The 57,671-nt window shown below is 39.8% G+C and carries 61 protein-coding genes and 1 tRNA gene (1 of these 62 running past the window's edge); 57 read left to right on the top strand and 5 right to left on the bottom strand.

Annotated elements, in window-relative coordinates; genetic code table 11:
- Positions 1 to 24 precede the first annotated feature (24 nt).
- Both EO115_RS01100 and EO115_RS01095 read left to right on the top strand, forming a co-directional pair.
- Positions 25 to 393 (top strand): hypothetical protein, encoded by a 369-nt coding sequence (locus EO115_RS01100; protein WP_126937145.1) that lies wholly within the window; start codon positions 25 to 27, stop codon positions 391 to 393.
- Positions 394 to 531: 138 nt separating this feature from the next.
- A complete protein-coding gene (locus EO115_RS01095) occupies positions 532 to 864 on the top strand; it encodes a hypothetical protein (protein WP_126937144.1) in 333 nt (110 codons plus the stop codon).
- Between the two features lie 154 nt (positions 865 to 1,018).
- Here the strand turns inward: EO115_RS01095 and EO115_RS01090 are convergent, their stop codons facing one another.
- Positions 1,019 to 1,219, bottom strand: a complete 201-nt coding sequence (locus tag EO115_RS01090) for a hypothetical protein (protein ID WP_126937143.1) — start codon at positions 1,217 to 1,219, stop codon at positions 1,019 to 1,021.
- A 183-nt stretch (positions 1,220 to 1,402) separates the two neighbouring features.
- On the opposite strand from EO115_RS01090, the gene EO115_RS08350 reads away from it, so the two are divergent.
- The 19 genes from EO115_RS08350 (at position 1,403) to atpC (ending at position 18,436) form a co-directional block, all read left to right on the top strand.
- A complete protein-coding gene (locus EO115_RS08350; RefSeq protein ID WP_164724016.1) occupies positions 1,403 to 1,579 on the top strand; it encodes a hypothetical protein in 177 nt (58 codons plus the stop codon).
- Between the two features lie 44 nt (positions 1,580 to 1,623).
- On the top strand, positions 1,624 to 1,803 hold the full coding sequence (locus tag EO115_RS01085; RefSeq protein ID WP_126937142.1) for a hypothetical protein: 180 nt from the start codon (positions 1,624 to 1,626) through the stop codon (positions 1,801 to 1,803).
- Positions 1,804 to 1,923: 120 nt separating this feature from the next.
- Complete coding sequence (locus EO115_RS01080; protein WP_126937141.1) at positions 1,924 to 2,907, top strand: hypothetical protein; 984 nt, start codon at positions 1,924 to 1,926, stop codon at positions 2,905 to 2,907.
- 94 nt (positions 2,908 to 3,001) lie between these two features.
- Entirely contained in the window at positions 3,002 to 4,444 is a 1,443-nt protein-coding gene (locus EO115_RS01075; protein WP_164724015.1) for a DNA-directed RNA polymerase, read from the top strand.
- 69 nt (positions 4,445 to 4,513) lie between these two features.
- Entirely contained in the window at positions 4,514 to 5,866 is a 1,353-nt protein-coding gene (locus EO115_RS01070; RefSeq protein WP_126937139.1) for a tyrosine-type recombinase/integrase, read from the top strand.
- A gap of 113 nt (positions 5,867 to 5,979) precedes the next feature.
- Positions 5,980 to 6,972: a YitT family protein gene (locus tag EO115_RS01065; RefSeq protein ID WP_126937138.1), complete on the top strand. Its 993-nt coding sequence runs from the start codon at positions 5,980 to 5,982 to the stop codon at positions 6,970 to 6,972.
- Between the two features lies 1 nt (position 6,973).
- A complete protein-coding gene (locus EO115_RS01060) occupies positions 6,974 to 8,698 on the top strand; it encodes a phosphoglucomutase (protein WP_126937137.1) in 1,725 nt (574 codons plus the stop codon).
- A 134-nt stretch (positions 8,699 to 8,832) separates the two neighbouring features.
- On the top strand, positions 8,833 to 9,858 hold the full coding sequence (locus EO115_RS01055) for a glycosyltransferase family 4 protein (RefSeq protein WP_126937136.1): 1,026 nt from the start codon (positions 8,833 to 8,835) through the stop codon (positions 9,856 to 9,858).
- 478 nt (positions 9,859 to 10,336) lie between these two features.
- The gene (gene wecB / locus EO115_RS01050; protein ID WP_126937135.1) at positions 10,337 to 11,488 is read left to right on the top strand and encodes a non-hydrolyzing UDP-N-acetylglucosamine 2-epimerase; all 1,152 of its coding nucleotides are present in this window, start codon (positions 10,337 to 10,339) and stop codon (positions 11,486 to 11,488) included.
- 175 nt (positions 11,489 to 11,663) lie between these two features.
- Positions 11,664 to 11,867 carry an AtpZ/AtpI family protein gene (locus tag EO115_RS01045; protein WP_126937134.1) on the top strand — a complete coding sequence of 68 codons (204 nt, stop codon included), beginning with the start codon at positions 11,664 to 11,666 and terminating at the stop codon, positions 11,865 to 11,867.
- A 9-nt stretch (positions 11,868 to 11,876) separates the two neighbouring features.
- Positions 11,877 to 12,245 carry a hypothetical protein gene (locus EO115_RS01040; RefSeq protein ID WP_126937133.1) on the top strand — a complete coding sequence of 123 codons (369 nt, stop codon included), beginning with the start codon at positions 11,877 to 11,879 and terminating at the stop codon, positions 12,243 to 12,245.
- 31 nt (positions 12,246 to 12,276) lie between these two features.
- Entirely contained in the window at positions 12,277 to 12,948 is a 672-nt protein-coding gene (gene atpB, locus EO115_RS01035) for a F0F1 ATP synthase subunit A (protein WP_126937132.1), read from the top strand.
- 29 nt (positions 12,949 to 12,977) lie between these two features.
- Complete coding sequence (gene atpE / locus EO115_RS01030; protein ID WP_126937201.1) at positions 12,978 to 13,238, top strand: F0F1 ATP synthase subunit C; 261 nt, start codon at positions 12,978 to 12,980, stop codon at positions 13,236 to 13,238.
- Positions 13,239 to 13,266: 28 nt separating this feature from the next.
- Positions 13,267 to 13,761: a F0F1 ATP synthase subunit B gene (atpF, locus tag EO115_RS01025; protein ID WP_126937131.1), complete on the top strand. Its 495-nt coding sequence runs from the start codon at positions 13,267 to 13,269 to the stop codon at positions 13,759 to 13,761.
- 4 nt (positions 13,762 to 13,765) lie between these two features.
- Complete coding sequence (gene atpH, locus EO115_RS01020; RefSeq protein ID WP_126937130.1) at positions 13,766 to 14,332, top strand: ATP synthase F1 subunit delta; 567 nt, start codon at positions 13,766 to 13,768, stop codon at positions 14,330 to 14,332.
- Between the two features lie 2 nt (positions 14,333 to 14,334).
- On the top strand, positions 14,335 to 15,870 hold the full coding sequence (gene atpA / locus EO115_RS01015) for a F0F1 ATP synthase subunit alpha (RefSeq protein ID WP_126937129.1): 1,536 nt from the start codon (positions 14,335 to 14,337) through the stop codon (positions 15,868 to 15,870).
- A 3-nt stretch (positions 15,871 to 15,873) separates the two neighbouring features.
- Entirely contained in the window at positions 15,874 to 16,728 is an 855-nt protein-coding gene (atpG, locus tag EO115_RS01010) for an ATP synthase F1 subunit gamma (RefSeq protein WP_126937128.1), read from the top strand.
- A gap of 22 nt (positions 16,729 to 16,750) precedes the next feature.
- On the top strand, positions 16,751 to 18,172 hold the full coding sequence (gene atpD, locus EO115_RS01005; protein WP_126937127.1) for a F0F1 ATP synthase subunit beta: 1,422 nt from the start codon (positions 16,751 to 16,753) through the stop codon (positions 18,170 to 18,172).
- 3 nt (positions 18,173 to 18,175) lie between these two features.
- Positions 18,176 to 18,436, top strand: a complete 261-nt coding sequence (atpC, locus tag EO115_RS01000) for an ATP synthase F1 subunit epsilon (protein WP_126937126.1) — start codon at positions 18,176 to 18,178, stop codon at positions 18,434 to 18,436.
- 173 nt (positions 18,437 to 18,609) lie between these two features.
- Here the strand turns inward: atpC and EO115_RS00995 are convergent, their stop codons facing one another.
- Positions 18,610 to 19,749 (bottom strand): pyridoxal phosphate-dependent aminotransferase, encoded by a 1,140-nt coding sequence (locus EO115_RS00995; protein WP_371413231.1) that lies wholly within the window; start codon positions 19,747 to 19,749, stop codon positions 18,610 to 18,612.
- Positions 19,750 to 20,228: 479 nt separating this feature from the next.
- On the opposite strand from EO115_RS00995, the gene EO115_RS00990 reads away from it, so the two are divergent.
- The 13 genes from EO115_RS00990 to EO115_RS00930 all read left to right on the top strand — a co-directional run bounded on the left by EO115_RS00990 (position 20,229) and on the right by EO115_RS00930 (position 32,991).
- The gene (locus tag EO115_RS00990; protein WP_126937200.1) at positions 20,229 to 21,341 is read left to right on the top strand and encodes a RuBisCO large subunit C-terminal-like domain-containing protein; all 1,113 of its coding nucleotides are present in this window, start codon (positions 20,229 to 20,231) and stop codon (positions 21,339 to 21,341) included.
- A 13-nt stretch (positions 21,342 to 21,354) separates the two neighbouring features.
- Complete coding sequence (locus EO115_RS00985; RefSeq protein WP_164724014.1) at positions 21,355 to 22,143, top strand: MBL fold metallo-hydrolase; 789 nt, start codon at positions 21,355 to 21,357, stop codon at positions 22,141 to 22,143.
- A gap of 21 nt (positions 22,144 to 22,164) precedes the next feature.
- Positions 22,165 to 22,644, top strand: a complete 480-nt coding sequence (rlmH, locus tag EO115_RS00980; protein ID WP_126937123.1) for a 23S rRNA (pseudouridine(1915)-N(3))-methyltransferase RlmH — start codon at positions 22,165 to 22,167, stop codon at positions 22,642 to 22,644.
- Positions 22,645 to 22,658: 14 nt separating this feature from the next.
- Positions 22,659 to 23,561 carry a hypothetical protein gene (locus tag EO115_RS00975; RefSeq protein WP_126937122.1) on the top strand — a complete coding sequence of 301 codons (903 nt, stop codon included), beginning with the start codon at positions 22,659 to 22,661 and terminating at the stop codon, positions 23,559 to 23,561.
- A 12-nt stretch (positions 23,562 to 23,573) separates the two neighbouring features.
- Positions 23,574 to 24,035 (top strand): CBS domain-containing protein, encoded by a 462-nt coding sequence (locus tag EO115_RS00970; protein ID WP_126937121.1) that lies wholly within the window; start codon positions 23,574 to 23,576, stop codon positions 24,033 to 24,035.
- Positions 24,036 to 24,135: 100 nt separating this feature from the next.
- Complete coding sequence (gene tig, locus EO115_RS00965; protein WP_126937120.1) at positions 24,136 to 25,464, top strand: trigger factor; 1,329 nt, start codon at positions 24,136 to 24,138, stop codon at positions 25,462 to 25,464.
- A 40-nt stretch (positions 25,465 to 25,504) separates the two neighbouring features.
- Positions 25,505 to 26,098: an ATP-dependent Clp endopeptidase proteolytic subunit ClpP gene (gene clpP, locus EO115_RS00960; RefSeq protein WP_206168421.1), complete on the top strand. Its 594-nt coding sequence runs from the start codon at positions 25,505 to 25,507 to the stop codon at positions 26,096 to 26,098.
- Positions 26,099 to 26,110: 12 nt separating this feature from the next.
- The gene (gene clpX, locus EO115_RS00955) at positions 26,111 to 27,334 is read left to right on the top strand and encodes an ATP-dependent Clp protease ATP-binding subunit ClpX (protein WP_126937118.1); all 1,224 of its coding nucleotides are present in this window, start codon (positions 26,111 to 26,113) and stop codon (positions 27,332 to 27,334) included.
- A 90-nt stretch (positions 27,335 to 27,424) separates the two neighbouring features.
- A complete protein-coding gene (gene lon / locus EO115_RS00950; RefSeq protein WP_126937117.1) occupies positions 27,425 to 29,734 on the top strand; it encodes an endopeptidase La in 2,310 nt (769 codons plus the stop codon).
- Positions 29,731 to 30,426: a ribosome biogenesis GTP-binding protein YihA/YsxC gene (gene yihA, locus EO115_RS00945; RefSeq protein ID WP_126937116.1), complete on the top strand. Its 696-nt coding sequence runs from the start codon at positions 29,731 to 29,733 to the stop codon at positions 30,424 to 30,426. The genes lon and yihA overlap by 4 nt, the downstream gene beginning before the upstream one ends.
- Positions 30,423 to 31,394, top strand: a complete 972-nt coding sequence (locus EO115_RS00940) for a polyprenyl synthetase family protein (RefSeq protein WP_126937115.1) — start codon at positions 30,423 to 30,425, stop codon at positions 31,392 to 31,394. Before yihA ends, EO115_RS00940 begins: the two co-directional genes overlap by 4 nt.
- Positions 31,395 to 31,396: 2 nt before the next feature.
- Entirely contained in the window at positions 31,397 to 32,251 is an 855-nt protein-coding gene (gene tatC / locus EO115_RS00935; protein ID WP_126937114.1) for a twin-arginine translocase subunit TatC, read from the top strand.
- A gap of 89 nt (positions 32,252 to 32,340) precedes the next feature.
- Entirely contained in the window at positions 32,341 to 32,991 is a 651-nt protein-coding gene (locus EO115_RS00930; RefSeq protein ID WP_126937113.1) for a PepSY domain-containing protein, read from the top strand.
- A 66-nt stretch (positions 32,992 to 33,057) separates the two neighbouring features.
- Here the strand turns inward: EO115_RS00930 and queC are convergent, their stop codons facing one another.
- Positions 33,058 to 33,756: a 7-cyano-7-deazaguanine synthase QueC gene (gene queC, locus EO115_RS00925; RefSeq protein ID WP_126937112.1), complete on the bottom strand. Its 699-nt coding sequence runs from the start codon at positions 33,754 to 33,756 to the stop codon at positions 33,058 to 33,060.
- A gap of 104 nt (positions 33,757 to 33,860) precedes the next feature.
- Here queC and trmB point away from each other — a divergent pair, with 104 nt between their 5' ends.
- The 3 genes from trmB to uraA are packed head-to-tail and all read left to right on the top strand — an operon-like array spanning position 33,861 to position 37,233.
- Positions 33,861 to 34,538 (top strand): tRNA (guanosine(46)-N7)-methyltransferase TrmB, encoded by a 678-nt coding sequence (trmB, locus tag EO115_RS00920; RefSeq protein ID WP_126937111.1) that lies wholly within the window; start codon positions 33,861 to 33,863, stop codon positions 34,536 to 34,538.
- A complete protein-coding gene (locus tag EO115_RS00915) occupies positions 34,522 to 35,919 on the top strand; it encodes an FtsW/RodA/SpoVE family cell cycle protein (protein WP_126937110.1) in 1,398 nt (465 codons plus the stop codon). The genes trmB and EO115_RS00915 overlap by 17 nt, the downstream gene beginning before the upstream one ends.
- 36 nt (positions 35,920 to 35,955) lie before the next feature.
- Positions 35,956 to 37,233, top strand: a complete 1,278-nt coding sequence (gene uraA, locus EO115_RS00910; RefSeq protein WP_126937109.1) for a uracil permease — start codon at positions 35,956 to 35,958, stop codon at positions 37,231 to 37,233.
- A gap of 522 nt (positions 37,234 to 37,755) precedes the next feature.
- Here the strand turns inward: uraA and EO115_RS00905 are convergent.
- Positions 37,756 to 37,844, bottom strand: a tRNA-Ser gene (locus EO115_RS00905).
- A gap of 149 nt (positions 37,845 to 37,993) precedes the next feature.
- On the opposite strand from EO115_RS00905, the gene EO115_RS00900 reads away from it, so the two are divergent.
- The 5 genes from EO115_RS00900 (at position 37,994) to EO115_RS00880 (ending at position 42,615) form a co-directional block, all read left to right on the top strand.
- Positions 37,994 to 39,202, top strand: coding sequence for an MFS transporter (locus EO115_RS00900; protein WP_126937108.1), 1,209 nt, complete (start codon positions 37,994 to 37,996; stop codon positions 39,200 to 39,202).
- 531 nt (positions 39,203 to 39,733) lie between these two features.
- Positions 39,734 to 40,180: a universal stress protein gene (locus EO115_RS00895; protein ID WP_126937107.1), complete on the top strand. Its 447-nt coding sequence runs from the start codon at positions 39,734 to 39,736 to the stop codon at positions 40,178 to 40,180.
- A gap of 52 nt (positions 40,181 to 40,232) precedes the next feature.
- Positions 40,233 to 41,657, top strand: a complete 1,425-nt coding sequence (locus tag EO115_RS00890) for a DUF2157 domain-containing protein (RefSeq protein ID WP_164724013.1) — start codon at positions 40,233 to 40,235, stop codon at positions 41,655 to 41,657.
- Complete coding sequence (locus EO115_RS00885) at positions 41,654 to 42,286, top strand: hypothetical protein (protein WP_126937105.1); 633 nt, start codon at positions 41,654 to 41,656, stop codon at positions 42,284 to 42,286. The genes EO115_RS00890 and EO115_RS00885 overlap by 4 nt, the downstream gene beginning before the upstream one ends.
- A gap of 32 nt (positions 42,287 to 42,318) precedes the next feature.
- Entirely contained in the window at positions 42,319 to 42,615 is a 297-nt protein-coding gene (locus tag EO115_RS00880) for a metalloregulator ArsR/SmtB family transcription factor (RefSeq protein ID WP_126937104.1), read from the top strand.
- A 177-nt stretch (positions 42,616 to 42,792) separates the two neighbouring features.
- Here EO115_RS00880 and EO115_RS00875 read toward each other — a convergent pair whose 3' ends face one another.
- On the bottom strand, positions 42,793 to 43,773 hold the full coding sequence (locus EO115_RS00875; RefSeq protein ID WP_126937103.1) for an AEC family transporter: 981 nt from the start codon (positions 43,771 to 43,773) through the stop codon (positions 42,793 to 42,795).
- Between the two features lie 139 nt (positions 43,774 to 43,912).
- On the opposite strand from EO115_RS00875, the gene modA reads away from it, so the two are divergent.
- From modA to EO115_RS00800, 15 genes are all read left to right on the top strand, one after another.
- On the top strand, positions 43,913 to 44,701 hold the full coding sequence (gene modA / locus EO115_RS00870) for a molybdate ABC transporter substrate-binding protein (RefSeq protein WP_126937199.1): 789 nt from the start codon (positions 43,913 to 43,915) through the stop codon (positions 44,699 to 44,701).
- Positions 44,698 to 45,357, top strand: coding sequence for a molybdate ABC transporter permease subunit (gene modB, locus EO115_RS00865; protein ID WP_126937102.1), 660 nt, complete (start codon positions 44,698 to 44,700; stop codon positions 45,355 to 45,357). Before modA ends, modB begins: the two co-directional genes overlap by 4 nt.
- Before the next feature lie 9 nt (positions 45,358 to 45,366).
- The gene (locus tag EO115_RS00860; RefSeq protein WP_126937101.1) at positions 45,367 to 45,990 is read left to right on the top strand and encodes an ATP-binding cassette domain-containing protein; all 624 of its coding nucleotides are present in this window, start codon (positions 45,367 to 45,369) and stop codon (positions 45,988 to 45,990) included.
- A gap of 606 nt (positions 45,991 to 46,596) precedes the next feature.
- Positions 46,597 to 48,429 carry a glutamine--fructose-6-phosphate transaminase (isomerizing) gene (gene glmS, locus EO115_RS00855; RefSeq protein WP_126937100.1) on the top strand — a complete coding sequence of 611 codons (1,833 nt, stop codon included), beginning with the start codon at positions 46,597 to 46,599 and terminating at the stop codon, positions 48,427 to 48,429.
- 8 nt (positions 48,430 to 48,437) lie between these two features.
- A complete protein-coding gene (gene trpS / locus EO115_RS00850) occupies positions 48,438 to 49,424 on the top strand; it encodes a tryptophan--tRNA ligase (RefSeq protein WP_126937099.1) in 987 nt (328 codons plus the stop codon).
- Between the two features lie 111 nt (positions 49,425 to 49,535).
- Positions 49,536 to 50,123 (top strand): hypothetical protein, encoded by a 588-nt coding sequence (locus EO115_RS00845; RefSeq protein ID WP_126937098.1) that lies wholly within the window; start codon positions 49,536 to 49,538, stop codon positions 50,121 to 50,123.
- Between the two features lie 126 nt (positions 50,124 to 50,249).
- The gene (locus EO115_RS00840; RefSeq protein ID WP_126937097.1) at positions 50,250 to 50,753 is read left to right on the top strand and encodes a hypothetical protein; all 504 of its coding nucleotides are present in this window, start codon (positions 50,250 to 50,252) and stop codon (positions 50,751 to 50,753) included.
- Between the two features lie 78 nt (positions 50,754 to 50,831).
- Positions 50,832 to 51,332, top strand: coding sequence for a hypothetical protein (locus EO115_RS00835; RefSeq protein WP_126937096.1), 501 nt, complete (start codon positions 50,832 to 50,834; stop codon positions 51,330 to 51,332).
- Between the two features lie 159 nt (positions 51,333 to 51,491).
- Positions 51,492 to 52,307, top strand: a complete 816-nt coding sequence (locus tag EO115_RS00830; RefSeq protein WP_164724012.1) for an Rpn family recombination-promoting nuclease/putative transposase — start codon at positions 51,492 to 51,494, stop codon at positions 52,305 to 52,307.
- A gap of 218 nt (positions 52,308 to 52,525) precedes the next feature.
- Positions 52,526 to 53,347 (top strand): amino acid ABC transporter substrate-binding protein, encoded by an 822-nt coding sequence (locus EO115_RS00825; RefSeq protein ID WP_126937094.1) that lies wholly within the window; start codon positions 52,526 to 52,528, stop codon positions 53,345 to 53,347.
- 2 nt (positions 53,348 to 53,349) lie between these two features.
- Positions 53,350 to 54,009, top strand: coding sequence for an amino acid ABC transporter permease (locus EO115_RS00820; protein WP_206168418.1), 660 nt, complete (start codon positions 53,350 to 53,352; stop codon positions 54,007 to 54,009).
- Between the two features lie 9 nt (positions 54,010 to 54,018).
- Entirely contained in the window at positions 54,019 to 54,786 is a 768-nt protein-coding gene (locus EO115_RS00815; RefSeq protein ID WP_126937093.1) for an amino acid ABC transporter ATP-binding protein, read from the top strand.
- Between the two features lie 509 nt (positions 54,787 to 55,295).
- Entirely contained in the window at positions 55,296 to 56,633 is a 1,338-nt protein-coding gene (gene rph, locus EO115_RS08540) for a ribonuclease PH (protein WP_126937197.1), read from the top strand.
- A 99-nt stretch (positions 56,634 to 56,732) separates the two neighbouring features.
- A complete protein-coding gene (speD, locus tag EO115_RS00805; RefSeq protein WP_126937196.1) occupies positions 56,733 to 57,521 on the top strand; it encodes an adenosylmethionine decarboxylase in 789 nt (262 codons plus the stop codon).
- Positions 57,522 to 57,532: 11 nt separating this feature from the next.
- Positions 57,533 to 57,671, top strand: partial view of an NADP-dependent malic enzyme gene (locus EO115_RS00800; RefSeq protein WP_126937092.1) — the 5' portion only. It continues 1,049 nt past the right edge of the window; the window shows 139 of its 1,188 coding nt (coding positions 1–139); the start codon lies at positions 57,533 to 57,535; its stop codon lies off the right edge, out of view.

Here is a 57,671-nt window from a genome sequence, read left to right as displayed (position 1 = left end):
AAGAGAATCAGGGAGGTAACACAAATGAGATTATTAGTAAACACATTAGAAGCCCGCAATATTATTAATAAATCAACAGCAGAACAACAACAAAGATTTAAAGCAGATTATAAACAGTATCTTGAAAAAATGATTTTAAACGCTGGCTACATAAACGAAGTATTACAACGTGAAACAGTTAATCAAAAGTTTGTTGAAATAGTAATCAAAGAATTTTATGAATTAAATCATATGTGCTTACTAGCTAATGGAAAAACAATATTTGCTTTTAAGGCTGTAAATAATGACATTAAACAAATAATTGAAAATGATTACTTACTATGTGAATTAGGTTGGTATGATAATAAAGAAATTGAAGATATGCTAAATAAACTTGGTGTGTATGGAAGATAAAATAAAAAAAAAGAGGGGCTAGATGGTTCTAGCCCTAGAGATTGAAAGGAAAGTTGCAGAATTGAAAGAATTAATATAAATAACACTTGCAAAGAATTTTAAAATAACTTATATTTAAACCAAACGGAGGTAACGACCATGAGAAGATTGACGTATGAAGAAGTAAAAGCAAACGAAAACACAACCAATTATAAAGCGGTACGCGTATCCTTAGGCTATAGCGACATTGCCGACTTAACCGTACGCTTTCCAATGCAAGCAAATACGTTACATTTTGGTGGAGATGCAAGCTATTCCGCTTATGTAATTACAGATGCACAAGAGGTACCCGCACATTATACTAAAGTGTTAGAGGGGGCTTACTGGTGCACCATATATGATGATGAGGAAGGTATGCTTAAAGTTTACGCAGATACAATTGAAATCTATCGTGCTGGTGAAATGGGTTGCCTTATCCGCTTAATTAAATAACTAAAAAGCCTACTAGCTAAAATATAAGTTAGTAGGCTTTATTTTGTTTCCTGGCATAAAGGACACCAGGAGCTTAAAGATAATATAATTTAGATATAAAAAATAGCCCTAGCACAGTAAAATTATAAAAACTGTTACTAGGGTTATTTTGTCTTTATTCTTTTTTGTCTTTTGAATTCTCTTGATGGTATAGAATAGTGTCAATCATAAAATTTTTTAAAGCACTAGCAAGAGGCCCACTATTAGGAAGATTAATAAAATCCTCTTTTAATTGCTTAGGTAGCCTAAAAGTGATCGAATAATCGGATGGTAAAGAATTATAAAAATTTCTTTTTACATTTTTTTCAAAGTCCATATAAAACACCTCCTTATTTAATTATATTATATCAGAAAAATAAAAGTAATGCAAAAAAGCATTGCAAATTACTTTTCAAAGTGCTATAATTAAATCAAAGGTAATGCAAAATAACATTACAATATATTTTTTTAATTAAGATGTAATGCAAAAAAGCATTGCAAAATAAGGGGTGATTAAGAAATGCAAGATCTCTACATTACAGCTTTTCAAAACACAGGAGCAAAAGGGCGTAAAGAAATTCTAAATGAAATATGGGAAGGTATGCAAAGTAAAGACAAAAAAGAAAAAAGAAGAATGAAAGAGACCTGGGACGAAATAAAAGAAATATTATTTCAAGAAGGTAAACGGCCTATGTAGGAATTTTTACAATGTGTGTAGAATTATATAAAGGAGAAATCATCATGAATAAAACTTGTTTATATTTAGGTTTCCTGTGTCTAGGAATAATCCTAGGCAGTGGAAAAGAAAACGAAGTAATGAATTTAATCACTTTACTGGCCTTTGTTGGAGCAATTGCACCACTTGTGCAAGGACTGATGCAGGACGAGGAGGAGCAAGAAAAGTACGAATATAGAAAATAGATAAGCACAAAAAAAATGAATAGAAGCAGTACCACTTTTAAAAAAGAGGCGGTAAGTAAGACCGAGTAAGGCCGTTTACTTATCAGCCTCTTTTTTGTCTTTTTAAAACGGAGGTATGACATGAATACTTTAAAAGAACAATTAGCGTTGGAAGAGTATTACAAAAATTATGCACGTGAGGCGTTTCGCATCAGGATTAAGAAAGACATACAAGGCAATAGGGGCGATAAGACACCAATTGCAAAAGGTATTATGAGTTACTACAAAGACACAATGATTAAAAATGTAGAAGACTTTGTAAAAACGGAGATAGAACCCAAAAGAGGGGTACGGCGTTCATATCATAAATTTGTGCAAAGGTGTGTTACTGATCAGGGACTTGAAAACACTGTAATGGTATTCTGTGCATTTTGTTTTGAATCGTGCTTACAAGCATTGTTAGCAGATAATACGTTTAGTGTGTCTAGTGTCGCAATAATGATGGGTAAGCGTATTTATTATGAATTGGCCTTAGAACAGTATTCAAAAGTAATACCAAAGACAAGGACAAAAGAAATAGAACGGCAGTTAGATAGAAGGGTTCAAACACGGTACAAAGAAGCCTTTTTGAAAACAGCATTTAAAAACGAGGGCTTTCAATGGGAAGATTACAACACAAGAGTGTTAGCAGACCTTGCAACACAACTTATTTATATATTTGTGTCTTCAACAGGCCTTGCAGAGTTTACATCAAAAGCAAGGCGAAGCGAGTGTATTATTCCTTCTGATTTATTTACAAAGATTTGGAGTACAAACATGGATAAAATGGCTCATAGATGCACTATAGAAGTACCAACAATCATACCGCCAAAACCATGGACAAGCATATATGACGGTGCCTACTATGGTGCATTACGATCTAACGTATGGTTTATAAGGCTAGCAGAATATACCTTGAATACGGAGTATGTGCGAACCTATTTAGAAAAGGTGGAGAGAAAAGACAATTTACAATACATAATGCAAGCGGTGAATAGAATTCAGGAGACCCCTTATAAAATAAATAAAAGAATTCTATCAGTTATCAAAATCATTCTCGAAATGGGGGGGGAGAGCCGGGATTGAAAGTACCGAACCAATTCCACAGCTACAACCTCTAGCAGAAGAAACTGACAAAGAAGCACTAAGAGTACATAAACGGAAAATGTACGAGGTGCATATGCAAGAGATTGCGAGACGATCAAGAGCATTACGAGTATATAAAATCTATAATATTGCTAAAGACTTTAGCGAATACGACCATATTTATTTCCCATGTAACATTGATTTTAGAGGGCGGATATACCCTATGAGTTATCTTAACCATCAAGGCGATGATATTATGAAATCGGTGTTACACTATGCAGAGCCTAAAGAATGCACAAGAGACATAGAAGACCTGGAGCTATTAAAAATCCAAGGGTGCAATCTTTATGGTAACGATAAAATAAGCCTAAAAGAACGTTGCGAGTGGATAGACAAAAACGAAAAGGAAATACTAGCAAGCAGTGCAGAACCTTTTTTGTCTAGCTTCTGGGAAGGTGCAGACGAACCCCTACAATTCCTAGCATTCTGTGATGCATACCGTGATGCATTGCTATATAGACAAAATCACGGCACACTAGTAGGGTTTAAATGCCCTATTCCAATTGCCTATGATGGCACTTGTTCAGGATTGCAACATTACTCCGCAATGTTAAGAGATGAGATAGGCGGAAATGCTGTAAACTTAGTTGATCATGAGAGACCAGCAGACATTTACCAAAATGTAGCGGATCAAGTGAAAATGTTAGTAGAAATCGATTCCATGTGTGGTACCGAAAACTATACTAAATATTATGAAGAAAATGGCCGTACGGTCGAAAAAAGAGGTACTAAAAGTCTAGCTGATGCATGGTTAGCATATGGAATTAATAGAAAAGTATGCAAGCGGTCTGTAATGACCCTAGCATACGGTAGTAAACAATACGGATTCGGTGAACAAATTTACAACGATATTACAAAAGACAACCCACATTTTAAAGGGTATGAAGACCCCGCAAGCAAATATCTTGCAAGTAAAATATGGCAATCAGTTCAAGATGTAGTTGTAAAAGGTGCACAAGCTATGGAGTACTTGCAAAAGATAGCAAGGAAAGTAGTTAATAGTGGTAAGCCAGTTCAATGGGAGACACCATTAGGTCTAGATGTACAGCAAGTCTATTTAGAACGTGATACAAAATCGTTCAAAACGAGACTAGGGACATCAATAAGACTACCAATTTATTATATGGATATCGACAAACAAGAAGAGCTACGCAAGACAGAACAAGTTAACGGAATAGCTCCTAACTTTATTCATAGTTTAGATAGTACTCATCTAATGATGGTGGTAAATGAAAGTAGCCTACAGAACTATACAACAATACATGATAGTTTTGGTACGAGCTTAGGTGAAGCCCACATTTTAAAAGGCATCATACGGGAACAGTTTTATAAACTCTACACCGAATATGAACCACTATCAGAATTTAGAAAACAAGCTGAAGCACTAATAGGCGAACCGTTAGAAGATATAGAAGAACCAAAAAAAGGAAAATTAGACATAGCAGAAGTGCTACGCAGTACATATATATTTCATTAAAGAAATACAAAAAGACCTATTCCAATTGGAACGGGTCTTTTTTTGTGTCTAATTTTAATAGGGGAAAATATGGCCGTATTCACAATTAAAGAAATAAGCGAATATTTGAAAGTGTCGCAACAGACAATAAGACAAAAAATTAAAAAGTTAGAAAAAGATAAAATGCTATTTGTGTCTTACGATGCAGATGGGCGTATACGATTAAACGCAGAACAAGTAGGGTTATTAATAGCCACGTTCTATAAAAGTGTGTATAATGTGTATTGTGAAAGGTTTGGTATCCAGAAAGGAGCAATAGTGATACCAACACGTAAAGGCACAATACAAAGATTAAAAAGAAATAATGGAAAAGAAGTATTTTATATCAGAAATTTACCGCTTGCGTATGATCAGGATGGAAAGGAAATATTATATAAAAGCCCTAAATTTAATACTAGGGAAGAAGCAGAAGAAGAGCAAGCAAAAGTATTGGCCAATAGAAATAGTACAGTAAGGAAACTAGAGGAAGAAAACTCAAGAAACGATAATGTACTATTAGAGCAATTAAAACAAAGAAGTTTTAAAGAATACATGCTAGAATGGGTTAATGCAAAAGATATACGAAACTCCACAAAAAGTATGTATATTCGTAACCTAATTAATTATTTTAAAATTATTGAAGATGTAAAGCTGGGGGATTTACAAGCAAATATTCTTAATCATTGGCTACAAAAATGTAAAAAGAATAAGCATGTAATAAACTGTTTAATGCTATCTATTTTTAAACATTTATATAAAATGGATGTATTGAATGAACAGGTGCTGAAGAAGATTGAGCCAATGAAAGTAAAGGCAGTATATGACAAAAAGCCACTAACCGTTGAGCAAGTAAAAGCTGTATTGGAATATAGCAAAGGGGGACGGTATGAGTTATTATTACAGTTATTATTTAAAACAGGATTACGTATTGGTGAAGCAATAGCACTAACTAAAGGCGATATCATACTTGGTAATGATAAGCTTATTGCAATCCATGTAACAAAAACCATTTCATGGGATAAAATAGAAAAAACAATACGGATAGAGTTGCCAAAAACAGAGAGTGGTACCCGTTGGGTTTATGTAAAAGACGAATATTTATATAATCTTTTACAAGCACAACTAAAAGAAATAGATGTTATTATATTTAAAGGACGAACCTCAAAATATCTGTTTGTTGAATCGGTTAGATATTATTTGAATCGTGTTGGTGAAAAATTAAATATAAAAGTTACACCACATATAGCAAGACATACATATATTTCAATAGCTCTGAGTAAAGGTATTGATTTATATGCATTGGTACATCAAGTAGGACATAAAGACCCTACAATGATTTTAAAAGTGTACGGAAAATTAATAAAAGACCCCAAAGAAGTTTTTCAAACAACACGCGTAATATAGTATAATACACAAAATCATACACAAAAAGTAAGAATAATAAAACAAACGTTACTAGTAAGGTGTTTTATGACATAATACTAGTATTAGTATGGGATGTAAAGTAGGTGAAAGTAATGGACAATAAACCAAAATATCTAAGTACAATTAAAACATTAATTTATATTATTATCGGAGCTACTGTGTTTGGCGTAGGGGTACAAGGCTTCATTGTGCCACATCAATTATTAAGTGGTGGTATCAGTGGGTTAAGCTTGATTATCTATTACATTGCTCAAGGCGCATTAAGTTTGGGGGCCATCAACTTTTTACTAAATATTCCAGTGTTATATGCTGCCTGGAGATGGTTAGGACGTTGGCATTTAGGTGTCACACTCTTTGGGACTCTCTACATGTCTGTCATCATCAATGTATTGTCTCCATTGTCCACCTTGGAATTGACCCACAACCCAATTATTGGCGGCATCTTGGGTGGTTTGTTTTCTGGACTGGGCCTTGGTATTGTATATCGTGGTGGCGGTAATACCGGGGGAATTGACCCGATTGCGTTGATCATTCGCAATCGATTCGGATTGCAAATTGGTAGCATCTTATTTGGTATTAATATGATGATTTTAGTAGCAGGAGCTATCGTGATCAACATTGAAGCGGCTGCAACCACGTTGATTAGTACGTATTTATCTGCGATGGTAACGAATAAGGTCATCTCTGGATTTAACCAACGGAAAGCAATGTTTATTATCTCCTATAAACCAGTGACAATTTGTAATTTGATTATTGAAAAGCTTGGCCGTGGCGCCACTATTTTGAATGGGGAAGGTGCCTATACACACCAACCTAAACAGGTGATTATGGTCGTGGTTAGCTTATTGCAAGTGGCTCGATTGAAAGCTGCCGTAGAGGCAGAAGATCCGACGGCATTTATGGTGATTACCGATGCGGCAGAGGTTATCGGTACAGGGTTCTCTGCTAAATCTACAAAAGGTGCGGTAGAGCGAGTGTTACAAACCTGTGACCCCGTGAAGGAAGCAGAAGCAGAACAGTTAATTCACGAGGTACAAGTAGCACGACAAGAAATACCTAGTGATACGCATAAGGAGGAACATTAATATGGTACATCCATTGGCAGGACAACCTGTAAAACGAGAAGATATTATTAACGTAGATACAATTGTGAAAGACTTTTTCCGTATTGTTCCTAGTTACTCACATATAGAAGAACGCGTGACCTTTGGTACTTCTGGGCATCGTGGTATTGCGTCCAAAGCGACCTTTAATGAATTGCATGTCGCGGCCATTGTGCAGGCCATATGTGATGTACGCCATGAATTTGGTGCCACAGGTCCTTGTTATATTGGGCAGGATACACATGCCTTGTCGCAACCTGCTTTACAAGTAGCTATTGAAGTATTAGTAGGTAACCGCATCATAACCAGGGTAGATGCGCATCGTGGATTTGTGCCAACGCCAAGTGTGTCCCGGGCAATTTTGCGCCATAATGCCCATGGCAATGCAGAAGATATGGCCGATGGTATTATCATTACACCATCTCATAATCCTCCAGAACATGGGGGCATTAAATATAATCCTCCTCATGGTGGACCGGCAGACACAGAAGTAACAAAACGGATCGAAGCGTTGGCCAATGAATACTTACAAAAAGGATTATCTAGCATTCAACGGTTCTCCTTCCATGATTTGACAGGACTTCATGAAAGTGCACATTGTGGTTGCTGCCATCATGAAGAAGAAACAGTAGAAGTGGTGTCCTCTATTACGGTAGAAGAAGCGGGACAATATTTAGAGCCTTATGACTTTACCATGGCTTATGTACAAGAGCTACCTCGTATTATCAATGTAGAAGCTATCCAAAAGGCAAATCCTAAGGTGTTAATCAATGCTTTAGGTGGCAGTGGTGGTGCGTATTGGCATGCCATTGCAAAAACATATGGTTTGAACTTTACCATTATTAACAGCGACTATGATCCGACCTTTAGTTTCATGTCCTATGATCATGATGGAGCGATTCGCATGGATTGTTCTTCACCGTATGCGATGGCAGAAGTGGCCAAGAACTTAGGAGACCATGTACTTGCAGTAGGTAATGATCCAGATTACGATCGTCATGGGATTGTCACAGAAGAAGGTTTATTGGCACCTAATCAGTATTTAGTGGTAGCTGCTAAGTATTTGAATGAAACCCGTCCTTGGGAGGGTAAAGGCATTGGTAAAACAGCCGTTGTGACTGGATTGATGGATGCGTATTGTAAAGATACAAATCATCCGGTCTATGAAGTGCCTGTAGGGTTTAAATATTTTGCACCATTATTATTCGATGGCACGATTGGGTTGGGCGCAGAAGAAAGCGCAGGGGCCTCTTTCTTGCAAATGGATGGAACCGTGTGGACTACCGACAAAGACGGTATCATTTTGGCTCTATTAGCTATTGAAATGGTAGCTACTACGGGTAAAACACCAGCGCAGTTGTATCATGCGATGACGGCTCAATGGGGTACACCTACGTTCCATCGCATTGATATGCCATGCACACCAGAGATTAAAAGCGCTTTAAAAGGTATGAAAGCATCGGATGTAACTCTTTCAGAGTTAGGTGGTAGTGCGATTGTTGATGTACGTACGACGTCTCTCTATGGGGATCAACCTATTGATGGGGTCAAAGTAGTGACAGAAACCGGTTGGTTTGTAGCACGTCCATCAGGAACAGAAAATCTGTATAAAATGTACGCTGAATCCTATGCTGGTGAAGAGGGATTAGCCGAAATCATGAAAGATGGGAAAGCGCTGATTGAAAGTTTAGTAGAAGCAAAGGCATAACTAGCAGTCTTTTTCTTGTATGTCATGGATAGAACTGATATAATTGACCATGTAGATGATAATTGGAAGTATTACATACGATTCTGTATGGTTATGATTGATGGATATAACAGTTAGGAAATGGAGGTGATGGAATGACAGTATATGTTTGGGCCTTTGTCATTGCATTGATTGTGACCTATATATGTACGCCGTTGGTGCGAACGTTAGCTGTAAAAATAGGTGCTATTGATGCGCCTGATGCTAGAAAGGTACACCAAGTATCGATTCCACGCCTAGGCGGATTGGCCATTTATATTGGTTATATGGTATCTTTACTATATAGCGTGAAAGATATTTCTTCTGTGAAAGGATTACTCATAGGTTCTGTGATTCTAGTAGCAGTGGGTATTTGGGATGATGTGAAACAAATTGGACCCAAAACTAAGTTGCTGGGGCAGATTGTGGCAGCCTTGATGTTGCCTATCTTTGATAATGCCATTCACTTTATCAGCATTGGAGATCATATGCTGTACTTAGAATATCTTTCTATACCACTTACCGTATTTTGGATTGTGGGATTTACGAATATTGTCAATTTGATTGATGGTTTAGATGGATTGGCAGCAGGAATTTCTTTGATTGCCTGCATTGCCATCTGTATCGTGACTTTGCAAATGGGACAAGTTGATTTAGCTTGTATTACCCTTGCCTTAGCTGGTGCTGCTTGTGGATTCTTGCGGTATAACTTTAACCCGGCTAAAATTTTTATGGGCGATACGGGAAGTATGTTGTTGGGGTATACCATGGCGGCGATCTCCGTGATGGGTAGCGTAAAAACAGCGGCTACTGTTGGATTGGTAGTGCCTGTTATTGTGTTGGGCTTGCCAATTTTAGATACATTATTTGCGATTGTACGTCGTCGAATCAATGGTAGACCAGTATTCCAGCCAGATAAAGGTCATTTACACCATCGCTTATTGGCTATGGGGTTAACTCAAAAACAAGCTGTGTTACTGATGTATGCTATCACAGCGGTATTGGGCTGTGTGTCCATCGTGGCTGCAAAAGCTAACTTCACAATTGGATTATTATTAGTGGTGCTCATACTATGTGCTTGCGTATGGACAGCCACACGAATTGGGATCATTGCGAAAGACAACGAGGTTGATCGCAAATAACGTTGTAAGAACGCCGTAGGTTGTATACCTATGGCGTTTTTAATTTAATTAGATAAAGGGAAGAGCACGGCACATTCCTCCACAAACTGATCCTACGGTAGGTTTGCTCCGGAACATGCCGTGCTCTTCTTGTTATATGTAATGTAAGCAGTAGGGAACGCCATAGGTGACAAACCCAAAGCATTTACCCCCGAATTGCTCTGGAGAAGAAGGTTTGTTCAGGAACATGTCGCTGTCTTTCGTGTTTTATGATACTTGATAAAAAATAAACACTATATTCCATTCGACATGTATGATAGAGCCTATGGCGTTCTTACCTCGAATTACTCTCTCAGGAGAAGTTTTCACTAGTATGGAACTCTTCTACATGTTACAATAGATATAATCATTAAGTAATTAATAAAGTGATTTAGGAATGTTTGTGAAAGATGGATGCTTTCGCAAGGATGATACGCACATGAGATATGTGGGAGGTACTATGTTAAAGGTCATGACTATATTCGGGACTCGTCCTGAAGCGATTAAAATGGCGCCTGTTGTTAAGGCCTTAGAGGCTGCTGAGGATATGGAGTCTATTGTTACGGTAACGGCACAGCATAGAGAGATGTTAGATCAAGTGTTGCATTTGTTTTCTATAACGCCTGATTATGATTTAAATATTATGAGTCAAGGACAGACGTTATATGATGTGACATGTAAGGCCTTGCTTGGTTTACAAGGAGTATTGAAAGAAGCTAAACCAGATGTGGTATTAGTGCATGGAGATACGACGACAACCTTTGTAGGAGCGCTAGCTGCTTTTTATGAAGGGATACCAGTAGGTCATGTGGAAGCAGGTCTTAGAACGGGAAATATTTATTCTCCATTCCCAGAAGAGATGAATCGTAAATTGACGGGAGCTATAGGAACCTATCATTTTGCGCCAACTAGTACTTCGGAATCTAACTTGCTGAAAGAAAATATTAACCCAGCCCACTTGTATGTGACTGGAAATACAGTCATTGATGCGCTGCAAACAACAGTGCAAACAGACTATACTTTCAAAGAAGAGCTATTGAATCAAATTGATTATATCAACAACAAAGTCATTCTTGTGACGACTCATAGACGTGAAAATTTGGGCGATCCTATGCGCAATGTATACGAAGCGATTCGTGATATTATTAATGAGCAGGCAGATGTGGAAGTGATTTTCCCTATGCATCGCAATCCAAAGGTGCGCAATATTGTGCAAGACGTACTAGGTCATATGGATCGAGTGCATTTGATTGAGCCTTTGGAGTATGAACCATTTGCTAATTTGATGGCTCGTACGTATTTGATTATGACGGATTCTGGTGGCATTCAAGAAGAGGCGCCATCCTTGGGTAAGCCGGTATTGGTATTGCGAGATACTACGGAACGTCCTGAAGCAGTTGAGGCAGGTACCGTAAAATTAGTGGGAACTGATAAAGAGAGTGTGTATCGTACGGCTACAGAGCTGATTGTAAACAAAGGGGCGTACTTAGCTATGTCTAATGCAGTGAATCCGTATGGGGATGGACTTGCATCGGACCGAATCGTGCAAGCCTTACGTTATGAATTTTTCGAAGATCAAGACAAGCCAACAACTTTCGGAAAAAGTTATTAGAAGAATGCATTAAAGTCATAATACAGTTGATATCTACTTTCAATGGGGGATAAAAGGCTTAAATGAATTAATTTACAATTCATTTAAAGGTTTAGAACTCCCATGTATCAAATTTATGAATTATAAAAATACAACTATCAATGGTATAATTTACCGTGTTAGATGAGGTGAATGTATGGAGCAAAAGCGATCAGAACTATGGACGGCAGTATCAAAAGCGTCGACAATAGGAGTCAGTCTATTTTGCTCCATTGGTCTGTGCGTAGGAATTGGATATGCCTTAGATATGTATAGTGGTACAAGGCCATGGGGAATTCTTATAGGTGGTCTATTAGGAGGATTTTTGGGCTTATACAGTGCCATTCGTCAATTATTATAAGGAGTATTCATGAAAGAATATAGGACCTATGTTAAAAATCATTGCCTATGGATTCTGTGGGTGGCTATACTAGGTAGTATAGGGTTATGGTTACTCGGCTGGACTAACCATATAACTGGCTGGTTATGGGGAATGATGACTCATGGTATTTATTTTTTATACTTAGTATTACAAACCCGTAGGATTTCACAGATTTCTTTGGAAGATGTGAAGCGAAAAGTGCGGATTGCTGTGATTAGTCGATTCAGTCTCATCGTCGTTTTAGTAGGGATTGGAACACAGATTCCTTCTCTATCTATGAAAGGTGTATTAGGGGGAGTTTTTATTTTTGTTCCTCTTCAATATATAGAGTATACAATACATGCTCGTAAACAATAATTGTTAGTTATGTGTGAAAGGAGGTGTGCATATGGAATTACATGCAGGGCATCATCATGTGGTCCAATGGATGGGGTTATCCTTTAATATGGATACCTTGTATATGACGTGGTTAGTGATGGGATTTATTATCGTCATCTCACTCATAGCCACACGAGGACGGTCTATGGTGCCTAAAGGAGTCCAAAATGTGGTGGAAAGCCTACTGGAAAGTTTGACAGCGCAACTGCAACCTAGCTTAGGAAAACATTGGGGATTAGTGAGCTCAATTCTATTTACTTATTTTCTATTTATTTTGATTGGTAATGAATTGGGATTGCTTCCAAGTCCGCACATTCTGGCATCCCCAACGAACGATATCAATACGACTTTGGGGTTAGCCTTAGCAAGTTCCATCATTGTGTGGTTTGTGGGGGTGAAAGTCAAGGGCCCTGGTTATTTTAAACATTATTTAAAACCATTTGCTCCATTTATTGTCATTAACTTAATGGAAGAAGTGGCAAAACCGGCTACGTTGGCGTTTCGTTTGTTTGGCAATATCTTGGCAGGGGAAATTTTATTAGAATTATTATATAATTTGGTACCCTATGCTGTGCCATTGATTTGGCTCGCTTTTAGTTTGGTTATTGGTATTATTCAAGCTTTTATATTTGCAATGCTTGTGACATCCTATTTAGGAATGGCAGTAGCAGAAGAACATTAATTTAGGAGGATTTTATTATGGAATTATTAATGGCAAAAGCGTACGTATTGGTAGCATCTGTGATTGGTGCTGGATTAGCAATTGGTTTAGCAGCGATTGGCGCAAGTTTGGGCGATGGTATGGCAACATCTAAAGCATTAGAAGGTATGACTCGCCAACCAGAACAATCTGGTAAATTATTAACTAACATGTTGATCTCTGTTGGTTTGATCGAATCTATTCCTATCATTGCAGCGGTTATTGCTATTGTATTAGTCTTTGCAAACCCATTGGTAGATTTACTTAAATAATCGCATTACCCAAGAGGAGGTATGACCGTTGGTAGATATAAACGGCACACTCATAGCTCAGATTTTGAACTTTTTTGTGTTAGTGTTGATTTTAGCTAAATTTGCCTATAAGCCTTTATTACAAATCATGGAAGAGCGGAAACAACGCATTGAAAATGACTTGTTACAGGCACAACGTGCAAAAGAAGAAGCAGAAACATTACAAGCTGACTATGCAGCACAATTACAATTAGCTCGCAAAGAAGCACAAGCGATTGTGGAAGCTGCTCAAAAACAAGCAGAAGCAGAGTCACAAGCACAAATCAAAGAGTTACGAGCTCAATTAGTCAAAGAAAAAGAATTGGCCCGTCAAGAAATTGAACGGGAACGTGAAAAAGCAATGCAACAAATCCGTGCAGAAGTGATTACCTTATCTGTACAAGTAGCAGAAAAATTAGTGAAAAAAGATTTCTCTAGTGCTGATAATGTAGCGTTTGTAGAGGATACCATTGCAAAACTTGATAGTACAACGTTAAGGTCGTGATACGATGAGTGTAGAAAAAATTGCAGATACATATAGCTCTGCTATATTTGAATTAGGACAAGAATCAGGTTTGTTAGATCAATTCGATACAGACCTTTCCTATGTGCAAGATATATTTTCCACTCACGAAGAGTTACGTCAAATTTTAATCAATCCAATGTTAGAGGTATGTGGTAAAAAGAAAATTTTAGAACAAATCTTTAGTAGTGAATTACATCCTCTCATTATGAATTTTCTCTATGTTATGGTAGATCGTCGCCGTAGTGCATATATTATGGAAACAGCTCGCGCGTATATTAAGAAATCTCGTGAAAGTCGAGGTATTTTAGAAGCGATCGTGACCGTAGTAGAGCCTCTTTCAGAGGTAACACGTCAACAAGTATTGGACAAATTAAAAGCCATTACTGGTAAAGACTGCGTTATTGAAGAGCGAATAGATGCATCTATCTTAGGTGGTATGATTATCCAGGTAGGAGATACTCGGATTGATGGAAGTATGACTAGACGATTGGAAGAGTTGAAAAAATCATTGCTCATAGCAAGTACCAATAAGATTGGGGTGAATGGTTAATTATGAAAATGACGCCTGAAGAAATTACTGCCATTATTAAACAGCAGATTCAGGACTATAATGTGGAATTAAACGTAGATGACGTAGGGACTGTTCTCGAAGTAGGGGATGGTATTGCGCATATCTACGGTCTTGAAAAAGCCATGGCTGGCGAATTATTAGAGTTACCTCATGGCGTATATGGTATGGTGCTCAACTTAGAACAAGATAATGTAGGGGCCGTGCTATTAGGTAATGACTTCTTAATTAAAGAAGGCGATGAAGTGCGCCGTACAGGTCGTATCATGCAGGTTCCTGTAGGACAAGGCTTAATTGGCCGTGTTGTGAATGCCCTTGGCCAACCAATTGATGGAAAAGGCGAAATCGTGGCAGAAACACATCGACCTGTCGAATATCCAGCACCGGGAATTGCAGATCGTAAATCTGTATTTGAACCAATGCAGACTGGTTTGAAAGCCATTGATGCGATGGTGCCAATCGGTCGTGGTCAACGGGAGTTGATTATCGGTGACCGTGGTACAGGTAAAACAGCGATTGCTATCGATACCATCTTGAACCAAAAAGGACAAGATGTGATTTGTATTTATGTAGCCATCGGTCAAAAAGAATCTACAGTAGCTCGTGTAGTGCAAAAATTAGAAGAAGCAGGAGCTATGGAATACACAATCGTCGTATCTGCAGGTGCATCTGAAGGAGCCCCTATGCAGTACTTAGCACCATATTCTGGTGTGGCTATGGGCGAGCATTTCATGTACCAAGGTAAACATGTACTTTGCGTATATGATGATTTAACAAAACAAGCCGCTGCATACCGTGCGATGAGTTTGTTATTGCGTCGTCCTCCAGGACGTGAAGCGTATCCTGGTGACGTGTTCTACTTACATTCTCGTTTATTAGAACGTTCTGCGAAAGTATCTGATGAATTGGGTGGCGGTTCTATTACGGCTTTACCAATTATCGAAACACAAGCAGGTGACGTATCTGCCTACATCCCAACAAACGTAATCTCCATCACAGATGGACAAATTTTCTTGGGTACAGATATGTTCTACTCTGGCGTGCGTCCAGCAGTTGACGTAGGTTTATCCGTATCTCGTGTAGGTGGTAGCGCACAAATCAAGGCCATGAAACAAGTAGCTGGTAAATTGCGCTTGGAATTGGCACAATATCGTGAATTAGCGGCCTTTGCGCAATTTGGTTCCGATCTAGATGCGTCCACAAAAGCACAATTGGATCGTGGTGAACGTTTAACAGAAATGTTGAAACAACCACAATATTCTCCATTGAAAGTAGAAGAACAAGTGGTATGTTTATATGCGGGCATTAATGGCTACTTTAAACGCTTGGCTGTTCATGATGTACCAGCTTTCCAAGATGCTTTATTACAATATGTACATGGAAATTATGCCAATATATTAGCATCGATTAGAGACACTAAGAAATTAGAAGAAGATACAGAACAAACGTTGAAAACAGCGATTTTAGAATGTATCGATCTCTTTGGTGCTACTCACGAATTATTACCAGAGGAGGCGTAATCTATGAGTAGTGCACAAGACTTACGGAAGCGTATAAAAAGTGTCACTAATACGCAACAAATTACAAAAGCTATGAAAATGGTAGCGTCTGCTCGTCTACGTCGTGCACAACAAAAAGCGAAAGGTACAGAACCTTATACAGAACGCCTTCGTCATATGCTCGATCAGAGTATCACCTCCTTGCAAGAGTTAGAGGGGATGCCATTATTGGAGGTTCGTCCTGTCAATAAGGTAGCCTATATAGTGGTAGGTGCTGATAAAGGCCTTGCTGGTGCGTATACTAGTAATATTATTAAATATGTACAAACTCTGGTACAAGATCAGTCATCGGAATCCTATGGTCTATTCACGGTAGGTCGAAAACCAACGGAATATTTCACAGGTCATGACTATCCAATCTTGTCTCATATGCAAGGGTTTTCTGATAAGCCAGGCTTTCACCACGCTCAAGAAATTGTAGAACAAGCACAAGCTATGTTCTTGTCTGGAGAGGTGGACGAAGTGGTATTGGTATACACTAAGTTTGTGAACTCCTTATTGCAAGAAGTGACTCATGAGCGATTGTTACCTCTTTCACTAGCATCAGATACAGAAGAGCCGAGTGAAAGCTTATTCTACCCAGATCAAGGATCTGTGTTAGAACAGCTATTGCCAGCCTATGTGGAAAGTACTGTGTATACGGCATTGCTACATGGGGCGGCTAGTGAATTAGGTGCCCGTATGACGGCCATGACATCCGCTACTGATAATGCAGGCGAATTGATTGGTACCTTGCACTTAGAATACAATAAGTTGCGCCAAGCAGGTATTACTAACGAAATTTCTGAAATCGTAGGCGGTGCAAACGCATTGCAATAATAGATAAAGGAGTATCTCGTATATGAGTACAAATATAGGTAAAGTAGTTCAGGTTATTGGACCGGTGGTAGACGTAGTCTTCCCCAAAGGTGAATTGCCTGCTATTTACAATGCAATTACTATTACAAAAGGCGGCGAACAAGAAACATCTAAGATTGTTGTAGAAGTTATGCAACATTTAGGGGATGACACAGTTCGTTGTGTAGCCATGAGCTCCACTGATGGATTGACTCGTGGCATGGAAGCAGTGGACACAGGGGCCGCTATTTCCGTTCCTGTTGGTGATGGTGTACTAGGTCGTATTTTCAACGTATTAGGTGAAACAGTTGACCATGATCCAGCAGAAGTGAAAGTGAATGAACATTGGCCAATTCATCGCCCAGCTCCAAAATTTGATGAATTAGCCCCAGAAACTAATATTTTAGAAACTGGTATTAAAGTCGTAGACTTAATTGCCCCATATGTAAAAGGTGGTAAAATCGGTCTATTTGGTGGTGCCGGTGTAGGTAAAACAGTTCTAATCATGGAATTGATTCATAACATTGCTACAGAACACGGTGGTTACTCCGTATTCGCAGGCGTTGGTGAACGTACCCGTGAAGGGAATGACCTTTGGAACGAAATGAAAGAGTCTGGCGTATTGTCTAAAACAGCCCTTGTGTATGGACAGATGAATGAGCCTCCTGGAGCTCGTATGCGCGTAGCTTTAACAGGTTTGACCATGGCGGAATATTTCCGTGATGTACAACAACAAGACGTGTTGTTATTCGTAGATAACATTTTCCGTTTCATCCAAGCTGGTTCCGAAGTATCTGCCTTGCTAGGCCGTATGCCATCTGCCGTTGGTTACCAACCAACATTGGCCAATGACGTAGGGGCGTTACAAGAGCGTATTACATCTACTAAAGAAGGTTCCATTACGTCTGTACAAGCTGTTTACGTGCCTGCCGATGACTTGACTGACCCAGCGCCAGCAGCGACATTTGCTCACTTGGATGCTACTACAGTATTGTCTCGTTCCATTGCAGAACTTGGTATTTACCCAGCCGTGGATCCATTGGATTCCACAAGCCGTATCTTGGATCCATTAGTATTAGGGGAAGAACATTACTCCGTAGCTCGTGGCGTACAAGAAGTACTTCAAAAATACAAAGATTTACAAGATATCATTGCCATCTTAGGTATGGAAGAATTGTCTGAAGCGGATAAATTGACAGTAGCTCGTGCTCGTAAAATTCAACGTTTCTTGAGTCAACCATTCTTCGTAGCCGAAGTATTTACAGGCAGTCCTGGTAAATATGTGCCATTGAAAGAAACATTGCGTGGTTTCCGTGAAATCCTAGAAGGTAAACATGATGACTTACCTGAAAGTGCGTTCTACATGGTGGGAACTATCGATGAAGCTGTTGCCAAAGGAAGGGACATGTTAGGGAAAGGAGAATAATCTATGAGTACCATGCAAGTAACAATTATTACTCCTGATGAAACAGTGTTTTCTGGAGATGCAACGATGGTGGTAGGGAAAGCTCTTGATGGAGAGTTCGGTATCATGCCACATCATGCACCGCTAGTGAGTGCGTTAGCTTCTGGAACGATTCGCATTGATCACGATGGTACCAGCGAAGAGTTTGTGCTTCCAGGAGGATTCCTAGAAGTAGAACATAATGCTGTGTATATTACGACCACATCTTGTGAACGTGTAGAATAGAATATCGGAGATATACTAAAAGGGTTGTACCGAACTGCCAGTGGCAGCGGTACAACCCTTTTATATTTGTAAATTTGTGTATAAGCCGATTCATACAGGACTCGAGGTAACTGAGTGACATATTGGCAATATGTTAACAGTATGGGAGTTATGTTAGTAGCTTATATAGTATGTTATTTCTGTAAATCTGTTAAGAAAATCTTGATTCTCCGTAATGCTTCTTGAATCGTTTCTTTAGAAGATGCATAGGAGCAACGGATGCGGTTAGCACCGCAAGTGCCGAAAGCTGATCCCGGTACAACGGCCACATGTTGTTGTTCTAACAATTGTTCACAGAAGCTTTCATCGGAGAGACCAGTTTGAGAAATATCTGGGAACACGTAGAAAGCCCCTTCTGGAACGGCAATGGGTAAGCCCATGTCTTGGAATCCTTTGACAATCATGTCGCGGCGTTCCAAATAGTCTTGGCGCATAGCCACTACAGAGTCATCACATTCGTTGAGGGCTACGATGGCAGCGTGTTGTACAGGTGTAGCAGGTGCGACGATGCTGTACTGGTGCAATTTGATGCAGGCTGTGATGAATGGTGCAGGAGCGCAGAGGAACCCAATGCGAAGACCTGTCATAGCATAAGACTTGGAGAAGCCGTTCAAGATGATAGTGCGATCCTTCATGCCTGGCAAGGATGCCATGGATACATGGTCCTTGTGGTAAGTGAGTTCCGAGTAAATTTCATCAGAGATGATGATCAGGTCATGGGCTTTTGCAAACTCTGCGATAGGCAATAGATCTTCATAGTCCATGATGGCTCCCGTAGGATTGCTTGGGTAGCACATCAAAATAGCTTTTGTTTTGTCTGTTACAAGTTTTTCTAACTCTTCCACACGAAGTTTGAAGCCATCTTCTAAATGGGTCGGTACAGGTACAGCTTTGCCGCCGCACATGTGGACCTCTGCTTGGTGTGCTACATAGGATGGATTCGGGATTAAGACTTCGTCTCCTTCGTTGAGCAAGGCCCTAAGGGATAAGTCGATGGCCTCACTGGCGCCGATGGTGAGCATCATTTCATCCGTGCCGTAGTGTACATGATAACGACGGTTATACCAATGACTGATCGCTTCTCGCAATGGTAGGATACCTGCATTAGGGGAGTAGTTTGTTTCGCCTCGCTGTACGCTGGCTACGAGAGCATCTAGCACAGGTTGAGGAGGGATGTAATCTGGTTCTCCTACGCAAAGGGAGATGACATCATCCATAGCCATTGCTTTTTCCCAAAATTTACGAATCCCTGATGGGGGAAGTGTTTGTGTCATATTTGAAAGATAATTGTTCCAGTTCATAGGTTGTCCTTTCCGATACGGCTGTATCTCTATATGCGATGTACAATGAGAGATGTATAATAAATGATATACCAAACACAAAGCATGATATAGCATGTATCATATATCTTATACGAGTATAGGAATAGTATCTCTTACATAAGGGTACTTGGTAGAGGTCATATGTAGTTGTACAACATCTAGTAGAATGATATATTAAATAATAGTAACAGTGTACCATATTATCACAAAAGAACCTAGTCAATGAGAGGTTCTTTTTTATTGCATATAGTGTATAATTGTAGGTATGACATAGCATTTCATAAGAACTTATGTCATACTATAAGAGTATAAAAACTTCATGTTAGATTTTTTAAGACTTGTTGCAATATAATCGATTGTGACAAACTTTCATATAGACAATCACAAGATACAAAATACATTCAGCGATAATGAAAGGAAAGGAGTTACCAATGGAAACATTTTCCGTTACTTATGCATTGCATGTTCCTACCTATGAAGAAGCAAAGCAAGTGGCTTGGTCAATTCAAGTCGAACAGACGATAGAATTTCCGTATGAACTATTAGGTGAAAGTGACCCACGTCGTCATATGGTAGGGCAATTGCTTTCGCTAACAGAAAAAGAAGATTGTTTTTGGGCTAAGATTGCCTATCCGGTGGAAACATCAGGGTTTGAAGCAACACAGTTTTTAAATGTAGTTTTTGGTAACTCTTCGTTGCAACCGCATATTTGGGTCGTAGATATTGAGTTCAGCCCTAGTTTGTTAGATGTGTTTAAGGGCCCCAAATTCGGTATGTCCGGCCTTAGACAATTATGTCACACACCACATCGCCCTATGATTCAAGCCGTGGTGAAGCCGATGGGGACGCCGAATGAAGAGTTAGCTCGTATGTGCTATGCCTATACGATGGGTGGCGCTGATGTCATTAAAGATGACCATGGATTGACGAATCAACCCTTTTCCCCTTTTAAAGATCGTGTATCCCGTTGTGCCCATGCAGTGCAAGAAGCAAATGCTAAGAGTGGGCATCATACGCTGTATGCAGCTAATGTATCAGGGGATGGCACTGATGTACTAGAGCGAGCTCATTATGCGAAGGAAGCAGGTGCTACGGCATTGATGGTGGCACCTGCATTGATTGGTTTTGGATGGCTGCATCGATTGGCTACCGATGATTCTTTGAACTTGCCATTAATTGTTCATCCCGCTATGATGGGGGGCTTCGTACTGCCAGGAACGTCTGGTATTTCACCAACTTTGTGGATGGGGCTGTTGCCACGTGTATTCGGTGGTGATATGAATATTTTTGTATCCTATGGGGGACGGTTTACCTTTGAACCAGATGTGTGCCGTCATATTTGTGAAGTGAATCGACGACCTTTAGGAAATATACTGCCATCTTGTCCGTCACCAGGGGGTGGAGTGACAGAAGCCCGGTTGCCAGAATTAATCGATCTATATGGAAAGGATACGATGTTCCTCGTAGGAGGAGATATGTTCCGCCGTGGACCTAATTTAATAGATAATATGAAAGCATTTATTGATGTATTGGAAAGAAACTAGGAGAAGTATGAGCTTGGACCAAGAATCATTAGAAGTGCATGCTGTTGCTAGTGGAAGTAAAGGAAACTGTACGATTATACGAAGTGCTAAGAGCGCTTTCATTATCGATGCAGGTATTAGTTGCCGCAGAATTACAAAAGCATTGCAAGCCTTAGATATTCCCATGCATATGGTAGAAGGCATTGTGGTGACTCATGAACATTCTGATCATATTGCGGGTATACCACAGATGATTAAGCAGTGGGGCTTACCAATTTTTACAAAGGCAGATACGGCGAGACGAATAGGGGATAAACAAAACTTGCCAATGTCTTGTTTTACTTGCTTGGATGGTGGAGAAATCTCATTAGGGGATATAATCGTACAGCCATTTTCTACTAGTCATGATGCGGTAGACCCTATCGGAATCACCTGTTACTCAGGACGTACAAAGGCGGCTTTGATGACAGATACGGGGATGGTTAGTGAGACGATGCGTGAGCATCTACAGGATTCTAATTTGTTAGTCTTAGAGGCAAACTATGATGAGCAAATGTTGAAATATGGCCCGTACCCATTTGATTTGAAACGCCGTGTCGGCGGCCGTCAAGGTCATTTATGCAATGAAGAAGCTATGAAAACTTTGGAATCCTTGCGACGACCGAAGGGGATGAAAGTTATTTTCGCCCATCGTTCTGAAAATAATAACGCCTTGCCTATCGTGGATTTAATGGCTACACAGATGTTAGAGCGATTAGAGACTAGAGGAGAAGAAGGCTTTTCAATCTTTCATGGTGACCCGAAAGAGATTGTATCCATATAACGCAAGAGTAGGAGTAATATCGTGAAATTTTCTATTTATTGTATTGGAAAATTAAAAGAAGCCTATTTACGGGAAGGGGTAGCAGAATTTGTGAAACGGACACAACCCTATGGCGGTGTGACGATTACGGAGCTGCCTGAGAGTAAATTAGGTGATAAGCCGAGTCAGTCGGATAAACAAAAAGCGCTCTATGAGGAAGGGCAACGATTGTTAAAATACTGTACACCGCAGTCATTTGTCGTTCTCTTAGACGTATATGGGAAACAAATGAGTTCAGAGGACTTAGCAAAGCGTATCAGTGAATTAGAAGTACAAGGTCATAGTGAAATGGTGTTTTTCATAGGCGGTGCTTTTGGGGTATCAGAAGAACTACGCCAACGAGCGCAATGGAAACTGTCGATCAGTCCTATGACTTTCACCCACCAGATGGTACGTTTAGTACTAGTTGAACAATTATATAGAGCATGTAAAATTAATCGAAATGAACCGTATCATTGGTAAGGAAGGAGACGTATATGAAAGGCGCTATTGAAAAAGGAATTACATATGTATCAGTAGATGCACAAGAGTTACCTTTAGAGGGAGTCCAATTTATATCTCAGTATAAAGAAGAATTAGTAGACGGAAAGCAAGATATCTTGGCGATTCGTTCTGAAATAGAAGAGGAAATACAAGGATATGAAGCATTGCTTGTCGAAGTAGAACAAAAAGGGCTTTTGGCTGCCATGGAGGAAAGGCGTGGGTTACTTCATGATGCCATGAAGGAGTATGGTAATGTTACAGATACAATTTGTAGTCTAATAGATACATATATAGATATGGGTAATATGATTCAGCAAATTGAGGACCGAAATGGAAATCCGGCCTATGTTTGGCACTCCAAACAGGACTTGTTAGCACAAAATGTAGAGTTAAATCGAATTTTTGATTATGTAGATTACTATATTTCTGCCATTGTAGATATGCTTTTACATGAAAAGGAATATGCGAATCGTGTGCTAGAAGAGCAGATTGAGACTAGCTCAGAAGAAGATATGACTCAGGTGTTACTGTTCCATCAAATGATACTGACAAAATGTGTAGAGATTAATAAAATGTTGATAGAACGATTGCAAATGATGGTGCCTCATATTGATAGAATTCGAGAAGATATGATGAAATTGCAGGTGCATCACGCCACAAATGAGGTAGAAGAACGTAGAAAACGATTACAGGAACTACGTAACCAAGAACAAGTTGAGGATGTCATGGATTATGCTGATTTAGAAGGACAATATCGACATACCTATGATGAAGAAGGCAATCATGTAGGCACGGAAGAAGGTGGCGATGGAGGCAATCGAAAAAGTTTGACTGCTATATTAGTAGCGGCTGCACTAGTGATTATTATATTTGCCGCATATGTATATATGAAATAGGAGGGATTTACTATGATATTACAAGAAATTATGAACAAATATCCAATTACTGTTGGCAAAGAGGAACAATTGACAGAAGTGGCTAAATTGATGGTGAAACATAATTTAACAGCTATTTCCGTAGTAGACGATAACAACAAATTAATCGGTATTATTTCTGAAGGCGATTTATTATATAAAAAAGTACGCCCTCATGCACCGCACTACATTAACATTTTAGGCGCGAATATCTATTACGGTGGCATTGGTGAATATGATGCACAATTTAAAAAATTAATGGCTACGAAAGTAGAAGAAATTATGACTACAGAAGTCATCACAGCCTATGCAGATGCAGAAGTAGAAGTGACGGTAGGAGCCATGGTAGAGAAACATTTAAAAAATTTACCAATCGTCGATGATGCCTATCATTTAGTAGGTATGGTAAGTCGTCATGATATCATGAAACTTATCGCTGAAGAACAAGGTAACTAGTGTAAATAATTGCACTATTGCTTACTTTGTGATAATATTAAAAATGCAATATTAAAACTTATAATTTGGGTATCATTTGCCCTAAGGAGGAAATATTTTCATGAAAGCAACAGTAAATCCTGTAGATCAACACAAAGTGTCTATTACTATCGAAATTCCAGCGGAAGAAGTAAATAAAGGCTTCACGCAAGCAGTGAAACGCATTGCTGGCCAAGTAAATATCCCAGGTTTCCGTAAAGGTAAAGCACCTCGAAAAATTTTAGAAATGAACTATGGCAAAGAAGCAATTGCTGAAGAAGCATTCGAAATTTTAGCAGGTCGTGCTTACACACAAGCGCTTCGTGAGAACGAAATCATTCCTGTAAGCGAACCAGAAATTGAACGCGAACAATTCGAAGAAGGTAAGGATTTGATCTTTAAAGCTACATTGGTAAAACAACCAGAAGTAACTTTGGGTGAATACAAAGGTTTAGAAGTAGAAAAACAAGATGCTACAATTACTGATGAACAAGTAGAAGAGCAATTAAACAATATCCGTAACCAACAAGCTAAAATGGTAGCAGCTCCAGAAGGCGCTACTGTACAAAATGATGATTTTGCAACAATCGACTTCAAAGGTTTTGTTGATGGCGAAGCATTTGATGGTGGTGAAGGTAAATCCTATCCATTACAAATCGGTTCTGGTAGCTTCATCCCTGGCTTTGAAGAACAATTAATTGGTCACAAAGCTGGTGAAGATGTAACTGTAACAGTATCCTTCCCAGAAGATTACTTCGTTGCAGAATTGGCTGGTAAAGAAGCAAAATTCGAATGCCACATCCACGATATTAAACGTAAAGAATTACCAGAAATCACTGATGAATTCGTACGTTCCGTATCTGTAGGTCAAGGCAAAACTGAACCTGCTTACAACACAGCAGAAGAATTTGTAGCAGATCTTCGTAAACGCATGGAAGATGATGCAGCTCGTCGTGCTATCGATGCTTACAATGCAGCATTAGTAGAATTGGCAGTTAAAAATGCAACAGTAGATATTCCAGAAGTTATGATTGAAGATCGCGCTGAACAAATGGTTCAAGAATTAGCGATGAACCTTGAAGGTCGTGGATTGAAATTAGAAGATTACTTAAAGTTCTCCAATAAAACAATCGAAGCATTGCGCGAAGAAAATAAAGCAGCAGCAGCTGAAAACGTACGTGCTGATTTAGTATTAGACGAAATTGCAAAAGCAGAAGAAGTTCAAGTAACTCCAGAAGACATGAACTACGAAATCTTTGCTATGTCCCAACAATTCGGTGCTGATCCTAAAGAAGTATACGATATCATTGTAAAAGAAGGTCGTGTATCTATGTTAGCAAGTTCCGTAGCTCGTAAAAAAGCAGCTCGTTTGATCATCGAGAATGCTAAAGGTGCTGAAAAAGCGGAATAATCGCTAATAGAGGTGCATGTATAAGAGGTGTAATATGTCTATGTATGTGCCAATCGTAGTGGAACAAACCGGTCGTGGTGAGCGATCCTACGATATATATTCTCGTTTATTAAAAGATAGGATCATTTTATTAAGTGGTCCTATCGATGATACCGTTGCCAATAGTATTGTAGCGCAATTACTATTCTTAGAGTCTGAAGATCCAGATAAGGATATCCATTTATACATTAATAGCCCAGGTGGTGTTGTGACAGCAGGTATGGCTATTTATGATACGATGCAGTACATCAAGCCTGATGTATCTACGATTTGTGTAGGTTCAGCAGCTAGTATGGGATCTTTATTGCTCACAGCAGGCGCTGCAGGCAAACGATATGCATTACCACATTCTCGTATTATGATTCACCAACCATTGGGTGGTGTTCAAGGACAAGCTTCTGAAATTGAAATTCACGCACGTGAAATATTGCGTTTGCGAGAAGAATTGAATGGCGTGTTGGCTCATCATACAGGTCAACCTATTGAGGTAATTGCCCAAGATACAGACAGAGATAACTTTATGTCTGCACAGGATGCAAAAGACTATGGGTTGATTGATGAAGTGTTGACTCGACCAGCCCAAGCAAGCAAATAAGGAGGCACGAGTTTGAGTAAAGATGATAAAGAAAGACGTTGTAATTTTTGCGGTAGAACAGAAACTGAAGTAGATAAATTAGTAGCAGGCCCTAATGTATTCATCTGCAATGAATGTATTGATGTATGTCAGCATATTGTCAATGAAGACAAAGTGGAAGAATTACCAGATACATTTGATCTACAGGATATACCAACTCCTAAAGAAATCAAAGCCCATTTAGATCAATACGTAATTGGTCAAGATGATGCTAAAATTTCCTTAGCTGTTGCAGTATATAACCACTACAAACGATTGCAACATGATAATGTTGTGGATGATGTAGAACTGCAAAAATCCAATGTCTTATTTATTGGGCCTACAGGTAGTGGTAAAACATTACTGGCTCAAACATTGGCTAAAATGTTACAAGTACCATTTGCCATGGCGGATGCTACTAGTTTGACAGAAGCTGGATATGTAGGGGAAGATGTAGAAAACATTCTCTTAAAACTTATCCAATCTGCAGACTATGATTTGGAATTGGCGCAGCGCGGTATTATCTATATTGATGAAATTGATAAAATCGCTCGTAAGTCAGAAAATCCGTCCATCACTCGTGATGTATCTGGTGAAGGTGTACAACAAGCCTTGTTAAAAATCCTTGAAGGTACAGTAGCATCTGTTCCTCCACAAGGTGGCAGAAAACATCCTAACCAAGAGATGTTACATTTAGATACAACGAATATTTTATTTATTTGTGGTGGTGCGTTTGATGGCATGGATAAAGTCATCACAAAACGAACAGCTACAAAAACATTAGGTTTTGGTGCAGATATTCAAAAGAAAGAAGAGAAGAATATTGCTTCGATTCTGAAAGAAGTTGTGCCAGAAGATTTACAAAAATTCGGATTAATTCCTGAATTTATTGGACGATTGCCAGTGATGGTTACGCTCAGCCCACTTGATGAAGAGGCATTAATTAAAATTTTGACAGAACCTAGAAATGCATTGACGAAACAATATGAAAAAATGCTATCTTTGGATGATGTAAAATTAGTCTTTGAATCTGCTGCCCTCCATGAAATTGCGAAGGAAGCTTTAGAACGCAATACAGGAGCACGTGGTTTGCGGGCCATTATCGAAAAAGTTATGAAACGTGTGATGTACGAAGTGCCGTCTATGAAAGATGTAAAAGAGTGCATCGTAACAGATAAAGCGGTTCGTGGCGAAGAAGAGCCAATACTCAATAAATGAGTCCACCTGACGCAATCAGATAGTAAAGGCAAAGAAACTCATTTCAAAGGGGAATGAGTTTCTTTTTATAATATAGTACTGGGAGGTTCAATGGAAACTAAACCTATGACATTACCGATGGTTCCCCTTCGTGGAATGGTCGTATTTCCCAAAGTAGTTACACAGTTGGATATTGGACGTACAGCTTCTGTACAAGCTGTGAAAGCGGCTATGGATGGCGATCAATATTTAGCAGTAGCTACCCAAAAAGATGAAAATATCGAAACTCCTACCTTGTCTGAATTAGGGCAAGTAGGAACAATAGTTAAAATAAATCAAATGCTTCGCTTACCAGGCGGTGTAGTACGTATTTTAGTAGAAGGTGTCACTCGTATTCAGTTAGATGCCATTACATCTACGGATCCATATTATGTGGCAGAGGTAACACCTCTAAATGCAGTACATGACGAGCCAATGGAAGAAGAAGCATATCGTCGTATTTTGCAATCTAAATTTGCCCAATGGGTAGAGGTTGTAAAGCCTACGAATGATGAAGGCATCGACCAAGTAATGAATAGTGAAGATGCTAGTGAATTAGCTGACCAAATTGCTTTTATATTGCCGATCAATACAAAAGTGCGTCAAAGCATTCTAGATGAGCTTTCAGTTAGTCGTCGATTGAATATGGTCGTAGGCATTTTAAATACAGAATTACAAATTAATGATATAGAGAACTCTATTAACAACCAAGTTCGTCAACAAATGGAAAAAGCACAGAAAGAATATTTCTTGCGTGAAAAAATCCGTATTATCCATGATGAACTAGGCGATAAGATGGATCCAGACCAAGAGGCGAATGAGCTGCGCGAGCAATTGGAAGCCCTTGGATTACCAGAAGAGATTCACACTCGTATTGACAAGGAAATTACGCGCTATAGTCGTATGCCACAAATGATGCCGGAGTCCAATATTCTTCGCAATTACATTGATTGGTTGTTACAATTGCCATGGACAACCTTATCTGATGATCGTTTAGAATTGAAAGAAGCTAGCGATGTGTTAGATGGTGATCATTATGGTTTGGAAAAAATTAAAAAACGTATTTTAGAGTTCTTAGCAGTTCGTAAGTTATCTGGTAAACAGAGTGGTTCTATCTTATGTTTAGTGGGACCACCAGGGGTTGGTAAAACATCCTTGGCAAGCTCTATAGCGAAAGCGATGAATCGTAAATTTATCCGTGCCTCCTTAGGTGGGGTTCGTGACGAAGCAGAGATTCGTGGTCATCGTCGTACCTATGTGGGTGCTTTACCAGGTCGCATGATTCAAGGATTAAAAAATGCGGGTACGCGTAATCCTGTATTCTTGTTGGATGAAATTGATAAGCTAGCCTCTGATTATAAAGGGGATCCATCCTCAGCTTTATTGGAAGTACTTGATCCTGAACAAAATAGTACATTCAGTGATCACTACATTGAAATTCCTTTCGACTTCTCCGATGTATTCTGGATTACTACAGCCAATGTAGCGAGCCATATTCCTGGACCTTTACTAGATCGTATGGAAATTATCGAGCTTAGCAGCTATACAGAAGAAGAAAAATTAGAAATTGCGAAACGATATTTAGTGCCTAAGCAAATTGAAAAAAATGGCCTAGGAGACTATGATGTAGTACTTTCAGATGAGGTATTACAACGAGTGATTTCCGAGTATACCAAAGAGGCGGGTGTACGAACATTAGAAAAGACAATTGCTAAAATTTGCCGTAAATTAGCCTATGCAGTAGTAACAGAAGGTGAAACAGTTCCGACTGTAACGATAGACAATATAGAGGACTATTTGGGTACCCCTCGTTTCGTAGAAGAAGAACGAGAAGAAACAGCGCAAGTAGGTCTCGTATATGGTTTGGCATGGACCTCTGTTGGCGGCGTTGTATTGCCGTGTGAAGCAACAACGATGAAGGGTACAGGTAAATTGAATTTGACAGGTAGCTTGGGTAAAGTGATGCAAGAATCTGGTCAAGCAGCGATGTCCTACATTCGCCATAATCAAGAAGCATTAGAATTACCGGAAAACTTCCACAAAGAGTTAGATATCCATGTACACTTGCCAGAAGGAGCAACGCCTAAGGATGGCCCATCGGCGGGTATTACGATGACATTGGCTATGGTATCTGCCTTAACAGGTAAACAAGTTCGCTCTGATATTGCCATGACAGGTGAAATTACATTGCGTGGACGTGTCTTGCCAATTGGTGGATTGAAAGAAAAATTATTAGCAGCTCTTCGCTATGGTGTGAAAGAAGTTTTAATTCCAGAAGGTAATAAAAAGGATATTCAAGAATTGCCGGATATTGTGAAAGAAGGCTTACTCATTACGCCAGTAAAAACGATGGAAGAAGTATTAGAAAAGGCGCTTGTATGAAAAAGAAAGCAGTAGCTCATCGGCATCCAAAGCCGGTATATACAAGAAAAGAAGTATTTACAGGGCCTCGTATTATTGCGGCATCCTATACAGCATCTGCAGTAAAACCTGACCAATATCCTGAAGGAGATACCATTGAGATCGCTTTTCTAGGTCGTTCTAATGTAGGGAAATCTTCGTTGATTAACTCATTGTGTAATCATCGCGGATTAGCATTAGTTAGTGGAACTCCGGGCAAAACTAAAACCATCAATTTCTTTACCATTGAATCTAAAGAAGACTTGCCAGATGATATGGAACGTCGTTTTGATTGGTTCTTGGTGGATTTACCAGGTTATGGCTATGCGAAGACAGGGGGATCGAATACAAATATTTGGTCCTCTTTCATAGCGAACTATATTTTGCAAAGTGAACGAATGATGCTATTGTGCTTGTTGATTGATGGTCGTCATCCAGAACTTCCTATCGATAAAGAAGCTTTTGATTGGCTACAGTCTCATGGGGTTCCTTTGCAAATTGTAGTCACAAAAGCTGACAAGTTAAAGATGAACGAACGTCAAAAGCAATTGCAGCTGATAGAAGAGCGATACCCTACGGGATATCCGCCGATTCTGTATAGTTCTTTAAAACATACAGGTCGAGATCGTTTATTAACACGTATTAATGCAGTATTATTGGGGGAAGAGGCATGAGTATTCTCACAGATGCACAAATGAAATTACGCGTTTCTAACGACCTAGAAGGGGTCGAAGAATATTTGCGTAGTGCTTTACAAACCGGTGCGGAAGATTTTAATGCACTCATACGCCCTCTATCTGCAGGGGGCGGCAAACGCTTGCGTGCCCAACTATGCTTGTTGATCGCTCTTACGGGAGATTCTCGCAAAGAAGATCGAATCCGCATAGCCGCAGCAGTTGAAATGTTGCACTTAGCAACTTTAATTCATGATGATGTCCTCGATCAAGCAGAAGTGCGACGAGGTGTTACTTCTATCCATTGTACAAAGGGCAATAAAGTGGCCATTCTAAGTGGTGACTACCTATTTGCTAAAGCCTTTGGGATTGTTGCTGAAATCGGTTCTATTCCTTGCTTAACTATTTTTTCTGATATTATTTCTGCCTTAGTAGAAGGCGAATTTATGCAAATGGAAGATGTGTACCGATTAGATCAAGGCACGGAACGCTACTTGTTGAAAACACAAAAGAAAACAGCAGACTTCATAGAAGGTTGTTTAGCACTTGGTGGTATTCTAGGTGGCTGGTCAGAGGAATATATTCAATTATTGCGCACCTATGGTCATGGCCTAGGGATGGCTTTTCAAATTACAGATGATGTCATGGATTATCGTGAACAAACAGTAACGACAGGTAAACCAGTAGGCAAGGATGTAAAAGAAGGCATCTTGACATACCCTCTATTATCCATTGTGAGTGAGGAGAATAGAGCTCGTTTAGAAGGTATGATTCAAGAAATCCGAGACGGTGCTGATACAAAAGCGTTGTTAGAGTATGTGATAGCTGAAGGCGGTGTGGATCGTGCATTGCAACTAGAGACTGAATATCGAAAACAATCAGAAGCAGCTTTGGAGCAATTACCGTCATTTAAAGGTAAAGACATTTTACAAAAAATTCTTGATAAATTAGCCACACGTAAGGTATAACTATGAAAGCATTTCAAGTAAAAGACTTCGAGATGACGGCGAAACGACCATCCTTAAATAGTGTGATTGCACAAAAGAAGCGTCTTGCTCAACAACAGAAAGAGCAAGACGCCTTGTTGCAAGAGGACACCTATACTGAGACAGAACAAAAGTTAATGGATGAGGCAGGCTCTATGTCGCTCATTGATCATTTGGGGGAGCTTCGTGGGCGTATCATCGTAGCCTTAGTAGCGATGATTATAGGGACTGTCGTATCGTACTATTATGTAGATGATATTATACAAATACTCATCGCCCCTGCAGGGAAATTGTATTATACAAAACCTACGGAAGCCTTTTTTACATACATGAAGATTTCCATTATCTCTGGATTAATCGTGTCGAGTCCAGTTTGGTTCTACCAGATTTGGGCTTTCATTATTCCCGCCTTGTCAAAAGGTGAAAAAAAGGTAACCTTCCTTATTGTACCTTCGGCGATTTCTCTATTCATCATCGGGGTTCTATTTTCATACTACCTAGTGTTGCCTACAGCCATAGAATTCTTTATCGGCTTTGGAACAGATGGGTTGCAACCATTATTCTCGATTGGACAGTATATTGATTTCGTTGTGGGATTCATCATTCCATTTGGAATTACCTTTGAATTGCCCCTGATTATTGTAGCCTTAGGTGCATTAGGGATTTTATCGTCACAACGAGTGAGGAGTTTCCGTAAAATATTTATTTTATTGGCCTTTATCGTTGGGGGCGCTATTTCACCGACCCCAGATATGTTATCGCAGACGATGATCGCAGGACCGATGGTACTGCTTTATGAAATTAGTCATGGAATTTTACGGTATATTCTGAAAGTATAGTTTACATTCATAAAACTTTCATAATTGTAGTGTATACTATAACTAAATTATTAGATATATCTGTATATAAAGAGATAAAGGAAATCAATATGACGCGTAAACAAATCATAGGTATCCTGTGTATTTGTACCCTAGGATGCATGGGCGTTGGCTCGTGGTATTGGTGTAGTGCGACTAAAGATTCTATGACTACATCTACGAATGTGGTTTCTACAGATAATGGGCCAGTAACGGTTAAGAAAGTTCCTGTACCAGAGATGAAGATAGTACCTACAGAAGGCGATACAACTGAGAATACAGGAGATCCACTTCTGGTAGATATGAAAGGTGCTGTAAATCTGTATAAGCAACAATATCCAACAGCACAAATTAGAGGGATTACATTTGACGAACAAAATGGGCGGAAAAGCTATGAAGTAGCAGGTGTTTCATCAGAAGCCGGCCATAGTGTTATGATTGATGCTATGACAGGACAAGTGATTAGTTCAGCGGTGGAGCAAAAGACTGAGACGTCGACCGAGTCTGCTAGCATTGATTTAGGGGACATTATTACTCCTGATGAAGCGAGAAGAGTAGCTATGGTGATGTTAGGGGATGGCGCACAGTTATTGCGGTGGAGCCTAGAAACACAAGGGTATGTAGCTCGTTATCATCTAGCCTTAGATGTGCATGGTGAAACGATGCTAGTTACGATTGATGCTAATTCTAGCCAAGTCATTGAAGTCATCAAAGAAGAATAAAAGCTATTCATTCCAAATAGGAGTGAATAGCTTTTTTGCTGTAATGAATTTGATAGCACTATATTGTTAGTGACTAGATGATCCATATAATAGGGGATCTTCTACACCGTTATTAAGAAATGCTTGCTCCCGGTCACGGCAGGTACCACAGGTATGACATGGTTCATGACCACCTTCATAGCAGGACCAGGTAAGATGATAAGGAACTTGCAGCCGCAATCCTTCTTGTACCACTTCTGTTTTATTCATTGTGTTCAGAGGTGCTACTAGACGAACTTTGTTGTAAGATCCGATGTAAATAGCTTCATTCATGTGGTGATTAAAGTCGGGTCTACAATCAGGGTACGCATTACCTGCTGCGTCATCAGCATGAGCGCCGATGTAAATGGCCACGTCATCGTCTGGATACAAGCTAAGAGCCATGCTGGCAGCCATAGATAAAATCAGGCCGTTGCGGAAGGGGACATAGGTGGATACGGAACCACTCTCTGCAATTTGTTCCCCATACGAACGATGGTCGATACTTTCACTAGAGGAAGATAGTAGAGAAGAGTTGGAATAGGACATAACTTGCGTTAGGTCTAACTCGTAATGAGGAACTTTGTAATAGTCGGCAATGGCCTTTGCAGAATCCAACTCTTTTTTGTGCTTTTGGCCGTACCAAATGGATAGGGCACTCACGTTTTCATGACCTAGAGAATCGATAGCCATAGCAAGGCAGGTGGTAGAATCAACACCGCCACTAGAGAGTACTAATACTTTCATAGAAATATACCTTTCCTAATCGAAAAAATTTATAAGAGAGTACTGACATGGAGCACATGTTGTACTATAATAGTAAAGATAAGATTGTTTACAAAGGAGACATTATGCGTTTACGTAGGAAACCGTGGATTGATGAAGCGATCCTAGAATATGATAAGTATACTGTACTAGAGAATCACGAAGTTTTCAAGGGAAAATGGCGTGAAAGTTTTGAAGACCCTACAAAACCTTTATATATGGAACTGGGAACGGGAAAAGGAAAGTTTATTTCCGGTATGTGTGAAGCCCATCCAGAAGCAAATTTTGTAGGATTTGAAGTACAAATTGGCGTGCTCTATTATGCGGCACAAAAGTTATATGAACAAAAAGCTACGAATGGAAAGGTGAGCTTATTCGATATCGCTGGTATTGAAGAGGTAGTGGCACCAGGAGAAGTAGATCGATTCTATATTAACTTCTGCGATCCATGGCCGAAAGCAAAACATGCCAAACGTCGATTGACCTATCATACATTTTTAGATCGCTATGCTCGATTATTGAAAGAAGATGGAGAAATCCATTTTAAAACAGATAATGAAGGCTTATTCATGTTCTCATTAGAAGAGTTTGAAAATTCTGGTTGGACATTAAAAAATGTAAGTTATGATTTACATAGTACAGATACTCCCAATGTACGTACTGAATATGAAGAAAAATTCAGCGCCAAAGGGCAACCAATTTTCCGCTTAGAGGCGATTAAGCCAGCTAAAGGAAGTGACATAACTGATGCAGGAGAAAACTAATCATACATCCCCATTGTTATACAGAATACAGCAAATCAGTGCTTTTCTAAAGACTCTCTTTAAGCATGATGCACAAGGATTGCTCTTTCCAGTGGTGCTGATTGTCATCATTGGCTTTGTCAATGGATACAGTGCCACCTATACCAGTACACTTCATGGTGGAGACTGGGGACCCTTTGTGAAATCATTAGGAAAGCAAATTGCCTTTTTGGCAGTAGGTGCTATCTTTGGTATTATCTTTTATCGGATTGATTATAGAAAATGGTTGCGGTGGAAGGTACAAAAATGGCTGTTTATTGGGATTTGTATCCTCATGATAGCCATCTTCATACCAGGCATTGGACATGGTGCGAATGGGGCGCAGCGGTGGATTGGTTTGCCAGGAGGATTGACATTACAGCCTTCAGAGTTTGCTAAGTTAGGGGCTATCATTTGGGCCGCCTATACATTGGACAGGCATGTGAAAAAACATGATACCATCCATTTGTATGAATATTATAATTGGGGACAATCTGGACGATTCCAAGGAGTTAGACAATGGTGGGGACGCATGGTGGATAAAATCAATGCACTCTACCAAGGTGTGACAGGAAAACCTGGCACTTGGCAAGTAGATCTTTTATTACCAGCGTTTACAGTGGTTCCTTTTATCTATGTAGTATTGACTATGCTGCAACCAGATATGGGTACATCTATATTGATTATAGGCTTTCCTGTTATTATGGCAGCTTGCGTAGGATTTTATAGAAAGCATTATAAGTATTTATGGGGAATCGGAGCCTTAGGAATTGTTCTTTTCATTGTGGGCTCGGTGTTTAAAGAATACCGGCTGAAACGATTGACTGCCTATATCGATCCTTGGTCGGACTCAACTGCTACGGGCTATCAAGTGACGCAGAGTATATTGAGTGTGTCTTTGGGAGGATTATTTGGCGAAGGAATTACCAAAGGGATTTCTAAGTATAATTATCTACCAGAAGCCCATACAGACTTTGCATTTTCCATATGGGCTCAAGAAACAGGATTGTTAGGCGTAGTGTTGGTGATTTTCCTATTCTTACTTTTTGCTCGCTATGGACTCTCTATAGCTCGCCATTCGAGAGATTTCTTTGGTCAAGTATTGGCTACAGGATTAACATTTTTTATTATTTTACAAGCATTTTTTAATATCGCCATGGTTGCAGGTGTGACGCCGGTTACAGGGGTACCATTGCCATTTATCAGTTATGGTGGATCTTCGCTGGTGACGAATTTTGCTGCTGTGGGAATATTATTAAATATTGCGCGCCGTAATGAATATGCACGCAAAAAAATTGGAACGACGCAACCATTACCATCTATTGGTGAAGAAACAAGGCATCGATTCCAACCTCGGTCGTAGTAGTTAACGTGCGATTCGCACAGAAAGAGATGAACAATGAAAGATTTTATTGATGTTCACGAACGCCCTTCGTTGGCTAAGTTATTACCACTTAGTTTCCAACATTTATTTGCTATGTTTGGGGCTACTGTACTCGTACCGTTCTTGTTGAAAGTAGATCCAGCTACTTCTTTATTTATGAACGGTATCGGTACGATTTTATACGTATTGATTTGTCAAGGAAAGATTCCTTCCTACTTAGGATCTAGCTTTGCTTTCATTGGACCTGTAAGTGCTGTCGTAGCATCTGGTATGAGCTATGGCGCTGCACAAGGTGGTTTCATTGCATTTGGTATCTCCTTTATGTTGTTGGCATTATTGGTCAAATTTATCGGTATCAAATGGATTGATGTATTGTTCCCACCAGCGGCGATGGGTGCCATTGTAGCGGTTATCGGTTTAGAAGTAGCACCAGTAGCTATGGGCATGGCAGGTATCATAGGCGACCAATGGCAAACCTTTGGTATGACTCATGAACAAGCATTATTCTTATCATTATTCTCCTTAAGTGTGACAATCTTGGGTACCGTATTGTTCCGTGGATTCTTTGCAGTCATCCCTGTATTAATTGGCGTTGTTTCTGGTTATGTAGCAGCTGCTATTATGGGTGTGGTAGATTTCAGTGGCGTAGAAAATGCAGCATGGTTTGCCTTCCCACATTTTTATGAGCCAGAATTTAATATCAATGCAATCTTGATGATTATGCCTGCGTTATTCGTAGTGTTTGCAGAGCACGTTGGTCACATTGTGGTAACAAGTAATATCATTGGTCGTGATTTGATGAAAGAGCCAGGCTTGAGTCGTTCTCTATTTGCTGATGGTATATCCAATATTTTATCGGGTCTATTTGGGGCTACACCGAATACAACATATGGTGAAAATATTGGTGTTATGGCAATCACTCGTGTATATAGTACATTTGTCATCGCTGGTGCAGCAGTACTTGCGATTCTATTCTCTTTTGTTGGTAAAGTAGCAGCATTGATTCATGCGATTCCAGTACCAGTTATGGGTGGCGTAAGTATCTTGTTATTCGGCATCATTGCGGCATCTGGATTGCGTATGCTTGTAGAACGTAAAGTAGATTATACAAAATCTACTAACTTAATTTTATCCTCTATCGTATTAGTAGTAGGTCTTAGCAATGCTAAATTAGCGATTGGCCCAGTAGTATTACAAGGTATGGGATTGGCAACGGTAACAGCGATTGTATTGAGTGTTATCTTTGCTATCTTACGTAAAACAGGACTTGGGAATCAGGATCTCAAGGACTAATCTTGTTCTGCTATGCAGCCTGTGGCGATCTTAACTAAATATTGCAAAGGGAAGAGCACGGTATCCCCCTCACAAACGGTATTTCATAATGTTTGTTCGGGGCACACCGTGCTCTTCTTGTGTTTGTATGATGCAGATAGTAAGAAATGCCACGAGGCTACTACGCACAACTGCGATTCTACGGAAGGGTGATTGCTGGAGTCATAGAACGTTGATGATATGGCGTGATAGACTTGTCCACAAACTGATACTAGCGTTAGGTTTGCTCCGGAATATATCGTGTTCTTTTGCATATGTGTTATTTTGCTGTAATAAGGGACCGCCACATACTTTTGATGTATACCGTGGGTCCTATAGCCTGTGCCGTTATTTTGGGAGGGTGCTCAGCGGTGGGGGAGTACACCGTGCTCTTCTCGTATTTGTGTAATGTAGATAGTAAGGAACGCCACGAGGCGATTACGCATACCTGCGATTCTACGGAGGAAACTAAAAAGCTGCTACCATATTGGTAACAGCTTATTGTGGCGGAGAGGGTGGGATTCGAACCCACGGCCCCTTGCGGAGTCACTGGTTTTCAAGACCAGCTCCTTAAACCACTCGGACACCTCTCCAAATATAAAAACTAGTAATAGTCTATCATTGAAGTAGAGTGTTTGTCAATTACAATGTGATATATATTTAATGTAAAATCATGTCACATATGTTATAATCGTATGCATATTACAGAATATGATTTGAAGTACGCCATAGGAGGTATGGTATGAAGAAAGGATTTACTCTTACACAAACGGGGATATTGCTCACGTTGTGGTTAACTTTTTTATTAAGTTTTGTGATGCGCTTGTCGTGGTCATCTTTGATGCCTATTGTAAATGAAGCGTTGCAATTTACAGCGCAGCAAGGTACGTCGTATTTGACAGCTTTTTACTTTGGGTATGCCTTGACGGTATTGCCGGGTGGATTATTAGCGGATCGATTTGGATATCGTAAGTCAATTTTAGGTAGCTTAGTGGCGATGGCGATTGTAACGGGTCTCATGAGTACCGTACAAAGTTACGAATATGGCTTAGTGCTGCGATTTCTCTTGGGGATTGTATCAGGACCGGTGCAATCTGCTTGTTTGAAAGCTATAGGAGAACATTTTAGTGCGGAGCAACGTGGCACAGCTGTAGGTATTTTTATGAGCTGTACATCCTTTGGGATTACCGTAGTCAACGGATATGCACCGTATGTAGCGGTTAATTACGGTTGGCAAATGGCATTTTTAATTACTGCTGTATTACCTTTGGTAGTGTTCTTCTTGGCGTTATTTACGGTGAAAGAAGTACAAGCTTTCAGAAAGAACCGCATAGCAGAAACAGAAGGAACAGAGCAGCAGTCCATGTCGTTAGCACAAAGTTTACGCTTTGTAGGAACGAATAAAAACATTTTGTTACTAGCTGTTATGGGATTCTTCGCCACAGGAACTACATGGGGCGTGACCACTTGGGCTAACTTGTATTTAGTGAAACAATTGCATGTAACACCAATCTTTGCGGGAGCGATCATGAGTCTCTATGGCATCGCCGCAGTGGTTGCAAAGCCAACTATCGGATTTATTTCTGACAGAATATCTTTGCCGAGAAACTATTTAGCGGCTATCGTTATGTTCTTATTCTCCCCAGCATTGTTGATATTTGCCAATACAAGCAATCCAGATATGTTGTATATTACGGCGCCTCTATTAGGTATGGGAGCTTTCATGTATAGCCCTCTTACAAATGCGATCATTATCCAAGCCGCACCGCCAGAACTACGAGGCACTACGGCAGGATTTGTGAACTTGTTTAACCAAATTGGAGCCCTTACAGCACCTATCATATTATCCACAGTATTAACAGCTACAGGCAATTACCAAACAGCCTTAATGGCACTATCTATCTCTCCCATCATCGGAGCTATTTTACTGTCATTAATTCGACTAAAATAAGAATGTACGCTTTTATGAGTTATTCCTTATAACTTTGAGGAAAATAATGTAAAAGTACATATATAGAATAAAAAATTTATGTATCCTATGTACATGAAAGAAAATGTATTTAAATAAAAATTTTGAGATAATGGTAATTGCAGTTCTTGAGTTTTAAGGATATATATTACAAGAAGAATGCAGCATATTCTAAAGCAAACATAGCACACCTCTCCGTAGAAACGCAGTGGTAGGATATACTCTTGTAGGTGTTCTTTTACCATTTCAGGGTGCAGTAAGAAGAACGTGGCATACCTCGGAGCAAACCTAACGGAGTATCAGTTTGTGGAGAGGTGTGCCACGGTCTTCCCTTTGCTAGCCAGCAGATAAAGAACACCATAAAGATATCATCGTGACGCAAGTTTCATTTGCGAAGATTAGAATTTTGTGAGACAATAAGAGTACAGAAAAGGAATTTTCAAGACTATGTCGAATATACATGATATAGGGATATTACATAGTAGCGTATGAATATATGGAGGAGGTCTTACTATGGTGGAATATAAAAAAATAATTGTTCCTGCAGATGGATCGGAAAATGGTAAAAGAGCGTTAGAACATGCATTGGCAATCGTGAAACGTAATGATGCGGAATTGATTTTAGTGCATGTAGCCAATATTGTATCCGCAATTTCTAACTTTGACCAAACTCCAATTAGTGGTGGCTATGTGTCTGAGCAAATTGCAGAAGATATGGAAGAAACTGGCAAAAAAATCTTGGGCGAAGTGGCAGCAGATGTGCCAGCAGATATGAAAGTAAAATGTGTCTTTGAAGTAGGTTCTCCTGGACCTGCTGTATTAGCGGTAGCTAAAAAATATGATGCAGATTTAATTGTTATGGGGAGCCGTGGATTGGGGCCATTGAAAGGCTTGTTTATGGGTAGCGTAAGTAGCTATGTAACCAGTCATTCCACATGTCCGGTATTGATTGTTAAATAATAGGATATAAGGCTTTGTTCTAGGAGCAAAGCCTTTTTCTATGGAGAGGCTTATGAATGTAAAACATATACGTTGGCTTCATGAGGAACTAGCACAGTGGAAAGCAGATGGACTTATTACAGAGGAACAAAGTCAACAGTTGCAACTCAAGTATGGGTATATTCCAAAAGAAGGCCCATCTTGGACGCGACTTATCACTGTACTAGGCGGAGCCATGCTCATTGTATTGGGTATTATCCTCTTATTTGCGGGATATTGGTATGGATTTTCCCCTAATGGACGCTTTGATTGGTCTTTAGCGATGTTACTCCTGTCTATGGTGGTAGCAGCTTTTGGTGTATGGAAAGCAAAGCCCGCTAGTGTAGCAGCAGAAGTGATTACGCTCATCTATATGGGAGTATTGACGACAGCTACTTTTTTAGTGGCAGATACATATTACACAGGAGAACATATAGGACTCTACGTGCTGATTATCTTATGTTGCTCATTGCCGATCATCTACATCCTGAACTCAGGTGTAGGTATGATTTTTTATCTCATCGGTGTATTGGGGTGGAGTTTCTCAAATCATGCCTTAAATGCTTGGGTAGGGCCGTTAGCAGTAGGTGGATTATTGGTGCTTGCCGTACCATACTTTCTACGGAGGTTTGAGCAAAATCAAACGAATACAGATCCATTGTTGATGTGGGTGGCTTGGGCTTTTATTGGCGCTATCTTTGGAGAGGTCTTTTTCATCCTTTCTACCTATGAACCACAGATGAATCTTTTCTTTATCAGCGTATTAGCGGCCGTTACGTATGCGCTAGGTACATTGGAGAAACGAATTGCTTTATTGGCTCTTCCTTGTAAAGGTGTTGGTGCTATTGCGATGCTCTATACGATTGTAGAAGGCACGTATATTGGAACATGGATTCGTATCGCAGACAGTACAATGGCTTGGTGGATTTGGGTGCTCATGGTGTGCAGTTTATTTTTTGCAGGAACGCTGTTACGTCGACTACTAGTAGGGCGACGCATTGAGGCTTGTATTGGGTTTATACCGTTTACAGTGTTTGGTGGATATATCCTAGCTGTATCAGGGGCCACACCTATTGTTACATCGATCTTGTTTAATGCTTATATTTTAATCGCAGCCTTGGGAACATTTATTAGAGGGACCATGGTTAAAAAGATGAGCTTATTAAATGGTGCGGTGGTAACATTAATTGCTATGTTTGGGGCGCGTTTTTTTGACCCTAGCTTTACGTTTATTGAAAGAGGCGTGTCATTCTTGGTACTAGGCCTGATTGTCTTGGGTATCAATGCGCTGTATTTGTGGCGCAAAGGCCAACAACGATCCGCAGTCAATCAACGGATTCGTCAAGTACAACGGCAAGTAGAGGCATTACCTACATCTGATATGGATGCAGAGTTTTCACCAGAAACACCTACTTCCACTGTAGATACAGAGGAAGTAACAAGGAAGGAGGATCTATGAAAGGAATAAAAAAATGGATCTTCTTTGGACTCGCTGTGATTGCTGCTGTATTGAGTCAGTTTTATATTCAGCAACGATATACTACTTTATTGCAAGGTGGAGCTGAGTATCAGTGGCCTGTTAAAGTAAGCCGACATCTGGGCTGGGTTCCATCGGATTACTTAGATGTAGAGTTCTTAGGGTCTTATGCGACTTGGCAAGGAAAGGATATTCCTGAAGAAGGTCATGAAGTATATGTACTGGTTACACCAAAACCTACAGGGATATTACAAGTTGTGGGAGCTACTGACGTGAAGCCTACAGAGGAAGAGTATATTCGGGCCAGAGTCAAGCATTTTGACCATGGGGTGGTGGAATTTGCTATACCTTTCAATCGTGTGAAAGTAGATCTCACAAAAGTAGATAGCAAATTTTATACGAATTATAAAGGAACTTTGATTGGGACACTTAAAATTAAAGATGGATATGGCGTTATGACTGGGGTGTATGCCAAAGGTGTACCTCTAGAATTAGCTGTTCCTGAAAGTGTAGTGGATCAAGAAAAGGATTCTCGAGTATTATTAGAAAAAATTGGCGATACAGAACCGAAAAAAGATGATATAATAGAAACATCAAATAGTAAGGAATAGTGTCGTATAATTGTTATGATAGCGAGGTTAAGATGGAAACAAATCAACAAGAGTTGGAAACACAATTGTTAGCTGAACTATTTAAGGTCCTAGGTGATCCAACGCGCTTGCGTATTGTTAGACATCTGCTTCAGAAAGAAATGTGTGTCACTGAAATTGCAGATGCGATGGATATGGGTCAATCGGCTATATCTCACCAGTTGCGTGTATTGCGTCAAGCAAGACTCGTAACATTTAGAAAAGAAGGTAAAACGGCTTGGTATCGTTTGAATGATGACCACGTTATCGTTTTGATTCGTCAGGGCTTAGAACATGTAGGCCATCAATAAAATAATACGATGTGAAAGGGCTGCAATAGCAGCCCTTTTTGCATGAAAAAAACTATCCTATACTGTATTGACACAGTGTGGGATAGTTTTTTCTAAATATCTAACGTCATTCATTGCATGTATCGGTATAAGTTTGTCTATATACATATCAAGTGAATGAATGTATAAGGTTGTTAGTTATAAGGGGAATACGTAGTATGCCAACAAAATAGCCAGTGGCATTGTAAAAGAAGACAACACCGTAGTGGCCAGCACAATTTGTGTAGCCAGCTCGGGATGATTATTCATTTCGACTGCCATGAGGGCTGTATTGACCGCTGATGGTACTGCGTAGGCAATGATAATACTTTGTGCTGCAATTGCTTGCAGTGGCATGTAATACATAGTAATGGGCAATACGACAGCGAGAGCTACGATAGGTCCTGCAATCAATCGCAATGCAGATGTGATGAGCACATCTTTCTTTACAAAGTTCCAAGGTGTACGGTTGAGTTGTACCCCTAAAGTTAGCATAGCAGCCCCTACAAAGCAGCGGCCAAATATGTCGAGAGGCCCCCATATGATAGTTTGTGTAAGGTCGATAGGGCTATAGTAATGCGCCAATATAGATAAAGGCACACAGTAAATGATGGGAATATGCAATATAGTGCGAATCGAATCACGTGTAGTGAGCTTTCCTTTACCCGCCTGATAAAAGCCAAGAGAATTGCAGAAAATAGTTTGGATAATGAAGGTAGCAATAATAGCAATCACGCCATCATGTAAATAGGGAGTGGCTCCGTCGATGATGTACGGATCGTTGGCAAAGACAAAGGTACCAAGAGCAACACCAAGGTTACCAATGTTAGAAAACATAGTAGCGTTGCGCACAATTTCCGTTTTTCCCATACTATAGCCCTGCCATTTGGCTACGATGCCAGCGAGTAAACTATTAGCAAATAAGATAATGAGAGCACAGGCGAATATTTCGAAGCTTTCACTGTTTAAGTCAGTGACATAAAAAGATTTCAAAATATAGGCGGGTAGGAATAGATAAAAATTAAGTTTACTCAATGTTCGCAAATCGAGGTGGAACCATCGATCTAATAGAACGCCCATGAGGGTGAGTAATAAGATGGGGACAATACTTGTCAGTATGATGTGAAAAAATAATTCCATAAAACACTCCTTAGGTAATCTAGTTGTCATATTTATTGTATCATATGTAAGCAAAGTCATTTCATTATTGTGACACATGAAGTATAATAAAATCATGTAGTAAGCTTCTATTATATATTTTTAAAGGGAGGATATCATGATGAAGCGAAATTGGTTAGTAGGTTTAATGATGGCAGGCATGTTGGCATTAGCAGGTTGCGGTGGACAAGGGGATACATCGTCTACAGCACCATCCACAACAGAAACGATTACTGTATCTGCAGCAGCTAGTATGCAAGGGGCGTTGGAAGAGTTAAAAGCAGACTATGTGAAAAAACACAACTTGAAGCCAGAACAAATTAATGTTGTGTATGCTGGATCTGGTACATTACGTCAACAAATTGAAGAAGGCGCACCATCCAGTATCTTTATTTCTGCGAACAAAAAGAACATGGATCAATTGAACGAAAAAGGCTTGATGGATAACATTCGTCCATTTGTAGCTAACACATTGGTGATGATCGTACCAAAAGGGAAAGATGCAGTTACATTGGACAATATTACAAATGTAAAACGCGTAGCTATCGGTACAGTAGAAACGGTACCAGCTGGTAAATATGCGAAAGAATCTTTAACAAAAGCGAATCTATGGGATGCAGTAGAACCTAATATCGTATTTGCAAAAGACGTAAAAGCAGTAGGCGCTTACATTGCAGAAGGTGCTGCTGATGTAGGATTTGTATATAAAACAGATGCGTTGGCATTGAAAGACAAAGTAGATATTTCTGCTACTGTAGATGCGAAATTACATGCACCTATTGAATATCCAATTGGTATCGTGAAAAAGAACCAAAATAAATTAACAGAAGATTTCTATGCGTACCTAACAAGCAAAGAGGCTAGCGAAGTATTAGCTAAATGGGGCTTCGCTGAACCGGCTCAACAATGATAGCTTTACAGTTATCTATCGAAGTCGCATTTTTAGCGCTTCTCATCAATGTGGTGGTGGGACTCAGTCTTACCTATGTAATGAAGCGATATTCATTCCCAGGAAAATCTCTGATTGATTCCTTCTTTACATTACCCCTAGTGTTGCCACCGGTGGTATTGGGCTTTGTGTTGCTCATCATATTTTCTCCAGGCAATGCCTTTGGGGCGTGGTTAGAGGCTCACGGCATCAGAGTGGTGTTCTCTAAGCTAGGAGCAATCATTGCATCCGCCGTGGTCAGCTTTCCCCTCTTCTATCAGTCGGTGCGAACAGCGCTGGCTGCAATCGATCGAGATATGGAAGATGTAGCTCGCACTTTGGGGGCCTCGGAATTTCGTGTGTTTTGGACAATTTCACTGCCACTGGCATGGAAGGGAATCCTCAGTGGATCCATCTTGTGTTTTGCCCGTGGCTTAGGAGAATTTGGTGCCACTATTTTGATTGCTGGAAATATTCCAGGGGTGACGAGAACAATGCCATTAGCCATTTATTCTCTCGTAGAATTTGGCGATTATAGTGGCGCCTTTGAACTTGTGATTTATATTTGTATCTTAACATTGGGGCTTGTATGGGTTATTCAAGGGCTCACCAAGGGCTCCCTCTTCTCTAATCGGTAAGGAGGTACTATGATTTCCTTTGACATTGTGATAGAACGAGGAACTTTTACGGTGAAAGCCCAAGGAACTTTACGAGAGGGGATTACCACACTGATGGGCCCTTCTGGGAGTGGAAAATCTACATTTTTGAAAGCTTTGTGTGGATTGTTGACACCGAAAACAGGTAGGATTACAGCCAATGATGAGGTATGGTTCGAAAAGGGAAGGGGCACACCCACCCAAGACCGTCACATCGGCTATATGCCACAAGGTAATATTGTATTTCCCCATATGACGGTGGAGGAGAATATTCGGTATAGCAAACAAGGTTCTCCAGAGTTATTCGATCATATTGTGGAACGCTTGCGATTGACACCACATCTCAAGAAGAAAGCCAAAGGCTTGTCTGGGGGAGAGCAACAACGAGTGGCATTAGGCCGGGCATTGTATTCTAAACCAGTACTTCTCATATTGGATGAACCATTGACGGCGCTAGATGTGAATTTGCGTGCTCAGTTGCAACAAGACTTAGTGGCTATCATCTCTGAATGGGGCATTCCTTGTTTATGGGTCACTCATAGTGAGGAAGAAGCGGCAGCAGTAGGTAATCATCGATTGTTGTGTCGTGATGGAGTCATTGCAGAAGAGTTATAATGGGAACGCAGGTTCACGGCGCATGGGCAAGTTCAGCTTCTATGCAATAGGACTGGCGTAGATGAATGCATAGTACAACACATGCAATAGGACTGGCGTAGATGAATGCATAGTACAACAGATGCAATACGACTGCGGCGATGAACACATGCACAACTAGATTAATAGCATAATGGTGGAATAGAGGAATGTTGATACACTTCAGCATTCCTCTATATTAGTTTTGTGCTAGTTGTGAGTGAAATTTATGTATCATTATATTATGACAAAAATTATATGTACCTTACATAAATTTCTTTATTTCTTTACAGTTATTGCTCATATGAAGTATAATACTACTGATTATGACTTTTTTTAAAAGAGAAGGCATAATCAACAGAACTGTCGAAACACATGCAAAGGAGGAACCAAATTCGTACAGGCGAATAGCGCAAGCGCTGGAAAGAGACGGCTTTCACAGCGGACGAGGTAGAGGAGTATCGAAATTCAGCGGATGCCTCTCGGCGAGCTTCCGTCGTAGAAGTAGAGCAAAACACCAAGGTAACTAGGTGCACAAAGGCTACTTTCAGAAGCAACAGTAATGAATTAATCAAGGAGGTACATACCATGTGTGGTATCGTAGGATATATTGGATTTGAAAATGCAGCAGATTTTATGCTGGAAGGTTTGGAGAAATTAGAGTACCGCGGATATGATTCTGCAGGGATTGCCGTAGTGGGCGAAAATAATGTGATTAAAGTACAAAAGAAAATGGGCCGTTTGGCGAATTTGGAAGCTGTGGTAAAAGCTGATCCTAACCAAGGTCATATTGGTATCGGTCATACCCGTTGGGCTACCCATGGTCGTCCAAGCGATATGAATGCGCACCCGCACACAAGCACAGATGGCAAATTTGCCGTAGTTCACAATGGTATCATTGAAAATTATATGCCATTGAAAGAAGAATTATTGGCTAAAGGTGTTGAATTTACATCTGAAACAGATACAGAAGTGGTGGCTCACTTATTGAGCGATATGTATGATGGCAATTTTGAAAGTACCGTTCGTCGCATGTTAGAACGCATTGAAGGGTCTTATTCTTTAGTGATGGTTTGTGCGGATGAACCAAATAAAATCATTGCTACAAAAAAAGATAATCCATTGGTAGTGGGCTTAGGAAAAGGTGAAAACTTCATCGCTTCCGATATCCCAGCTATTATTCAACGCACTCGTGAAACATATATCATCAACGACAACGAAGTTGTTATTGTTACACCAGATAGCGTATCCATCACTGACCGCGCTGGCCAACCAGTAGAAAAAGACATTTACCATGTCACATGGAATGCAGAAGCGGCTGAAAAAGGTGGCTACGAACATTTCATGTTGAAAGAAATTTACGAACAACCAAAAGCGATTCGTGATACTCTATGTGGCCGTATTAATAAAGAAGCTACAGAAGTTGTGTATGATGAGTTAAACTGGACGCCAGACATGGTAAAAGGCATCAAACGCATCTTGATTACAGCTTGCGGTACTGCATACCATGCAGGTTTGGTGGCGAAATATTACATCGAGCAATTGGCACGTATTCCAGTAGAGGTAGACATTGCATCCGAATATCGCTACCGTACACCATTAACAGATGAAGATACATTGTGTATTGTTATCAGTCAATCTGGCGAAACTAGCGATACTTTATCTGCCTTGAAAGAAGCAAAACGCTTAGGTGCTAAATCTTTGGGTATCACCAACGTAGTAGGTTCCGCTGTATCCCGTGAAGCGGATCAAGTTATCTATACATGGGCAGGCCCTGAAATCGCCGTAGCTTCCACGAAAGCGTACACTACACAATTAGTAGCCTTATTGTTATTAGCTGTGTACTTAGGTCAATTGAATGGTCGCATTGATGAAGCGGTAAAACATGAAATTTTGACAAACTTACAAGAGTTACCTACATTGACGCATGAAATCTTTGAAAATGTGGACGAAATCAAAGCCTTTGCCAACCATTATGGGTATAAAGAAGATGCGTTCTTCTTAGGCCGTTTAATCGACTATGCTGTAGCTATGGAAGGATCTTTGAAATTGAAAGAAATTTCTTACATCCATGCAGAAGCTTATGCAGGTGGCGAGTTGAAACATGGTACCTTGGCATTGATCGAAGAAGGAATTCCAGTGATTGCCTTAGCAACACAAGAGTCTGTACGTGAAAAAATGATGAGTAATATCAAAGAAGTAAAAGCTCGTGATGCCATCGTCATCGGTGTTGGTATGAAAGGCGACGAAGAGTTGGCGAAATATGTTGATCATACCATCTTCGTGCCAAAAACTGATGCTTTCACAGTGCCTATTTTAGCCGTTGTACCATTGCAATTGTTGTCATATTATGCAGCCATCACACGCGGTGCTGACGTAGATAAACCAAGAAACTTGGCGAAATCTGTAACCGTAGAATAGGAGATACTATGTCCGTTATATTTTCCGGAATACAACCTAGCGGTGAGTTGACTATTGGTAATTACCTTGGAGCTCTTCGCAACTTCTTAACATTCCAAGATGACCATGAATGTTTTTACTGTATCGTGAACCAACATGCGATTACAGTACCACAAGATCCAAAGGACTTAATTCACAATACAAGAAGCTTAGCTGCCTTATATTTAGCAGTAGGCTTGGATCCGAATAAAGTGACTTTATTTGTGCAATCCGAAGTACCTGCCCATGCACAATTAGGCTGGATTTTAACAACTCTAAGCTCCATCGGTGAGTTAGAGCGCATGACCCAGTACAAAGATAAATCGGCGAAACAAGGGGAAACCATCCCGGCTGGTTTGTTGACATATCCACCATTGATGGCAGCAGATATTTTGCTGTACCAAACCAACTATGTGCCTGTAGGGGATGACCAACGTCAACATATCGAGTTAACTCGTGACTTGGCGCAACGTTTCAATTTCAAATACGGTGAAGTATTTGCTATGCCAGAAATTAAAACAACCGTAGGTGGGGCTCGTGTCATGTCCTTGCAAGATCCAACGAAAAAAATGAGTAAGTCTGATGATAATAATTGGGCTACCATTCGCTTGTTGGATACGCCAGATGTGGTGGTGAAGAAGATTAAAAAAGCTGCCACTGATTCGGAAGGCGTAGTGCGTTACGACAAAGAAAAACAACTAGGTATTTCCAATTTGATGGGCATTTATAATGCCTTAACAGGAGATTCCTTTGAGGCTATTGAAAGCATGTATGCTGGTAAAAACTATGGAACTTTCAAAGGTGACATTGCAGATCTATTAGTAGGAGCGATGACCCCGATCCATGAACGGTATGCAGAATTAATCGACAGTCCTGAATTAGATACAATTTTGACACAAGGTGCTGAAAAAGCAGCTGCTGTAGCGAATGTAACATTAGCTCGTGTAGAAGAAGCAATGGGCTTACGACGTAAGTAATACTAAGATGTAATGAGATGCACGAGCTGTGTTTCATTACATCTTTTTTAGTAGGAGTAATGAGTATAGTATCCATGGGTATGTACAGTGTTTACGGGGAGGAACTCTATTATGAAAAAGATGCTACTGTTGGTAATGGTATTGGTAGGTTTGTTGAGTACAGTTAGTGCCAAGGAATTTAATGAATCTCGTTGGCAGTGGTTTTATTCTAATGCAAACTATACTGGGAAAATAGATTTGAATACTATGACCTATGATCCGGAAACAGATATAGCTGAAGCTTGGGTGGTGTGGATATATCCTGAAGAGGGACGTCAGAGCTTAAGATCATATACAATTTACTTTAAACATAATATGCTTACAGGAAAACAAGGCTATCTTTATAAAAAAGGTTCAGATCGGATTATCGATGAATGGACAATAAATGGTTCTTGGACACCGGCTCCTAGCAGTGGAGATGAAGCTTTGGTAGCCGCCGTCAAAGGTCTTGTAGGGCGTGATACTAAATTGGCTACTTTGAAAAAAGAAAAAGAAGAGGAAGCGCAAAGACGATTAGAGGCACAACGTGCGGAAGAACAAAAACGTTTAGAAGAGCAAAAAGCATTTGAGGAAAAACAAAAAGCAGCGCAAAAAGAAGCTGAAAAGCGTAATCGTGTGGCAACCATTGGTGGTATTTTAGGCTCTCTATTTGGCATATAAAGGAACAGTTGGGAAATGGTAGGATGCTATTTCCCAACCGTTCGTTGTTGAGAAAATATAAGAGCAGACTTTTATGTGAATAATATTTATTCATTGCCGATATGGAAATTGTATGAAGGAGAGAGTATGAAGCAAATAATGTTGTTAGGGATGGTGCTATGGTTGGGTCTTTTCAATACAGTAGGTGCCAAAGAATTTAATGAGCCACGTTGGCAGTCGCTATATTCTGACACAACTGAAACCTTAAAACTTGATGTGAATACAGTTTCCTATGATGCAGAATGGGATACAGCTGATGTTTGGGTAGCTAAAATCAATATAAACAAACCTCGGCAGGAGGTTGTACATTATAAAGTGTACTTTGGGTCTACTGATGTGAAAGTTGTAGACGCATTACTGTATACACCTGGTTCTAATGTGGTGGTGGGCAGAAGAAACTATGATTATTTCATGGATACAGAGAGAAGTGAAGTAGCCAAATCACTTTTGAACACAGTAAAACAGTTAACAGATCGTGATACTAAAAAAGCTGTATATGATAAGAAAATGAAGGAAGAATATGAAAAGGCAGAGCAAGAATGGAAGAATAGGCCGCTTCTAAGAATTAATCGTACAGTAGAATCGGAATGACATATTGTTGTGTAAATGCATACGAACATGTTGGGAAATAGTAGTGACTATTTCCCAATCTGTATATTAGGAGAAAGTATGAAACGAGAAGACGTAGAAGAGATGTTTCCCTGTGGGACTATCCAAGAAGAGCTACATAACTCTACAGTTATGATATGGGGCTTTCAGCTACTATATGCGGGGATAGCTGTGTGGGGGATTTATCATGGATTTGTATTGTATCGAGAGTTAGGATATGGATGGCATACGATGATTATATTAAGTGCCTTCGTTGCAGTGTATGCGCTGCTTCGCATGTACCAACAAGATGATGTAGAAGCGTATATTGCTACAGAGGGAATTATTGTCAAACGAACTCCTATACTAGTGAAAGAACGGATTCACCGATTCTTTGCACCAGATCTATACTTAACCTTTGTTCATTATCGAGGAATTATGGGATTAGGAGAAGACTGGAAAACATTATACGTCCAAACAGATACAGGTGGCATTTATGTAGTTCCTATTAGCTTGCAGTTTTTAAGCTATGAAGATAAGGGAAAAGTGTTGGCTGCATTACAGGGATATAAAAACACTTGAATGGGGCTACAAAAATTTTCTGAAAAGTATTCACTGTTAGGAAATTTTCTAGGGAAATCTACTTTCATAGAGAAGTGTATTTATATGAGGCTAGATATATCTACCGACCTGCCTTGTAATTGTGGTATACTTTTAGTAAGAATGAAAGAGAGGCATTGCATGCGTATTAAATCATTCGATGAATTGACTATTCAAGACAATTTTATCTTTCAGAAGGTTATGTTAAAGAAACCGATTTGTAAAGCTGTACTGGAACGTTTATTGGACATTTCTATTAAGGATATCGTCTACATCCAGGAGGAGAAAACTCTGGATGTGAGCTTGGAAACGAAAAGTATCCGCTTAGATGTGTATGTGAATGATGATAAGGGAACTGTGTTCAATATCGAAATGCAAACTAGCAAAGATATGGAAGAGCTGGTGAAGCGCACACGTTTTTACCAAAGTATTTTGGATATGTATCACTTGCAAAAAGGTCAGAAGTATATGAGCTTAAATGATTCGTATATTATTTTTATTTGCACGTTCCCTGTTTTCAGTGGTAATCGGCATAAGTATACTTTTAAAAATATTTGTATGGAAGAACATGATATCCTCTTAAATGATGGGGCGACGAAGTTGTTTTTAAGTACGAAAGGTACCAAGGATGACATTTCAAAACCGTTACAACGGTTCCTAGATTATGTGGATGGTCAAACTGCATCAGATGAGTTACTACGAGATATTGAAAGTGCCGTAGATGAAGCAAAACATTGTGAGGCTTGGAGGGAGGAATATTCAATGCTATCAATGGATCATTATGCATATTGGAAAGAAGGCATAGCTGAGGGTCGGGCAGAAGGTGTAGTCGAAGGTAAAACTGAAGTTGTCATTCAGATGTTACGTAAGCAATTATCTTTAGAAATGATTGCAGAAGTTACTAACTTTACAGCAGAAGAAGTAACAGCTATTGCGAAAGAGTATGGATTAATGTAAAAAACATATGTAAAGAGAAAATGAGCGATATGGTTAGTAGATCACTTACTATATCGCTTTTTGCATCAATGTTTAGCTGTTGGGGAAGTTTGTTAGTAGAAATTATTTTTAGAATATGTAATAGAATTTTTGTTATTTATCTCTTTACAACTTTAATTAACTAAAGTATAATGTAATCATGAAATAGAGATTACATATTTGTAGAGAGGAGAAGTAGTATGAATTGGTTACAAAAGTGTTCTAAAACAGTATTAGCGGCGGCTAGTGCATTAGTAATTGTTGGGTTAGTAGCGGGCTGTGGGGCATCGACAAAGCATGTAAATACAGAAGTGCCTAAGAAAATTGTCATCGGTTTGGACGATAACTTCCCTCCTATGGGATTTAAAGATGAAAAAGGTGAACTAGTAGGTTTCGACATCGATTTAGCAAAAGAAGTAGCTAAGCGCATTGGCTCTGAAGTAGAATTTAAATCCATCGATTGGGATAGTAAAGAGGCGGAGTTAAAATCAAAACGTATTGATGTGTTGTGGAATGGTTTAACCATTACGAAAGAAAGAGAGCGTAATATCTTGTTCTCTAAACCATATCTTCGTGGAGATCAAATCATCGCTGTTAAATCTGACTCTGGTATTGCTGATAAATCACAACTTGATGGTAAACGTGTAGGGGTTCAATCTGGTTCTACTGGTTTGGAAGCGGTAAAAAATGATCCGCAATCTAAGAACTTTAAAGAAATCAAAGAATATGGAGATTATGTAAATGCTTTCATGGACTTAGAATTAGGTCGCATTGATGCCATCGTAGTAGATGAAATGGTTGGTCGTTATTTAATCGGCAAAAAGGGTAATAATGTGTTTACGGTAGCGACAGGCTCCTTTGCTAGTGAAAAAGTAGGTGTAGGTATGCGCAAGGAAGATGAAGCGTTGAAAGCAAAAGTTGATGCTGCGTTACAAGAAGTGATGAATGATGGTACGGCTGACAAATTGGCGCAAAAATGGTTTGGCAGCACATCCATCTTGACAAAAGAGGAGTATAAATAACCATGGATGTATTGGAATATATGTTACAGATAGTCCCGGCTATTGCGGGCGGATTCCAAGTGACCTTGTCATTGTTCTTTATTGTTATTGTCTTATCGGTGCCGGGAGGGTTACTCTTGGCGCTGCTCCGATTGAGTGCAAATCGTGTGATCACAACTATTGTGGATGCTTATGTGTATGTTATGCGTGGCACCCCATTGATGTTACAAATTTTACTTATTTACTATGGTTTGCCGTTTATGATTGAGGGTTTTGAATTAACAGATATGACAGCGGCAGTGTTGTCCTTTGTATTGAACTATATTGCGTACTTGTGTGAAATTTTTCGCAGCGGTATTCAATCTGTTCCGAAAGGGCAATATGAAGGGGCAAAAGTATTGGGCTTTACCTATGTACAGACCATGTATAAAATTATATTGCCACAGGTCATCAAACGAGTATTGCCACCATTAGCGAATGAAACGATTACATTATTGAAAGATACATCTTTGGTGTATGTATTAGCGATGAATGATATCTTGCGGATCACGCGCAGCATTGTACAACGAGATTTTGATATTACTGCATTCATCGTAGCCGGCGTATTTTATTTGGCCATGACATTTGTATTGACGAAGTTATATCAGTATTTAGAACGTCGTATGGCGATTTACGAAGAGTAGGAGGGAACCATGGCTTTCATAGACATGTTACATATAGAAAAGAGCTATGGATCAGTGGCGGTCTTGCAAGACGTATCCCTGTCCATGGACCGAGGCGAAGTGGTGTCCATCATTGGACCTTCTGGATCGGGCAAATCCACCTTTCTTCGTTGCTTAGGACAACTAGAAACGATACAAAAAGGGACAATCATCGTCGATGGGGCGACCTTGGTGGATACGCCAGCAGAGGCAACGGAAGCGGTATACGCATCCAAAGAAGAACAGCAACAAATTTTATTAAATATGGGGATGGTATTTCAGTCTTTTAATTTGTTTCCACACATGACAGTATTAGAAAATATTATGGTGGCACCGAGAATGGTGAAAAAGATGAAAGATAGTGATATATTGCCTATCGCACAAGCACTGCTGGAAAAAGTAGGCCTATGGGATAAGCGAGATGTATATCCGAGTACCTTATCTGGTGGACAAAAGCAACGGGTAGCCATTGCCAGGGCATTAGCAATGAAGCCAAAAATTATGCTTTTTGATGAACCTACCTCCGCATTGGATCCAGAGTTCACTAGTGAGGTACTACGAACCATCAAGGAATTAGCAGAAGATAATATGACCATGATTATCGTCACCCATGAAATGGCTTTTGCCCGTGAAGTAGCAGACAGAGTCATCTTCATGGCAGACGGCAAAATACAAGAAGAAGGAACCCCAGAAGATGTATTTGGGAATCCACAAAATCCCAGAACACAAGCGTTCTTAAACTCTATGTTACGGGTATAACAATAAAAGAAAATGCGACATAGCCAGGCATAAACAGTATTACATAGTTTTTACCTGGCTATGTCGCATTTTATAATTGCTCACTGATGATAGGATATTATTTATACCTGTCACTTGGCATGTCGAATTTGTATGTTTGATACTAAGCATATCACGGACACTGGGCCCCATGAGGATCCCCCCTCATATGCCGATTATCATACACAATCGCCAAGCGGTTAGCGACGGCAAGAGATGTTAGCCTTTTTATAGGCTGTACGGCGATGTGAGTAGGTATTTAAGACAGATTCACACTAACATTAAGCAGAATGCGGTGTACCTCCGATCAAACTTTTACGTAGGACAGTTTGGCGGGGGTACATCGCATTCTGCCATTTCTGTGAACGTTCCAACACTGCCTACTCACAGAGCAAAAGGCAATCCGAGGCCAACATAAATTGCCAATGAGCCATGAGATTGTGTATAATAATAGGTATATGTAATCCAATAGATGAGAAAGAGGAATGACGATGCGAATTGATGGTCGTGGGCTTCAAGATGTGCGCCCTGTGAAAATAACTAGAAACTATACAGCCTATGCAGAGGGTTCCGTCCTCATTGAATGTGGCAATACAAAAGTACTTTGTACAGCCAGCGTGGAAGAACGGGTGCCACGGTTTTTAAAGAGCACAGGAACTGGTTGGGTCACAGCTGAATATTCATTGTTGCCACGGGCTACACATACTCGGGTGCCTAGAGAGGCGGCAAAAGGTAAGCAAACAGGTCGAACTGTAGAAATTCAGCGTCTCATTGGCAGAGCTTTGCGAGCAGTAGTGGATTTGAAAGCATTAGGCGAAGTATCCATTACTGTAGATTGCGATGTGTTACAGGCTGATGGTGGCACACGAACAGCTTCTATTACAGGTGCCTTTGTGGCTTTAGTGGATGCCATTCATAAAGTATACGATGGGTATGGCAAATTCCCAGTGACGGATTATTTAGCCGCTATATCTATGGGAATTGGGCAAGAGGGCCCTATGGTGGATTTATGCTATGAAGAAGATAGTGCAGCCATCGTTGATATGAATGTGGTGTGTACTGGCAAAGGTCAGCTAGTAGAAGTGCAAGGAACGGGTGAGCACGGAACATTTACTCGAGATGAACTGAATGCGCTGTTAGATTTAGGTGAAAGTGCCACAAAACAATTGATGGATATACAACGAGACGCATTAGGTGAAATAGGTCATATGGTAGGTCGTGAAAATCCTTCGAAAGCAGTAGTTTTAGCTACACGTAACAAAGGTAAGATTCGTGAATTTACAGCGGCCTTTGAAGAACTCGGATTCGAAGTGCGTACCATCGATGACATCATAGATGTGGAGGAGCCAGAGGAAACAGGATCTTCTTTCATGGAAAATGCGGAACTAAAAGCGATGTATTATGCAGAGGCTTGTGGACTGCCTTGCGTAGCCGATGATTCTGGATTAGAAGTAGATGCCTTAGGCGGTGCTCCAGGTATTTATTCTGCTAGGTATGCAGGTAGTCATGGCAATGATGGAGACAATAATAAAAAACTTGTCGCAGAATTGGCAGAGGTACCTATAGAGGAGCGGCAAGCTCGTTACGTATGCGCTCTTGTATGGGCGAATCCAGATGGACAGTTAGTTCGAGCTACAGGGACTTGTGAAGGAATCATCCAATTGGAACCAATGGGAAAAGGCGGTTTTGGTTATGATCCACACTTTTACATTCCTAAATTAAAAACAACGATGGCCAATATATCGATGGAACAAAAACAATCGATTAGTCATCGAGGTAAAGCGCTACGGGCATTAGTAGAGCAGTTACAGCAGACAATAGTTAAGTAATTAATAATAATAGTTAAAAAATATATCGAAAGACTTGAATATATGGATGAAGTTCGATATAATAAAGATAAGTATTATAAGGAAGGCATATATTACATTATGGATACATCTGTAAAATCAAATAAAATGAAACTCTATGGGTTCAACAATTTAACAAAAACCTTGAGTTTTAATATTTATGATATTTGTTACACGCGTACAGAAGAAGAAAAACGCCAATATATCGAATACATTGACGAAGTTTATAATGCACAGCGTTTGACTGATATTTTGACAGAAGTTTCACATATTATTGGAGCTAATGTACTCAATGTGGCGAAGCAAGATTATGACCCACAAGGAGCCAGTGTAACCATTCTGATTTCGGAAGAGCCTGTTGATCATGTGGATAAAGATGATGTTGTTATGCATCTCGACAAATCCCATTTAACAGTGCATACCTATCCTGAAAGTCACCCAGACAATGGGGTAAGTACATTCCGTGCAGATATTGATGTGTCTACATGTGGACAGATTTCTCCGTTGAATGCATTGAACTATTTAATTGATAGCTTTGACTCCGATATCATTAGCTTAGATTACAGAGTGCGTGGATTTACTCGCGATATTCACGGTAAAAAATTATTTATCGACCATCGTATGAATTCTATCCAAAACTACATTAATTCTAGAACTCGTAATCTTTACAATATGATCGATGTGAACGTGTATCAAGAAAATATTTTCCATACCAAAATGATGCTGAAAGAGTACGATATTAATAATTATTTATTTGGTATCACCGAAGAAGATTTGACGCTAAAAGAGCGTAAACAAATCAACCAACAACTCAAACAAGAGATGGCGGAAATATTCTACGGTAGAAACTTACCATCATTAAAAATTTAGGAGGTTTTACCATGGACGTAAAGCAAGAGGCAATTGAAAAACGCTTGGAACTAAAAGGTTTCTTACAAACTGGTACAAAATATGAATTGAAAGATGCTCATGACTTGACAGTAGCTTACACACCAGGTGTAGCGGAGCCATGCCTTCACA

It is taken from the genome of Veillonella sp. CHU740 (genome assembly GCF_003992055.1).
Lineage (GTDB): Bacteria > Bacillota > Negativicutes > Veillonellales > Veillonellaceae > F0422.
Note: the sequence above shows the minus strand (reverse complement) of the source record. Positions and strands in the feature narration are given on the sequence as shown.

Bases quoted from the DNA above. Each gene is read 5' to 3' on its own strand.
- EO115_RS01100 (WP_126937145.1), top strand. From the start codon at position 25: ATGAGATTATTAGTAAACACATTAGAAGCCCGCAATATTATTAATAAA.
- EO115_RS01095 (WP_126937144.1), top strand. From the start codon at position 532: ATGAGAAGATTGACGTATGAAGAAGTAAAAGCAAACGAAAACACAACC.
- EO115_RS01090 (WP_126937143.1), bottom strand. From the start codon at position 1,219: ATGGACTTTGAAAAAAATGTAAAAAGAAATTTTTATAATTCTTTACCA.
- EO115_RS08350 (WP_164724016.1), top strand. From the start codon at position 1,403: ATGCAAGATCTCTACATTACAGCTTTTCAAAACACAGGAGCAAAAGGG.
- EO115_RS01085 (WP_126937142.1), top strand. From the start codon at position 1,624: ATGAATAAAACTTGTTTATATTTAGGTTTCCTGTGTCTAGGAATAATC.
- EO115_RS01080 (WP_126937141.1), top strand. From the start codon at position 1,924: ATGAATACTTTAAAAGAACAATTAGCGTTGGAAGAGTATTACAAAAAT.
- EO115_RS01075 (WP_164724015.1), top strand. From the start codon at position 3,002: ATGCAAGAGATTGCGAGACGATCAAGAGCATTACGAGTATATAAAATC.
- EO115_RS01070 (WP_126937139.1), top strand. From the start codon at position 4,514: ATGGCCGTATTCACAATTAAAGAAATAAGCGAATATTTGAAAGTGTCG.
- EO115_RS01065 (WP_126937138.1), top strand. From the start codon at position 5,980: ATGGACAATAAACCAAAATATCTAAGTACAATTAAAACATTAATTTAT.
- EO115_RS01060 (WP_126937137.1), top strand. From the start codon at position 6,974: ATGGTACATCCATTGGCAGGACAACCTGTAAAACGAGAAGATATTATT.
- EO115_RS01055 (WP_126937136.1), top strand. From the start codon at position 8,833: ATGACAGTATATGTTTGGGCCTTTGTCATTGCATTGATTGTGACCTAT.
- wecB (WP_126937135.1), top strand. From the start codon at position 10,337: ATGTTAAAGGTCATGACTATATTCGGGACTCGTCCTGAAGCGATTAAA.
- EO115_RS01045 (WP_126937134.1), top strand. From the start codon at position 11,664: ATGGAGCAAAAGCGATCAGAACTATGGACGGCAGTATCAAAAGCGTCG.
- EO115_RS01040 (WP_126937133.1), top strand. From the start codon at position 11,877: ATGAAAGAATATAGGACCTATGTTAAAAATCATTGCCTATGGATTCTG.
- atpB (WP_126937132.1), top strand. From the start codon at position 12,277: ATGGAATTACATGCAGGGCATCATCATGTGGTCCAATGGATGGGGTTA.
- atpE (WP_126937201.1), top strand. From the start codon at position 12,978: ATGGCAAAAGCGTACGTATTGGTAGCATCTGTGATTGGTGCTGGATTA.
- atpH (WP_126937130.1), top strand. From the start codon at position 13,766: ATGAGTGTAGAAAAAATTGCAGATACATATAGCTCTGCTATATTTGAA.
- atpA (WP_126937129.1), top strand. From the start codon at position 14,335: ATGAAAATGACGCCTGAAGAAATTACTGCCATTATTAAACAGCAGATT.
- atpG (WP_126937128.1), top strand. From the start codon at position 15,874: ATGAGTAGTGCACAAGACTTACGGAAGCGTATAAAAAGTGTCACTAAT.
- atpD (WP_126937127.1), top strand. From the start codon at position 16,751: ATGAGTACAAATATAGGTAAAGTAGTTCAGGTTATTGGACCGGTGGTA.
- atpC (WP_126937126.1), top strand. From the start codon at position 18,176: ATGAGTACCATGCAAGTAACAATTATTACTCCTGATGAAACAGTGTTT.
- EO115_RS00995 (WP_371413231.1), bottom strand. From the start codon at position 19,749: ATGACACAAACACTTCCCCCATCAGGGATTCGTAAATTTTGGGAAAAA.
- EO115_RS00990 (WP_126937200.1), top strand. From the start codon at position 20,229: ATGGAAACATTTTCCGTTACTTATGCATTGCATGTTCCTACCTATGAA.
- EO115_RS00975 (WP_126937122.1), top strand. From the start codon at position 22,659: ATGAAAGGCGCTATTGAAAAAGGAATTACATATGTATCAGTAGATGCA.
- EO115_RS00970 (WP_126937121.1), top strand. From the start codon at position 23,574: ATGATATTACAAGAAATTATGAACAAATATCCAATTACTGTTGGCAAA.
- tig (WP_126937120.1), top strand. From the start codon at position 24,136: ATGAAAGCAACAGTAAATCCTGTAGATCAACACAAAGTGTCTATTACT.
- clpP (WP_206168421.1), top strand. From the start codon at position 25,505: ATGTATGTGCCAATCGTAGTGGAACAAACCGGTCGTGGTGAGCGATCC.
- lon (WP_126937117.1), top strand. From the start codon at position 27,425: ATGGAAACTAAACCTATGACATTACCGATGGTTCCCCTTCGTGGAATG.
- yihA (WP_126937116.1), top strand. From the start codon at position 29,731: ATGAAAAAGAAAGCAGTAGCTCATCGGCATCCAAAGCCGGTATATACA.
- EO115_RS00940 (WP_126937115.1), top strand. From the start codon at position 30,423: ATGAGTATTCTCACAGATGCACAAATGAAATTACGCGTTTCTAACGAC.
- tatC (WP_126937114.1), top strand. From the start codon at position 31,397: ATGAAAGCATTTCAAGTAAAAGACTTCGAGATGACGGCGAAACGACCA.
- EO115_RS00930 (WP_126937113.1), top strand. From the start codon at position 32,341: ATGACGCGTAAACAAATCATAGGTATCCTGTGTATTTGTACCCTAGGA.
- queC (WP_126937112.1), bottom strand. From the start codon at position 33,756: ATGAAAGTATTAGTACTCTCTAGTGGCGGTGTTGATTCTACCACCTGC.
- trmB (WP_126937111.1), top strand. From the start codon at position 33,861: ATGCGTTTACGTAGGAAACCGTGGATTGATGAAGCGATCCTAGAATAT.
- EO115_RS00915 (WP_126937110.1), top strand. From the start codon at position 34,522: ATGCAGGAGAAAACTAATCATACATCCCCATTGTTATACAGAATACAG.
- uraA (WP_126937109.1), top strand. From the start codon at position 35,956: ATGAAAGATTTTATTGATGTTCACGAACGCCCTTCGTTGGCTAAGTTA.
- EO115_RS00900 (WP_126937108.1), top strand. From the start codon at position 37,994: ATGAAGAAAGGATTTACTCTTACACAAACGGGGATATTGCTCACGTTG.
- EO115_RS00895 (WP_126937107.1), top strand. From the start codon at position 39,734: ATGGTGGAATATAAAAAAATAATTGTTCCTGCAGATGGATCGGAAAAT.
- EO115_RS00890 (WP_164724013.1), top strand. From the start codon at position 40,233: ATGAATGTAAAACATATACGTTGGCTTCATGAGGAACTAGCACAGTGG.
- EO115_RS00885 (WP_126937105.1), top strand. From the start codon at position 41,654: ATGAAAGGAATAAAAAAATGGATCTTCTTTGGACTCGCTGTGATTGCT.
- EO115_RS00880 (WP_126937104.1), top strand. From the start codon at position 42,319: ATGGAAACAAATCAACAAGAGTTGGAAACACAATTGTTAGCTGAACTA.
- EO115_RS00875 (WP_126937103.1), bottom strand. From the start codon at position 43,773: ATGGAATTATTTTTTCACATCATACTGACAAGTATTGTCCCCATCTTA.
- modA (WP_126937199.1), top strand. From the start codon at position 43,913: ATGAAGCGAAATTGGTTAGTAGGTTTAATGATGGCAGGCATGTTGGCA.
- modB (WP_126937102.1), top strand. From the start codon at position 44,698: ATGATAGCTTTACAGTTATCTATCGAAGTCGCATTTTTAGCGCTTCTC.
- EO115_RS00860 (WP_126937101.1), top strand. From the start codon at position 45,367: ATGATTTCCTTTGACATTGTGATAGAACGAGGAACTTTTACGGTGAAA.
- glmS (WP_126937100.1), top strand. From the start codon at position 46,597: ATGTGTGGTATCGTAGGATATATTGGATTTGAAAATGCAGCAGATTTT.
- trpS (WP_126937099.1), top strand. From the start codon at position 48,438: ATGTCCGTTATATTTTCCGGAATACAACCTAGCGGTGAGTTGACTATT.
- EO115_RS00845 (WP_126937098.1), top strand. From the start codon at position 49,536: ATGAAAAAGATGCTACTGTTGGTAATGGTATTGGTAGGTTTGTTGAGT.
- EO115_RS00840 (WP_126937097.1), top strand. From the start codon at position 50,250: ATGAAGCAAATAATGTTGTTAGGGATGGTGCTATGGTTGGGTCTTTTC.
- EO115_RS00835 (WP_126937096.1), top strand. From the start codon at position 50,832: ATGAAACGAGAAGACGTAGAAGAGATGTTTCCCTGTGGGACTATCCAA.
- EO115_RS00830 (WP_164724012.1), top strand. From the start codon at position 51,492: ATGCGTATTAAATCATTCGATGAATTGACTATTCAAGACAATTTTATC.
- EO115_RS00825 (WP_126937094.1), top strand. From the start codon at position 52,526: ATGAATTGGTTACAAAAGTGTTCTAAAACAGTATTAGCGGCGGCTAGT.
- EO115_RS00820 (WP_206168418.1), top strand. From the start codon at position 53,350: ATGGATGTATTGGAATATATGTTACAGATAGTCCCGGCTATTGCGGGC.
- EO115_RS00815 (WP_126937093.1), top strand. From the start codon at position 54,019: ATGGCTTTCATAGACATGTTACATATAGAAAAGAGCTATGGATCAGTG.
- rph (WP_126937197.1), top strand. From the start codon at position 55,296: ATGCGAATTGATGGTCGTGGGCTTCAAGATGTGCGCCCTGTGAAAATA.
- speD (WP_126937196.1), top strand. From the start codon at position 56,733: ATGGATACATCTGTAAAATCAAATAAAATGAAACTCTATGGGTTCAAC.